The sequence below is a fragment of the Arthrobacter sp. FX8 genome (assembly GCF_026723805.1).
GTDB lineage: Bacteria > Actinomycetota > Actinomycetes > Actinomycetales > Micrococcaceae > Arthrobacter.
Genome location: NZ_CP113505.1, coordinates 1 through 57671, shown reverse-complemented (window position 1 = coordinate 57671; position 57671 = coordinate 1). Strand labels below are relative to the sequence as shown.

Sequence of the window (57671 nt, the reverse complement as noted above, 5' to 3'; positions counted from 1 at the left end):
ACCTGGTCCAGCGGGAAGGTCTTGGCGACCAGCGGACGGATCCGGCCGTCAGCCACCAGCGGCCACACGGCGTCCCGCACCGCAGTCATGATGGCACCCTTTTCCGCTACCGGCCGGGGCCGCAGGGCGGTGGCCACCACGGCTGCCCGCTTCTTCAGCAACAGGCCCAGGTCCAGCTCCCCCTTGGTGCCGCCTTGCAGGCCGATCACCACCAGGCGCCCGTAGTCGGCCAGGGCCTCCACGTTCTGCTTGAGGTACTTGGCCCCCACCACGTCCAGGATGACGTCCGCCCCGTAGCCATCGTTCTGCCGCCGCAGGCTCTCCGGGAAGTCCTCCTCGGCGTAGTTGATGGCGATGTCAGCACCAAGGAACGCCTTGGCGGTGCCCACCTTCTCGTCAGTGCCGGCAGTCGTGGCCACCTTGGCGCCAAAGGCCTTGGCAAGCTGGATGGCCATGGTGCCGATCCCGCCGGTGGCGCCGTGGATGAGGACGGTCTCCCCGGCTGCAGCTGCGCCGTCATGATCAGGTTCGAATAGACCGTTGCGGCCACTTCCGGCAGCGAGGCCGCTGTGACCAGGTCCACCCCGTCCGGCACCCGCAGTACCTGCTCGGCCGGAACCGCCACCTGCTGGGCATAGCCGCCGCCGGCCAGCAGGGCCACCACCTTGTCCCCCAACGAAAATGGCTTGCTGACGCCAGGGCCAAAGCCTGCGATCCGGCCCGAAACTTCCAGCCCGGGGATCTCGGAGGCACCGGGAGGCGGCGGGTAGAAACCCCGGCGCTGCTGGACATCGGCCCGGTTCAGGCCCGCAGCCACCACGTCAATGAGCACTTCGCCCTGGCCAGGCACCGGCGCATCCACGTCCCGGACTTCCAGCACTTCCGGGCCGCCCGGTTCCGATATGTAGACGGCTTTCATGGACCTCTCCCGTTCCTGACTCAAATCCTGGCTGCAACAAGTGTGCACCGGGCACCTTCCCGCTCCTGTTTTGTTGCAGGCAAGTGCCTATGAAACACTACTAGCTGAGGAAGGTTGTCCGAGCGGCCGAAGGAGCTGGTCTTGAAAACCAGTGTGCGGTAACCCCGTACCAAGAGTTCGAATCTCTTACCTTCCGCACTGGAAACCCCTGGCAGCCGGCACCGGCCGCCAGGGGTTTTGTGTTTTGGGCGCTGCTGCCTTACCGGTCAAGCGTGACAGGGAGTTCGGGTCAGCGTCGCAGGATGGCTGCCGCGATCTCGTCTGCATCCCTGAGGGTGCGCTGGCCGCTGCGGTAGGCGGGGCTGCCCGGCTGGAGGGCTTCGGCCGCGATGGCCGTGCCCCACTGGGTGGAGGACAACTGGAGGCCCAGCACGTACAGGTTTTCCGTCACGGACCCGTTGGAGGCAAGTGGGCGGTACGGGTGGGGCTCCACGTCCAGGCCCGTGGACTCGACGGGGGCACCTTCTGCGGTCATCATGAGCCGTGGACGCACCAGCCCATCGGACAGCATCTGCTCCAGGACCGGCGAATCATTGGCCGACACCCTGTTGCCCGGCGCAAGGGCCTCCACCATGGTCCGTGCCAGGACCGGCGGACCGGCAACCCACGGCGAGGAAGCCGTGAACATCGCGGACTGCCGGTCCACGCCGAACTTGGGGTCGGGTCCAACGAAGCTGACCACCCCTGCCCTGGCCAGTGCGGCGAGCTGTTCGGCGCGCAGCGCCGGCGGCCCGCTGGCAAGGCCTTCCACGAAGGATTCAAACCAGCCGCGCAGCCCGGCGACCCATGATTCATCGGTGATGCCGCCGTCGGCCACCGCCGTTTTGAGGAGGGCCCGCCCGTGGTGCAGGGCGCCGATGGCCATCTTGACGGGGTCGTCCTCGCCGAGCGCGGACCGGCGTGCATCGTCCAGCAGGAACTCCACCACGGCGGCATCGTGCTCGCGCCGGGACGCGAAGGAGCGCCCCGCCAAGGGGGCCGCGAGGCCCGGCAGGTCCAGCCGGTGCCGCGGACCAACGTGGACGGCCAGGACGCTTTCCACGGCGTCTTCCCAGTTGGCGGCGCTGTGGGCGTGCGGCTGCAGGGCTTCCTCCAGCGCTGCCAGGAAAGCCGCCGCATCGGGGACAGCCCCCGGCTGCGAGCGCACCAGGGTTGAGTAGTACGCCCAGAGGGCATCGCGGTGCAGCAGGGGCCACAGGTCGTGGTCGAACGAGGGCCGGATTCCGGCCTTGGCCAGCCGCTCCAGGGCGGCTTCGGTGAGGTAGCGGAGCGTGATGGAGGTGGCGTAATAGCCGTTGAGGGCTGCTTTTGCACGGTAGGGGGTTCCGCGCCGGGACGCCGCGATGATCAGGGGTTCCTGGCCGGACGGTTCGTACTCCAGGCGGCTTCCCGTGGACACGAACTTTCCGCCGCGGCCTTCGGTGAGTTGCCCCATCGTGTCGAAGAAGTTCAGGCCCATCCCGCGGACCAGCACGGGTTTCCCCGCGGGAATCCGTGTCCAGTCCACGTCTGCGGGCACGGCAGGGGAAAGTACTGCAGGCCCAGCTGCTCGGCCGCGGCGTGCAGGCCGCGCTGTTCCGGATTCAGCCGGGACGGGATGTGCCCCAGGGCGAGCACCACTGCGTTGGCGCGGAGGGCAGCCCCGGTGGCCAGGCCGACGTCGAACATTCCGTCCCCCACCGGACGCACGGACACAGCCGACGTTTCGTGGAATTCGACCGTGACGCCGTCGGGAGCCTTGGCCAGCAGCTCCTCCAGCATGCACTTCAGGTAGCGGCCGTACAGGGCGCGGCTGGGGAAGTCATTGGACCCCAGCACCGCCAGTTCCGCCCGCTCCTCACCGGTGAGGGCCGGCAACGGATCCCGCTGCTGCCGGGCACGCCACTGGTCGAACGTGGTGCCGGCCACGGGCGCCGGCAGCGACGGTTCCTGGGGAACCAGCGTGGGGTAGAAGGATTGCGTATTCATGAGGAACAGCCGTGACTGGCCGGGCTGCCACACGTGCCCCGGGCCCGCCGGGTAGGGGTCAACCACGTCGATGTGCAGCTGTGCAGGGCCTCCGGCCGCGGCGGCGTGGGCGAGCAGCCGCTCGAGCACGCTGGTGCCACGGGGGCCGCCGCCGATGATGACGGCCCGGTTGCTCTGCGATAATTCCACGGCATCCAGCGTACGGGCTGGAAGCGGAGGATGTGCCGGACGCTTGACTTGCCAGCCTCGGGGGATGTTGTTTGGATGGGGCGCATGACCACCACAGCAGCTGATCAAGCCTCCGCTCCCGGCCCCGGCCAGGACACCTCCGGCACCGCATCCCAGGGAACTGCGCCCGTGCCCGTCGACGAGAATGTGTGGCTGGAGGACATCTACGGCGAGGAACAGCTGGCCTGGGTCAGGGAGCAGAACTCCCGGACCGAGGACCTGCTGGAGGACGCCGGGTACGCCGAACTGGAGACCAGCATCCTGGAGGTCCTGGACTCCACGGACCGGATCGCCATGGTGGGCAAGCGGGGCGAGTGGTACTACAACTTCTGGAAGGACAGCCAGAACCCCAAGGGCCTGTGGCGGCGGACCACCTGGGAGAGCTACCTCACCGATTCCCCCGATTGGGACGTCCTGCTGGACGTGGACGAGCTGTCCCGGACCGAAGGCGAAGAGTGGGTGTTCCACGGCGCCACGTTCCTGCGCCCCGCGGCCGGAGCCCCTACCGGCTGGCGCTGCTGGCCCTGTCCCCCGACGGCGGCGACGCGAACCGCTACCGCGAGTTCGACGTCGAGGCGCGCGGCTTCGTTGACCCCGCCCGGGGCGGGTTCGACCTGCCGACGGCGAAGGGCAACGTGTCGTGGCTGGATGCCGACACACTCCTGGTTTCCTCCACCGCGGAAGGCCTGCCCAAGACCGCGTCGTCCTACGCCCGCACAGCGCTGACCCTCAAACGCGGCGGTTCCCTGGCCGCTGCCCCGCGCCTTTTCGACGTGCCGGAGGACCACATGATGGCCGTCGCGGCGCACGATTCCACACCCGGATTTGAGCGCACCTTCGCTGTTGACTACATCGACTTCTTCAACCGGACCAACTTTGTGCTCCGGGACGGTGACTGGACGCCGATCGATGTGCCCACCGACGTCAACGTCAGCGCGCACCGGGAATGGCTGCTCTTCCGCCCGCAACAGGACTGGGTCCTCGACGGAACCACCTACCCCTCCGGCGCCCTGCTCGCCGCAAACTTCGAGGACTACCTCGCCGGGAGCCGGCAGCTCACCGTGCTGTTCACCCCCGATGACCACACATCGCTGCAGTCCTGGAGCTGGACCCGCAGCTTCCTGCTGCTGAACCTGCTCAGGGACGTTTCCTCGGAAATCCGGGTCCTGGATCCATCCAGGCCCGCCGGCACCACGGACTGCGGCTGGGCGGCCACCCTCCTTGACGCCTGCCCACCGCTGCATGACGTGAATGCCTACGCCGTGGACGACGAGGACGACGGACCAGCCGACGGCGGCGCCGGCGACGACTTCTGGCTCGTCGCCACCGGTTTCACCACCCCCACCACGCTCATGCGCGGCACCCTGGAGCACCACAGCGCCGGGACGTCCGGCGTGGTGGGCCGGCATGCGGCAATCAAGGCCTCGCCGTCGTTCTTTGCCGACACTGACTATGAAGTGGAGCAGCACTTCGCCGTGTCCGACGACGGCACCCGGGTTCCGTATTTCCAGATTGCTCCGCGGGGGCTGGCTTTGGACGGGCAGAACCCCACCCAGCTGTCCGGCTACGGCGGGTTTGAGGTTTCGCGGACGCCGGCCTACAGCGGCACGGTGGGCCGGGCATGGCTGGAGCGGCGGACCACGCTGTCCGGCGGCGACGGCGGGAAGGCGCCCCACTCCCGCGGCGGAGTGTACGTGGTGGCGAATATCCGGGGCGGCGGGGAGTACGGGCCCGCCTGGCACCGGGCGGCACTGAAGGAAAACCGGCACCGGGCCTACGAGGACTTCGCGGCCGTGGCACGGGACCTCATCTCCCGGGGCGTCACGTCGCCCCGACGCCTGGGCTGCGTGGGCGGCTCCAACGGCGGCCTCCTGGTGGGCAACATGCTCACACGGTACCCCGAACTGTTCAGGGCCGTCTCCTGCGGAGTGCCCCTGCTGGACATGCGGCGTTACACCAAGCTCTCCGCCGGGCATTCGTGGATCGCCGAGTACGGGAACCCGGACGTTCCCGAACAGTGGGAGTACATCAGGACCTTCTCGCCCTACCACCTGCTCAAGGACGCGGTGGAGTACCCGGAGACCTTTATCTGGACGGCAACCTCCGATGACCGGGTTGGCCCCGTGCAGGCGCGGAAGATGGCAGCCCGGATGCTGGCCATGGGCATCCCCAACGTCTGGTTCCACGAAGCCCTGGAGGGTGGCCATGCTGGCGCCTCGGACAACCGGCAGGCTGCCGCGCTGCAGGCCCGCAGCCAGCACTTCCTGTGGAAGGCGCTGGCAGGCTGACCGGCGTGGGCCCCTGGCTGGCTGTCCGGAGGGCCGGTTCCGGCCTCCCGGAAATCCGCATCGTCCGCCCCGGGCAACGATTGCCATAGGGCGCCGGGGCCGCGGCGGGCATGCCCGCGGCTGCGGCGGGGACCGTTTTGCACTGCATGGCCGGATCTGCGTATCCTTGGTGGGCTAGGAATAGCAATTGGAGACGTGCCAGAGCGGCCGAATGGACTTCACTGCTAATGAAGGGTCGGGGTTAAACTCGACCGGGGGTTCAAATCCCCCCGTCTCCGCGTTTGGCCCCGGTCCTGGACCGGGGCCTTTTGCGTTTCAGGGTGCCCTTGGCCAGTCCTAAGCCCGTTCGCGAATCAGCGCCCTGAAGGTTCGGAAACGCGAACAAGCTTCTGATACGCCGGGCGTGGGCGCGGTCCGCGGAAAACGCCGGGCGTGGGCCCGGTCCGCGGAAAACGCTGTCCGGTAGCCGGACGCTGGGCGCGCAGGCCTTGCCGCAGTGGCAGGATTAGCGCATGGCGGCACGCAGCAACTCAAACCAACCGGATGTGGGCCGGGCGGCGTGGAATCCACGCCTGGCGCTTCTGGTGGCGGCAACGTTCTTCATGGAATTCCTGGACGGCACGGTCCTGACCACGGCCATTCCCAGCATTTCGTCGGACTTCGCCATCCCCGCCGCCGACGTCAACATCACCATGACCGCGTACCTGCTGACGGTAGCCGTCGGCATCCCCATCAGCGGCTGGCTGGCGGAGCGGTTCGGCGCCAGGCGGATCTTCTGCGCGGCCATCGCCATCTTCACGCTCGCTTCCCTGGCCTGCGCCCTCAGCCAGGACCTTGCCACGCTGACGCTGAGCCGCATCGCCCAGGGCGTTGGCGGGGCCATGATGGTGCCGGTGGGAACCCTGGTGGTCCTGCGCGGAACGCCGAAATCCGAATTACTGCGTGCCACCGCCTTCCTGGTGTGGCCCGGGCTCCTGGCACCCGTCCTCGCGCCGCTGGTAGGCGGCGCGCTCACCACGTACCTTTCCTGGCACTGGATCTTCCTGGTGAACATTCCCCTTGGTGCCGCCGCGTTTGCCGCCGCCCTGCGCCTGGTCCCCCCGGCTCCGGGAGATCCGCACCGGCGGCTGGACTGGCCCGGAATGGCCCTGACCACGGTGGGGGTGGGCGCACTCGTGGCCGGTCTGGAACTGGCCAGCAGCCATCCTGAACTGCCTTGGGCCGGGATCAGTGCCGCCGCCGGGGTTGCCGCCCTGGCCGGGGCCGTGTTCTGGATGCGCAGGACTCCCCATCCGCTGTTCAACCTGCAGGTCTTCCGCACCCGGACCTTCCGGGCCATGGCCACCGGCGGGTTCATATACCGGGTCACCATCAGTTCAGTGCCGTTCCTGCTGCCCCTGATGTTCCAGACCGGGTTCGGCTGGTCTCCCCTGCATGCCGGGGCGCTGGTGGCGGCCGTGTTCATTGGGAATATCGGGATCAAACCGGCCACTACCCCGCTGATCCGGAAGTTCGGTTTCAAGGCAATGCTGGTGTTCGCCTCGCTGGCCTCCGCCGTCACCTTCGCCCTCTGTGCCCTGCTGACACCGCAGACCCCTGAGGCGTTGATGTTCGTGCTGCTGGTGTGCAGCGGGGCCTTCCGCTCCATCGGTTTCTCGGCTTATGCCTCCGTGCAGTACGCCGACATCCCGCCGGCACAGCTGACCTCCGCCAACACGGTGTCGGCCACCCTGGTACAGCTGGCCACCGGCTCGGGTATCGCGGTGGCAGCCCTGCTTATCCGGACCTTTGACGGGCTGGCCCTCGGACCGCAGGACCCCGCCGGGCCCTTCCGCGGCGCTTTTGTGGCAATGGCCGTCCTGATGCTGGCCAGCACCGCGGACAGCATCCTGCTCCCCCGCCATGCGGGGGCAGCCGTCAGCCGGCCTGGGCCAAAACCAGGGGAAGCACCGCTCCCGCCCCGGCCTGCCGAAGGGCGCGCCCCGCGACGGTAAGGGTCCACCGGCTGTCGGCGAGGTCATCAATCAGCATGACCGTCTGCCCCTGGACGGACTGCAGGGCGGCTTCGAGCTCCGGGCCCACCACCAGCCTGTCCCACACGCCCGCCAGCCGGTAAGCGCTGTTTCCGCCGCGTCCGCCGGTGGGACCGCCGTGCGCCGGCTGCAGATCACCAAGGTAGGGAATGCGCCCGATCTCGGAAATCCCCCTGGCCAGCGAGCCCACCAGCTGCGGTTTGCTGCGGGACGGCATACCCACGATGGCGGCCGGCCTGCCCGCGCCGCTCCAGCCCGGGCTCCGGGCATCGCCGGTTCCCCATTCGCGCAGGACCTGCACGCAGGCCTGGAGCATGCCGGGATCCACCGGCCGGTCCTCCGCGCCGGCGGCAAACAGCTCCCGCAAGGCACCGCCCCACCCCAGGTCGGTCAGCCGGGCCAGGACACGTCCCTCCGAAAGGCCCTCTGCCGGCTTGAGCTTTCCTTTCACCGGTACTCCCAGCCGGTCCATCCCGCTGGGCCACTGAAGACGCGGTTCAAGGACGCCGCCGGCCCGGCTCAGGGTCTGGCCGGCCGCCGCCGTGGCATCGGCTGCCACGTCTGCCGGGAACCACCGGCCGGCGCAGTTGTCGCACCGCCCGCAGGGACGGGCCGTCTCGTCATCCAGGACCGAGGTGATGTACTCCATCCTGCATCCTGCGGTGTCCTGGTAGATCACCATGGAGTCCTGCTCGTCCACCCGTGCCTCGGCAATGCGGCCGTAGCGTTCCGCGTCATAAACCCAGGGCTGGCCGGTGGACCGCCATCCCCCGCCGACCCGTTCCACCGCCCCGTCCACCGACAACACCTTCAGCAACAGCTCAAGCGGCGTGCGGCGAAGGTCCACCCTGGCCTCCAGCGCCACGGTTGACAGGGAGGTTCCGGCTTCAGCCAAGGCCGTCAGCACGGCTCCGGCCTTCTCCTCGGACGGCATGGACGCGGTGGCGAAGTACTGCCAGATCTCACGGTCCTCCGCGCCCGGGAGCAGCAGGACGTCCGCGTTGGCGGCACCACGTCCGGCACGCCCCACCTGCTGGTAGTAGGCGACGGGCGAGGACGGCGCACCGAGGTGGACGACGAAGCCAAGATCGGGCTTGTCGAAGCCCATCCCCAGGGCGGACGTGGCCACCAGCGCCTTGACCTGGTTGTCCTTCAGTAACTGTTCGGCCCGTTCACGGTCTGCGGGATCGGTCCGTCCGGTGTAGGCGAGTACGTTGTGCCCCGCTTCCGACAACAGGCGGGCGGTGTCCTCGGCCGCGGAAACGGTAAGGGTGTAAATAATCCCGCTGCCCGGAAGATCGGCCAGGTGGGTCAGCAGCCAGCCCAGCCGTTCCTTGGAGTCACGGAGCGACAGGACACCAAGCCGCAGCGAGTCACGGCCCAGGGAGCCGCGGATGGTCAGGACTCCCTCACCGAGCTGCTCTTCGATATCGTGCACCACGCGTGAGTTGGCCGTGGCGGTGGTGGCCAGGACCGGGACGGAATCCGGCAGCCTTGTGATGAGGTCCGCGATCCGGCGGTAGTCGGGGCGGAAGTCGTGCCCCCAGTCGGAAATACAGTGGGCTTCATCGATGACCAGCAGGCCGGTCCGGCGGAGCAGTTCGGGCAGCTGGGTTTCGCGGAACGCGGGATTGGTCAGCCGCTCCGGCGAGACGAGGAGGACGTCCACCTCATCGGCGGCCAATTGGCCACGCACGGCGTCCCACTCCAGCTGGTTGGCGGAGTTGATGGCAACGGCACGCACCCCGGCCCGGGCGGCGGCGGCCACCTGGTCCCGCATCAGGGCAAGCAACGGCGAGACGATCAGGGTAGGCCCGGCGCCCCGGCGCCGCAGCAGCAGGGAGGCCACGAAGTACACAGCCGACTTGCCCCAGCCGGTGCGCTGCACCACCAAAGCCCGCCGCCCGCCGTCGACCAGTGCCTCAATGGCCTCAAACTGCCCGTCATGGAAGACCGCGTCCGGGTGCCCCACCAGGCCCCGCAGGACCTCAAGCGCTTCGGCATGGGTGGCGGTGCCCGGTGCGCCGGGAGCTGCCATGTCTGCAACGGCGGTAGCGGAAACTGTGGACGTGTACTGGTTATCGGCCATTGGTTCAGTATCCCAGCACCCTCCGACACCCTGCACAGCCGCGGGCTGCTATGTGGAAAGCCGGCCGCAAAGCGGACCTGTTACGAAAGAGCTCCCCAATCCACATTGGCCGGAAGCGCTGCCCACGTAAGATAAAGCCCGTGACTAGCGAACAGACAACGACATTTGACCTTTCGGCATCCTTCAAGGCCTACGACGTCCGTGGGATTGTAGGCGAGTCGATCACCGCCGAAATCGTCGAAGCCGTGGGGGCCGCGTTCGTGGATGTCCTGCAGCTCGAAGGCCAGACCATCGTGGTGGGCGGGGACATGCGCCCCTCCTCCCCCGAGTTCACCAAGGCCTTCGCCAACGGAGCGGCAGCCCGCGGCGCCAATGTGGAGCTCCTGGACCTGATCTCCACCGATGAGCTGTACTTTGCCTGCGGGTTCCTCAACCGCGCCGGGGCCACCTTCACCGCCAGCCACAACCCCGCCGAATACAACGGCATCAAGATGGCCAAGGCGGGCGCCGTCCCCATCTCCTCCGAAACCGGCCTCAAGGAGATCCAGGCCCTCGCGGAGCAGTACCTCAACTCCGGGTCCATCCCCGCAGGCGGCACGCGCGGCCTCATCAGTGTCCGCGACGTGCTCAAGGACTACTCCGAGTACCTCCGCAAGCTCGTTGACCTTTCCGCGTCCCGCCCTCTGAAGGTGGTGGTGGATGCAGGCAACGGCATGGCCGGCCTGACCACCCCGGCCGTCCTGGGTGACGCGCTGCTGCCCAAGCTGCCTTTCGACATCGTTCCCCTGTATTTCGAACTGGACGGTTCCTTCCCCAACCACCCGGCCAACCCCCTGGAGCCGGAAAACCTCCGCGACCTGCAGGCAGCTGTCATCGAACACGGCGCGGACATCGGCCTGGCCTTCGACGGCGACGCCGACCGCTGCTTTGTCATCGACGAGAAGGGCGAGCCCGTCTCGCCGTCGGCCATCACCGGCATGGTGGCCCGCCGCGAGATCGCCCGCGCCAAGGCCCAGGGCGAGGAAAAGCCCGCCATCATCCACAACCTGCTGACCTCCCGCGCCGTCGCCGAACTGGTGGAGCACGACGGCGGCCGCGCCGTCCGCACGCGCGTGGGCCACTCCTTCATCAAGGCAGTCATGGCAAAGGAAGGCGCAGTATTCGGCGGCGAGCACTCCGCCCACTTCTACTTCCGCGACTTCTGGAACGCTGACACCGGCATGCTGGCCGCCATGCACGTCCTGGCAGCCCTGGGCGAGCAGGAGGGCCCGCTCTCCGAGCTGGCCCGCGAATACGAGCCGTATGTCAGCTCCGGCGAGATCAACTCCGAGGTGGAGGACAAGCCCGCAGCGGTGGAGCGGGTGCGCCAGGCCTTCGCGGACGAGGACCTCACCGTGGACAACATGGATGGGAGCACGTTCACGGCCAATGACGGCAGCTACTGGTTCAACCTCCGCCCTTCCAACACCGAACCGTTCCTGCGGCTCAATGCCGAGGCAACGGACCGGGCCACCATGGAACGCATCCGCGACCGCGTCCTGTCCCTGGTGCGGGCCTAGCAGCGGATGGCTGACCACACGGGGCAGGCAGCGGGCGGAACCGACGGGCAGGAAAGCTGGCGCGATTCCGTCTCCGAGGCCACGGCAACTGACCTGGAGAACCTCCTGGGCACGGGCGTCAGCGCGGCCCAGGAGCAGCTCCAGCGCAACGGCGGTTTCGCGCCTTTCGCGCTGACAGTCCAGAACGACGGCGAGGTGCGGCTGGTGGCCGTCTCGCCTGCTGATGCCGCCGACGGCGCGGACGGGGATTTCGACGCGGATGCCATGATCCACGACCTTCAGGCCCTCCTCCGCCAGAACCGGGACGATTTCCGCGCCGCCGCGGTGGTCTGCGACATCCTGCTGGTGGAGGAGGATTCGGACGCCATCCATGTGGCCGCCGAACACCGCGACGGATCCCTGTTTGCGGCCGTGCTGCCATACTCCGCCAACGCAACCACACAGTCCTGGGAGTTCGGCGAACTGGGCGCGGACGCCAGCGAGCCTGCGATCTGGGTGGACTAGACCGGACCCGCAGCCATGAAGATCAATGCCTTCGCTGACGTCAGCCTGCGAGCACTCATGGTGCTCGCAGCCGTTCCGGACGGCACGCTGCTCACCACCCAGAGCATCGCGGACGCGGTGGGCACACCCTACAACCATGTCAGCAAGGCCATGGCCAAACTGCGGAGCATGGGCCTGATTGAGGTTGTCCGGGGCCGGTCCGGCGGTTCCCGGCTCAGCCATGCGGGCCGAATCGCCTCCGTGGGCCAGATCCTGCGGCAGCTTGATACCCGCACCGATCCTGCCGATTGTGTTGCGCCTGGCGGCAACTGCCCGCTCATTAACGAGTGCAAACTGCGCGGCGCACTGGCCCGCGCCCGCGAAGCCTTCTATGCGGAGCTGGACTCCGTGGTGATCGCGGAACTCCCCCAGGCCCGGCAAATGGCTCCGGTCTTCCAGATGATCGGCCTCCGCCCGGGGCTTTGAACCGACTATCCGAGCGCAGGCTCCCGGTTTGATTTCAAACTTCTACAAGGTGTAGAACTGAGGCAGAAATACTCGTATTTCAAATATGAGTTTTCCTCCGGCCGGACGAAGGCCCCGGCCACTACCTCAGGAGTTCAGATGCTCTCGGACAAGTCCCGCCCCGTCATTGAGGCCACCCTGCCGCTGGTCGGTTCCCGGATCGGATCCATCACCCCCAACTTCTACGCCCGCCTGTTCGCGGCGCACCCCGAACTGATGGATGGCCTGTTCAGCCGCTCCAACCAGCGCTCCGGCAACCAGCAGCAGGCCCTCGCCGGGAGCATCGCCGCCTTCGCCACCCATCTGGTGAACAACCCGGGCACCCTGCCGGAAACTGTCCTTTCGCGCATCGCGCACCGGCACGCCTCCCTGGGCATCACGGAGCCGCAGTACCAGGTGGTCTACGAGCACCTGTTCGCCGCCATCGCCGAGGACCTGGCCGAGGTGATCACTCCTGAAATCGCCGAAGCCTGGACCGAGGTGTACTGGCTGATGGCGGACGCCCTGATCAAGCTCGAAAAGGGCCTCTACGCCGCGCAGGCCAACGACAAAATGTGGACGCCCTGGCGGGTGGCAGCCAAGGCACCGGCAGGAACCGGGTCCATGACCTTCACCCTGGAGCCGGCCGACGACACCCCCGTCACCCCCGCCCTGCCCGGCCAGTACATCAGCGTCAAGGTGGCCCTCCCGGACGGGCTGCGCCAGGTCCGCCAGTACTCCCTCTCCGGCGATGCAGGCACCAGCCGCATCTTCACCACCAAGCTGGACGACGGCGGCGAGGTCTCCCCCGTCCTGCACCATACCGTCCAGGTGGGCGACGTCGTCGAGATCTCCAACCCCTACGGCGAGATCACGCTCAAGGAGGGCGACGGCCCCGTGGTCCTCGCCTCCGCCGGCATCGGCTGCACGCCCACCGCCTCCATCCTCCGCTCCCTCGCCGAATCAGGCTCCGACCGGCAGGTCCTGGTGCTGCATGCCGAAAGCACCCTGGACAGCTGGGCCCTGCGCAGCCAGATGACGGACGACGTCGAGCGCCTGGACGGCGCGGAACTCCAGCTGTGGCTGGAGAAGCCGGTGGAGGGCGCCCGGGAAGGGTTCATGTCCCTGCGCGAAGTGGACCTTCCGGCGGACGCCTCCCTCTACCTCTGCGGCCCCCTGCCGTTCATGAAGAACATCCGCAACGAGGCCATCAACGCCGGCATCCCGGCCACCAAGATCCACTACGAGGTCTTCGGCCCGGACATCTGGCTCGCCAGCTGAAACAGCCATCCAACGACGGCGGCCCCGCACCTTTTCGAATAAGGTGCGGGGCCGCCGTCGTGGCTTCAGCAGTGACTAGTGCTTGGCCATGCGTTCCTTGAGGGAAGCGAGCTCGGCACGCAGGGCATCCGGGAGTGAATCCCCGAACTTGGCGTACCACTCCTCGATGGAGGCCAGCTCGGCGTCCCATTCCCCGCGGTCCACGCGGACAGCGTCCTCCACGTGGGCGTGGGTCAGGTCAAGGCCGGTGAGGTCAAGTGAATGGCCGGCGGGCACGAAGCCGATGGGTGTTTCGACGGCGTCCGCCTTCCCTTCGATCCGCTCGATGGCCCACTTCAGGACGCGGGCGTTGTCGCCGAAGCCGGGCCAGGCAAATCCACCGTCGGCGGTGCGGCGGAACCAGTTCACCAGGAAGATGTGCGGCAGGCGTTCGGGGTTGGCCTTCCCGGAGACGCTGATCCAGTGCTTCAGGTAGTCGCCGGCGTCGTAACCGATGAAGGGCAGCATGGCCATCGGGTCGCGGCGGAGCACGCCGACCTGTCCGGCGGCTGCGGCCGTGGTTTCGGAGGAAAGGGTGGACCCCATGAAGATGCCGTTGGTCCAGCTGCGTGCCTCGGTGACCAGGGGAACGGTGGTCTTGCGGCGGCCGCCGAACAGGATGGCCGAGAGCTCCACGCCTTCCGGGCTGTAGTATTCCTCGGCGAGCATGTCCACCTGCGAGATGGGGGTGCAGAACCGGGAGTTCGGGTGGGCGGCGGGACGGCCCGAATCTGGGGTCCAGGAGTTGCCCTGCCAGTCGGTCAGGTGCGCCGGAACCTCGTCCGTCATGCCCTCCCACCAGACGCCGCCGTCGTCGGTCAATGCCACGTTGGTGAAGATGCTGTGGCCCTTGGCAATGGCGCGCATGGCGTTCGGGTTGGTGCCCCAGCCGGTGCCGGGGGCTACGCCGAAGAGGCCGGCCTCCGGGTTGGTGGCGCGCAGCTCGCCTTCCTTGCCGATCCGCATCCAGGTGATGTCGTCGCCAAGGGTTTCGACTTCCCAGCCTTCAATGGTGGGGTCGAGCAGGGCAAGGTTGGTCTTGCCGCAGGCCGAGGGGAAGGCCGCGGACATGTAGTACGACTTCTTCTCCGGCGAGGTGAGCTTGAGGATGAGCATGTGCTCGGCCAGCCAGCCCTCGTCACGCGCCATGACCGAGGCGATGCGCAGGGCGTAGCACTTCTTCCCAAGGAGGGCGTTGCCGCCGTAGCCGGAGCCAAAGGACCAGATGGAGCGCTCTTCGGGGAAGTGGACAATCCATTTGTCCGGGTTGCAGGGCCACGGCACGTCGTCCTGGCCGGGGGCCAGCGGTGCGCCGAGGGAGTGCAGGGCCGGAACGAAGAAGGCGTTGGTGGCCGTGATCCTGTCCAGGACCTCGGTGCCGATGTTCGCCATGATGCGCATGGAAGCGACAACGTAGGCACTGTCGGTGATTTCCACGCCGAACTTGGGGTCCTCTGCGTCGAGGTGGCCCATGACGAACGGGATGACGTACATGGTGCGGCCGCGCATGGAACCGGCGAACAGCCCGCGCAGCTTCTCCTTCATCTCCCGCGGTTCCATCCAGTTATTGGTGAAGCCGGCGTCACGCCGGTTTTCCGAGCAGATGAAGGTCTGTTCCTCGACGCGGGCGACGTCAGCGGGATCGGAGAACGCAGCGAAGGAGTTCGGGAAGAGGTCCTGGTTGAGCCTGGTCAGGGTGCCGGCAGCAACAAGCTCGTCGGTAAGGCGGGTGTTTTCCTCTTCGGACCCGTCAACCCAGTAAATGCGGTCCGGCTGCGTAAGCTCAGCAACCTCTTCGACCCATGCCAGCAGGCCGGCATGTGTGGTGGGTGCTTTCTCAAGCAGCGGCTTCTGCGCCAGATCGCCCATTGCAGTTCCCTTCCTCGGGTTCATCGGTGTGAGCTAAATGCTATGGTCCGGACCAGTGGAGTTTTTGGGGAGCTTGACTGACATCTCCGGTCACCAAATGTGAATTCCGCGGAAAATCAAGGAATTATTCCCGCAAAAAAGCCGATTAAGTGACAAAGGTCACCTATACCGGTCTAGTTGCGGAGATTACAGTCGGTTCGATTTGGCACTACGGGCCCTGCTCGCGTAAAGTAATTCGAGGTTCGGGGAGAGCGGTTCTTCTCCCGGGACACGGAATGCGCCCATAGCTCAGCTGGATAGAGCGTCTGTCTACGGAACAGAAGGTCAGGGGTTCGAATCCCTTTGGGCGCACCAACAAGGTCCGCACCGGCTCGCCGGTGCGGACCTTTTGTGCAGCCAGGCCCGTGATCCCCGGCTAGGCTTTGCACATGATGCCCGACGCCGCTGAGCGCGAATTTGATGTTGTTGTTATCGGCGCAGGCGCCGTGGGGAAAACGTGGCCGGCCGCGTTGTGGAGGGCGGGCTCACCGCCGTGCTCGTGGAAGCGGAACTGGTGGGCGGCGAATGCTCCTACTGGGCCTGCATGCCATCGAAGGCACTCCTGCGGCCCGGCACCGCGCTGCACGGAGCACAGACGACGCCGGGCGCCAAGGAAGCAGTCACCCGTACCCTCGATGCCGCGGCCGTCCTGGAACGCCGAAACTATTTCACCTCCAACTGGCAGGACGACAGCCAGGTCTCATGGGTGGAGGACACCGGCATCGACCTGGTGCGCGGCCATGCATGGCTGACCGCCCCCAGGGCGGTGGAGGTGGCAGGCCTGGACGGTACCCGCCACCTGCTGCGGGCGCGGCATGCCGTAGTACTCGCCACCGGCTCCACCCCCAACACCCCGCCCATCGACGGTCTGCAGGATGTACAGGTCTGGGGAACCCGTGAAGCCACATCGGCGGCCGAGGTTCCGGAGCGCCTGGCAGTATTGGGCGGCGGCGTGGCCGGCGCCGAACTGGCCCAGGCCTTCGCCCGCCTGGGCTCCAGCGTGACCCTGGTGGCGCGCAGCGGGCTGCTGGGCAACTTTCCGGAGGAGGCCGCGGCACTGGTTGCGGCAGGACTGCGCGCGGACGGCGTCGAACTCCGCTTGAACACCGCCACCAAGCGCGTCAGCGAGAACGGCGACGGCACCCTCACCGTCAGCCTGGGCGACGGAACCGACGTCACGGCCGAGAAGGTCCTGGTCTCAACGGGCCGGCATCCGGCCCTCGAAGGCCTGGGCCTGGAGAGCGTCGGGTTCGAGCCGGACGGCTCCGGGCACCTTTCGCTCACCACGGACACCTCCGGCCTGGTCCAGGGAACCCCCGGTGACGAACCCTGGCTGTACGCGGTGGGAGACGCCGCCGGCCATAACCTTTTCACCCACCAGGGCAAGTACGAGGCGCGGGCCACCGCTGACGCCATTGCTGCACGGGCCAGGGGCGAGCTCAAGGGCACGCCCGGCGAGTGGACCCGCTTCGCCCAGACGGCCAACCAGCACGCCGTGCCCAGCGTCGTCTTCACGGACCCCGAGCTGGCCAGCGTGGGACGCACCCTGCAGGCGGCCAGGAAGGACGGGTACAACGCGTCCTCGGTGGAGCTGCCCATCCAGGTGGCCGGATCGTCGCTCCATTCGGAGAACTACGAAGGCTGGGCCCAACTGGTGGTTGATGAAGACCGACGGGTCCTCCTTGGCGCAACGTTCGCCGGCCCGGACGTGGCGGAACTGCTGCACGCGGCCACGATCGCCGTGGTGGGCGAGGTGCCGCTGGACCGCCTGTGGCATGCCGTCCCCTCCTACCCCACCATCAGTGAGGTGTGGCTCCGGCTGCTGGAGAAGTACGGCCTGTGACACTTATTTGAACTGACCAGTCAGTTCGGTTAGCCTTGATGCAGACCATTCCTGCGAAAGGCAAGCCTTGCTCTCAGCACTCCAGCTCCATGCCAAAGGACGCCGGGACCCGCTGCTTCCGCCAACCTCGCTGGCCGTGGGCCGCGGCGAACTGCTGCTCGTTACCGGTGACCGCCAGGACCAGCGCACCGCTTTGTCCCTCCTGCTCAGCGGGAGGATGAAGGCTTCGGGCGGCCAGGTCGGCTGGGACAACAGTCCCCGGACCAAGCAGCTCCGCCTGGCAGCGGCCCTGGTGGACTCCCCCGGCGTCAATGAACCTGAAGAACACCTCAGCGTCCGCGACCTGGTGACCGAGGACCTGGCTCTGATACCCCGGCGCTACCGTGGGGCATTGCTCAGCGGCCCGTGGCTCAAGGTCAACCGGTTCGAGGACATCGCGGGCCTCTGGACGGAACAGCTTGAGCCCCGCCGGCGGCTCGAACTCCTCACGGCGCTGGCCCTGGTCAACCCCCGCACGGACCTGCTGGTGGTGGATTCCCCGGACCGCCACAGTGCAGATGAGCTCACCTGGCTGCCGCGCCTGCAGCAGCTGGCGTACGACGGCGGGCGGCCGCTTGCCGTCGTTGCGGCCGTCAGCGCAGTCCCCGGCTCATGGGACGGGCCCGTCGCCGCCATCGGCAACGCCGCCCCGGAGCCGGCCCCTGCCGCGGAAGCCGGGCCGGACCCGGAAAACCAGGAAACCCCACTCGAAACAGAGGTTGCCAAGTGACTGTCCTGCGGCTGGCCCGCTCCGAACTCAAGCGCATGACCGGCGGCCTGCTCCCCAAGCTGACCATTCTGGCGCTGACCATGGTCCCCCTCCTCTACGGCGCGGTGTACCTCTACGCGAACTGGGATCCGTACGGCCACCTCAACAACCTGGACGCAGCCCTGGTGGTGGAGGATGCGGGCGCAACCACGGCGGACGGCAGCCGGCTTGAGGCCGGAACAAAAGTGGCGGACAGCCTGGTGGAAGGCAATGTCTTCCACTGGGTGCCGGTGGCCAGCTCCACGGAGGCCGACGCGGGCGTGAGCAGCGGGCAGTACGCCTTCGCACTGAAGATCCCCAAGGACTTTTCGGCCAACCTGGTATCGCCCGGCAGCTTCGACTCGGCCAGCCAGGCCATGTTGAACGTGACCACGAACGACGCCAACAACTACCTCCTGAGCACGATCGTGGACAAGCTGACCACTGCCGTGCACTCCAGTGTCGCCAAGGAGGTGGGTGAGGAGACCGCCAACCAGCTGCTCACCGGGTTCGGCACCATCCACTCCAAGATGGTCCAGGCCGCGGACGGTGCCACCCGGCTGGCAGACGGCGTGGCCACGCTCAGGGACGGAACGGTCACCCTCCACGAGGGGACCTCGGCCCTGAGCAGCGGGGCGGACCAGTTGTACGCCGGCCAGCTGAAGCTGCGGGACGGCGCCAACCAGCTGACCGACGGCGCGGGGCAGCTCAGCAGCGGACTGTCAGTCCTGAAGGACAAGACGGCCACCCTGCCAACCGATACCCAGACCCTCGCGTCCGGCGCCGCCCAGGTGGCTGCCGGGAACGCCCAGTTGAACGCCAAGGTCCAGGATGTGGCGGCGCAGCTGGAGGCAGCGGACCAGGGACTGCGCTCCCGGGTGGTGGAGTCCAACAGCAGGCTCGTCGCCTCGGGCGTCCTGACGCAGGAGCAGGCGGACAAGGTGCTGGCGGATTTCGACGCCGCCGCGGCATCCAGCCCCGTGGCAGCGGCCAAAAGCAGGATCCAGACGGATGCGGCCCAGGTCCAGCAGCTGGCCAGCGGTTCCGAGGCGGTCAGTGTCGGCGCAGCCCAGCTGGCAGCCGGGATGCCGGCCCTCAGGGACGCGATCGCGCAGGCCTCGGCAGGGGCTGACCAGCTGCACACGGGCGCTGCCGCGCTGGCAGCCGGTGAGCAGTCCGCCGTCGACGGTGCCGCCGGCCTTGCGGACGGAGCACGGAAGGTGGATGCGGGGGCGGCGCAGGTGTCCGACGGAGCGGCCCAGGCCGCGACGGGGTCCGGTACTCTCGCCGACGAGATCGGGAAGGGCGCCGGCCAGGTCCCCAACCCGGACGATGCCCAGAAGAGCAACCTGTCCCAGGTCATGGCCGACCCTGTGGCGGTCAGCAACGTCTCGCAGGCCAAGGCCGGATCGTACGGTGCGGGGCTGGCGCCGTTCTTCCTCACGCTCGCCCTGTGGATCGGGATCTTCATGCTGGTCCAGGCCATGCGCCCCATCACCCAGCGGGCACTGGCCTCCAACGCGCCGTCGTGGAAGGTCGCGTTGGGCGGCTGGCTTCCTTCCTGCTGGTCTCGGTGGTGCAGGCGTCGCTGCTGACCCTGGTGGTGGACGTAGCCCTGGGCCTGGACCCGGCGCACCCGGTCCTGATGTGGCTGTTCATGCTCGCCGCTGCCATGGCGTTCAGCGCGCTCATCCAGGGTGTGGTGGCGCTGCTGGGTTCGCCGGGCAAGCTGGTGGTGCTCATCCTGCTGGTCCTGCAGCTGGTGTCATCCGGCGGCACGTTCCCGTGGCAGACCACCCCGCAGCCGCTGCACGTGGTGCACCAGGTCCTGCCCATGGGTTACGTGGTGACCGGGATGCGGCACCTGATTTACGGCGGTGACCTGTCCATGATTGCCCCCACGCTGGCGGGCCTGCTGGGCTACACCCTGCTGGGGGCGGCCATGTCCACCCTCGCAGTACGCAAGAACAAATACTGGACGCTCAAGACACTGAAACCGGAGATCGCGGTATGAGCACCGAACCCACGGCCGCGGGCAAGGGCTCCGGCCCGCCCGCACCAACGCCACCCGCCAGAAACTGTTCGATGCCTCCATGGAGCTGATCGGCGAGCGCGGCGCGGCCAGTGTCACGGTGGATGAGATCGCAGCGGCGGCCGGGGTCTCCAAGGGCACCGTCTACTACAACTTCGGCAGCAAATCGGAGCTGATCGCGCAGCTTCTGCGGCACGGTGTGGACATCCTCAAGGCGCAGCTGCTCGAGGCCGCGGACAGCGAAGGCACCGGCCGGGACCCCTTGCTGGCCATGGAAGCGATGATCGGCCAGGCCATGGATTTCATGGCCGAGTACCCTTCCTTCGCCCGCCTGTGGGTCAGCGAGAACTGGCGGATCCCCAGCGAATGGCAGGGCACCTTCTCGGTCCTGCGCCGCGAGCTCCTGGAGGTCATTGGCCAGGCCGTGGAGAGGGTGGCCAAGGCCTATCCCGTGGACGAATCGGTGTCCCGGGGCAGCCTGGAGACGGCCATCTTTGGGGCCTGCTTCGTGGTGGGCCTGGACCGGCAGACCTACAACCCCGAGCGCACCCGTGACCAAAGTGTTGCAGCAATCATGGCCATCATGCGCGGCTACCTCCTCAAGGAGCCGGCTCCTCGGGGATGATGGAGCACATGCGCCATACGGGGAAGAGCGGAAAGTTCGCGGTCATCTGCGGCGTCGTCGCTGCGGGGCTGCTGGTACTCACGGCGATGACACTGGCCGAACCGGTCTTCCTGGCTTTCCTGGGCGTCCTGGGGCTGGCCTACCTCGGCGCGCTTGCCGAGATCCTGGTCAGGCGGCGGCGGTTTGCCCTGCTGTCCGCGGGCGCCGGGACCGCCCTGGCACTCGGCTTCTCCCTGGCGTTCGTCAGCACGTGGGAGCTGGCGTTCAGCGGCCAGTCCTCATTCCTGGGCACCCCACTCCCCACGGACGACCCCGACAACTATTTCCTGGGTGCCGCCTGCGCCCTTGCCGGAACGTTCGGGATCCTCTTCCTGGGTGCATTATGGCCGGGAAGGGGCCAGACAATGCCGGCCCGCAGGCCTTCCTCCGCCAGGCGCGGAAGTCCCCAGGCAACGCGCCCCTCCGCGCGCTCCGGCAACCAGGCCTCCGCCCCTCAGCGGGCCTCCGTCACCCGTAGTCCGTCCGGCGGCTCTTCGACCGCAGCCAGGCGCCCGTCGTCGTCCGCCTCCCCCTCAGCCAGGCCGGCACCCAGGTCCGGGAGCGGCTCCGCTTCCCGACGCTGACGCCGCCTGCCTGCACCGGTGAGCACCGCCGTCGCCACCCCGCCCAGGAGGAGCAGCCCGCCCGCCAGCTCCGTTGGCGACGGCACTTCCCCGAGCACCAGCCATGCAGCACTCATGCCCACCACGGGGACCAGCAAGGTGAACGGAACAACAGCCGACGACGGGTGGCTGGCCAGGAGCCGGTTCCAGATTCCGTAGCCCACCAGTGAGGCGAAAACAGCGGTGTAGAGGGCGCTGAGCATGGTTGGCCCCTGGAGATTGGACAGCGAGTCCCACACGGCGCCCGGCCCGTCAACCACCAGCGACAACGCCCCCAGCGGCAGTGGCACCACAGCTCCGGACCAGACAACCAGCCCCAGGCCGGAGGCAGCCCTGGCCTTCCGGGCAATGACGTTTCCGGCTGCCCAGGACAGTGCCGCCGCCAGGACGATGACCAGCGGCAGGAGCGGTGCCACGGCGCTTCGTCCCACGGCCACGAGGGCGAGTCCTGCTACCCCCAGCACGACACCCGCGAGCTGGCGTGCGCTGGGCCGTTCATGCAGGAACCCGGCGGCGAGCAGGACGGTCAGGAGCACCTGTGCCTGAAGCACCAGCGAGGCAAGACCGGCCGGCATGCCAAGCGCCATGGCAAGGTACAGAAGGCCGAACTGGCCGGCGCTCATGAAAAGTCCGACGCCGATAATGGCCTTCCAGCCCACGTCCGGCTTCCTGACGAAGAAGATCCAGGGGACAACCACCAGGACGAAACGCAGCGCGACGAACAGCAACGGGGAAAATTCCGGCCGCCGGCGTGGAGCCCGATGTCGATGGCCACGAAATTCAGGCCCCACAGCAGGGCTACAAGGACGGCAAGGAGGGATTCGCGCAGGCTCACGCTCCCACTCTGGCAGAGGTATCAATGAAGCACCAGCGCGTAATTCAGCACTGAATCGTGTACTTTTTCTTCATGATCGACATCGGGTCGCTGCGCGCCCTTGCGGCAATCGAGCAGCACGGGACGGTTATTGCGGCGGCGGAAGCCATGGGATTCAGCCCGTCCGCCGTGTCCCAGCAGGTGAAGAAGTTGGAGAAAGAGGGCGGCTTCGCTGTCCTGGAACGCCGCGGCCGCGGGGTTCTGCTCACCGAGCGGGGCTGGCCCTGGCGGCTTACGGGCGGCGCATCCTGGCAGAGCTGGAGGAGTTGGAGTCCACGCTGCTGGCAGACCCGGCGAAGCCCAGCGGCAGCCTCCGCATCGTTTCGTTTTCCACTGCCTGCCGTGGACTGGTGGGGCCTCTGCTGGCCCAGGTTGGGCAGTCGGGGGCGGCGCTCGACATTTCCGTCCTGGCGGAGGACCCGCGCGAGGCCGTGGCCAGGGTAGCCAACGGCGAAGCCGACCTGGGCCTGGTGCACAACTGGAACTCCGTGCCGCTGGTGATCCCTGAGCACCTGGCGCTGGAGTGGCTGTGCGAGGACGTGGCCGATGTCCTGGTCCACCGCGGGCATCCACTCGCGCTTAGGGCGGAAGTTGACCCTGCCCAGCTTGTCGACGAGCGCTGGATCAGTACGCCGGCCGGCGCGATCTGCAACGAAGCGCTCCTGCGGATCTTCGCCGACCTGGGCCGGGTTCCGGACATCAGGGTTTACGATCCTGATTTTGCCACGCACATCGCTTTCGTGGAGCAGGGCGTGGCGGTTGCACTGGTGCCCCGGCTGGGACGCCCGGCGCTGCCTCCGGACGTCGTCGCAATTCCAGTGGTCAATCCGGTCCAGGCGCGGCAGGTGGGGTTGGTCTATCGCAGGACCATGACGGCCAGTCCGGGCATCAGGCACGTCGCGGCGCTGCTGCGCGGCATCGCGGCGGATGGGCCAGGAGCCGGTGAGGCTGGGAGCCAGTGGGCCCGGTAGCTGGTGAGGCTGGGGCTAGTGGGCCCGGGGCACCTTGAAGCGGGTGATCCGGGCATCCTGCCCATCGAGTTCCGCCCACGTCTTCTCCGTCTCCAGGACGGTAAGCGCATTGGTGGGAAAGCGGGTGGCGGCGTCCATGTAGGCATCGTGGTCGGAGTCGCGGGAGGCGAGGTGCATGGCCAGGTCCTGCACGCCGGGCAGGTGCGCGATCACCATCAGGGTGGTCACGGTGTCCGGCACGTGGTTGACCACGGTGAGCATGCGGAGGGCCGAGGCCGCATACAGGCCGTCTTCCAGCTTGGGCGTCGGCGCTTTGTCGCCGAGTTCGGAGCAGACCCAGGTGCAGGTCTGCCGCGTGCGGAGCGCGCTGGAGCACAGGATGAAGTCCGGGACGATGTTGTGCTTGAGCAGCCAGCGGCCGGCCAGCGGCGCCTCCCGGTGCCCGCGCTCCTCGAGCGGCCGCTCATGGTCGGCCACCCCGCCGGGCCAGTCGGCCTTGGCGTGGCGCATGATCACAAGGCGTCGGACATGGTGCGAACTCATGGCCCAAGCCTAGCCCCAGCAAAAGCAGAGGGCGCCCGCAAATACAGGCCTCAGCAACAGAGAACCGCACCAAAGCATGCCCACAGTGACACAAGGACCCCCAGAGGGCGGGCGCCTCCCGTACAGAGGAACTAGATCGAGTACTCCGGAGCGGCCCAGACAACAACTTCCGGGTGCTCGTAGAACCGGTAGCCCTGGCCGCGGACGGTGCGGACGGTGTTGGCGAGGCGGCCCAGTTTGGAGCGGAGGCGGCGGATGTGGACGTCGATGGTGCGCTCGTTGGGAACCTCTTCGGCGTTGCGCCAGAGACCTTCGAGCAGTTCGTCACGGCCCACGGTGCGGGTTCCGTTTTCGACGAGGTAGTTGAGGAGTTCGAACTCCTTGAACGTCAGGTTCAGGGATTCGCCGTCGAGGTGGACTTCGCGGCGGGCGAGGTCGATGAGCACGCCGGAGGGGCGGGGTTCCTGCGGCTGGGCAGGGCGCGGGGTTTCCGAGCGCTGGCGGGAGTTCACGGTGGGGTCGCCGAAGGTGGAACGGACGACGTCGAGAGCGGAACCGGGGGTGCCGGCCGGGGCTACTGCGACGGCGGCGTAGCTTTCGGCGCCGGAGACCAGCGACTGGGCGTATGCGCGGATTTCCTGCGCGAGCTTGGCGATGGAGGTTCCGGCTGCTGCCGCGGTCTCCTCGTCGATGCCCATGTAGAGGACGAATCCGCGGGCGACGTTCTCGTTGGCGACAGGGCGGACCTGGTTGGCGCCGGCCACGACGGGGGTGGGAGCGGTCACCGGCGCGGAGTCTGCGGGATGTACGGCGCGGAGCTGCCCGTATGAGTTGGGGTTGTATCCCTGCGGGGCGAAACCCTGGCCGGGGAAGCTGCTTCCGGGAGTGGAGGGAGCGAGTGCCGGGCGCGGGCCGAAACCGGGACGAAGGCCGGAGGGCTGGCCTGCCTTGGCGGCGTTACGGACTGAGATGTGGACGTATCCGGATGCAACTGACATGAAATGCTTACCTCAATGTGAAATGGCCGTTTTCGCGGCTCGAATGCTGGCTTCCCCGTCACAGGAACCGGGGATGGGCGCCCGACGCTGGGCTTGGGGGCGAATGCCTAAGAACTTCGTTGGGTGGGAAGGTCAGGCGTGCATTCGACAACAGCGCATGTCGGCAGCAGCGGATGTGCTGGGCCAATATTCTGCGGCTGCAGGTGCTGTTGAGTTCTTGTTCACATTGGAAGTGTGCAGCGTAACAATGCCAACTTGCAAGTAACAATGGACCAAATCGTCCGCATTGTGAGACGAAACGCAGAATTGTGCGGTAGATCACTATTTCGGAAGAGGGATTTATTTTTGATGCTTATCCGATGAAGGGCCTTCTATCTAGCCGTTTTGAGAACATTATTCGCTCGAATCAGATTTGACCGAATCTCTCTGAAATTCAACCGTTTGACATAGAATCGGCTGGACAGGCCCCTCTCCTGTCCAGCCGACATTCCCTCTCTTCCCGAATTTTTTTGCCGCGGGACCGTCGGGTGCCCGGCCCCACATGGTTTGCCCCGTTCGTCTTTGCGTGTCAGTTACTGCTTGCTCCGGAGCCCGGAGTGGTTGCCATGCCGGATGTTGCCAGCTGGATGGTCTGGGCGGTGTAGGTGTCCGAATCCTTCACGGCCGTCACCCGGACGCCCGCTCCCGTGGTCACGTTGGACATGCTGAGCGTGCTGCTGGTGGATGCACTGCCCCGCTGCCGCATTCCCTGCGTGACCTGCACGCCGGAACCGACCGCATAGGTGCGGGAGAAGCCGTCCCCGCTCTTGACGGTCAGGGAGGTCGCGGAAACCTCCGTGACCGTGCCTGTCTGGCCCGCCATGGTCACGTAGTTCGAATCCTGGAGGACCACGTATTCGGAGTGGACGGCAGCGTTCAGGCCGGCCGCTCCCATCCCCAGGCCACTGGGGCCGCCGTCCATGCCCATTCCGCCGTCCATGCCCATGCCGCCGTCCATGCCGCTTTGGCCGCCGGGGCCCATCATGCCGCCCTGTCCGGTCATGCCGCTTTGTCCTCCCGGGCCCAACTGGCCCGCGGCACCTGTGCCCTGGCCGTTGTTCGACGCCGCAGTGGCACCGTTTCCGGCAGCGTAGGCGCCGGCACCGGCCGCGGCGCCCACAACCACCGCCACGCCGCCTACCAACAGGCCTTTCTTCGCGGTCCAGTTTCCTTTCCCGGAACGGGAAGACGTGCCGGAGGCGTACGGCTGCGGCGCGCCCCACCCACCGCCGGCGTTTGGCACCTGGCCAGGTGCCGCCGTCGTACCCCAGCCTGCGGAAGGCGCAGCGGAAGCGGATGAACCCCAACCCTGCACAGGCTGCCCCTGGGGTGACCGGGCTGGCTCCCCGCGGCCGCTGGTACTGCCTGCGGGGACACCCCATCCTGTGGCTGCCCCGTCCCGGTCGGTGCCGTCGGCTGCCCCGCCCCAGACTGGAGCCGGCTGGGGCGTGCGTCCTGAGGAGCCGGGTTGCCCCGATGCCCCGGGGACGGCGCGGTCGTCTTGCTGATCCATGGCTTTCTCCAAGAAGTTGAAACTGATGGTGGTGATGCTGTTGTTCCAACAGGGTCTGCCGCCATGCTGTGCGGCGGCTGTGCGGCAGGCCAAGCCTGCCTGTGACCTTCGGGGCCGCATCCCCAGGGCAGAGCTTGCGTTGGGTTCAGGTGGCTAGGCTGGACCTCACAGCTGGAGCACAGCAACGGCAAAGCGTCGGCAAACCGACAGATCGGAGAGTTGTCCCATGGCATCCCCGCACTCCATGACCAACAACCTTCCCCAGCTCACCCACCCGGACGGGTCGCCGATCCGTGCCCTGGTGGTGGATGACGAGCCGAGCCTGTCCGAGCTCATGAGCATGGGCCTGCGCATGGCGGGCTGGTCTGTGGCCGTGGCAGCCGACGGTCCCACTGCCGTCAAGCTCGCCAAGGACTTCCACCCGGATGTCCTGGTGCTGGACGTCATGCTGCCGGGGTTCGACGGCGTGGAGCTGCTGGGCAGGATCCGCGCCTTTGCGCCGGAGGTGCCTGCGCTCTTCCTGACGGCCAAAGACGACGTCCAGGACCGCATTGTGGGACTGGCCGCCGGCGGGGACGACTACGTCACCAAGCCCTTCAGCATGGAGGAAGTCCTGCTGCGCCTGCACCGGCTGGTGCAGCGTTCCGGCGTGGCCGCCATGGACACTGCCGAACTGGTGGTCGGCGACCTGGTGCTCAATGTGGACACCCGTGAAGTCACCCGTGCCGGGGAAGGGATCCAGCTGACGGCAACACAGTTCGAGCTCCTCCGGTACCTGATGGAAAACCCCAAGCGCGTGGTCAGCAAGGCCCAGATCCTGGACCACGTCTGGGATTACGACTTCGGCGGCCAGGCGAACATCGTGGAACTGTACATTTCCTACCTGCGCAAGAAGATCGAAGCCAACCATCCGCCGATGATCCACACCGTGCGCGGAGCAGGCTACGTCATCAAGCCCGCAGACTAGCCAAAGGAAACGCGTGTCCCTTTCCGGTGTCCCCCGGCCCACCGGCCGGTCCTGGTTCAACCCGTCCACCTGGCACCTCCGCACCCGCCTGATCCTGCTCTCCATGGCGCTCCTGGTGGCCATCTCCAGCGCCATCGGCGTGGTCAGCTACGCCTCCATGGATGTGGTCCTGACCAACCAGCTGGACTCGCAGCTGATGCTGGCCTCCCGCGGACGGCCGCCGGAGGGCAACCCGTCCGGCCGACCGGACCCCCTCGATGCCCGGGGCCAGAGTGTGGGGACGCTCAACGCACGGGTGGTGGGCGGCCAGGTCAGCCGGGAGGCGGGCTTCCTGTCTTCCGATGCCACCCGCACGGCGCTGACTTCCGCCGATGTGGCCACCCTGCAGGCGTTGCCCCGCAATGGCCTTCCCGTGGACCGCAAGCTGTCCAACGGCGATTACCGGCTGATGGCCACGGCCACCCCTTACGGCGACGTGGTGATCACCGGCCTGCCGCTGGCAACGAAACAAAGCACCGAGGCCTCGCTGGTGCTCACGATGGTGCTGGTGTCACTGGGCGGCCTGGTCGTGATCGGGCTTGCGGGCACTGCCTTGATCCGCCGGACCATGCGTCCGCTGGAACAGCTGTCCGACGTCGCCACCAAGGTCTCCAAACTGCCCCTCGACGCCGGCGAGGTGGCGCTTGCCGTGCGCGTACCGCCGTCCGCAGCGCATCCCACCACCGAGGTGGGCAGCGTGGGCCATGCCCTGAACCTGATGCTGGACAACGTCTCCAGCGCCCTGGAAGCCCGGCAGCGCAGCGAGATGAAGGTGCGCCAGTTCGTTGCGGACGCTTCCCATGAGCTCAGGACGCCCCTGACCGCCATCCGCGGGTACACCGAGCTGATGCGCATGACCGAGACCTTTACCGAGGACGGCCGGAAGTCACTGGGCCGCGTCCAAAGCCAGTCCGAGCGCATGACCGCGCTGGTGGAGGACCTGCTCCTGCTGGCCAGGCTTGATGAGGGCAAGGCAACCGAAACCACCGATGTGGACCTTACCCAGCTGGTGGTGGAAACCGTCAGCGATGAAAAGGTCATGGCCCCGGACCACACGTGGCAGCTGACGCTGCCCGACGAGCCCGTCACGGTCCGCGGGGATGCCACCCAGCTGCACCAGGTGCTGGCCAACCTGCTGTCCAACGCCCGGAAGCACACACCGGCCGGCACCACCGTAACCACCGGGTTGATGCGCTCGGCCGATGGGAGCGTGGTGGTGACGGTTACCGACGACGGGCCCGGCATCCCCGCCGAATTCCAGGGCAACATCTTTTCGCGCTTCACCCGGGCCGACGCCGCCCGCTCAGGCTCAGAAGGCTCGTCGGGCCTGGGCCTGTCCATCGTCGAATCCATCGTCATGGCCCACGGAGGCACGGTGGAACTGGTGTCCCGGCCAGGCAGGACCGAGTTTGCGGTCCGCCTTCCCGTGCCCGGACCCGCCGCCGCCTGACCGCCACACACGCACAGGGCGGTGGCCACTGAAGGCCAAGCCCGCGCCAACTGCACTGCGCCAACTGCACTGCGCCAGTTGCACAGCGCCGGTTGCACAGCGCCAGTTACACAGGCACATCACAGGTTGCGCCTAAAGCCCTCAAATCCGGCGGCGCCACTGTTGATCCATGACGCTCACCGACTCCACTTCAGGAACCCTGCCGGACGCCGCGGTGGCCCCGGCGGGCCTTCCTTCCCGCGGACATGCCGCGCGGCGCGCACCCGTGGACACCCGTACCACCGTCCCCGTCCTTGACGTGACCATTCCCGTTTTCAACGAGGAACGTGACCTTGAGGAATGCCTTCGCCGGCTCCACGGGCACCTGCTGGATACCTTTCCACACAGCTTCCGGATCACCGTGGCGGACAACGCCAGCACGGATGGAACCCTGAAGATCGCCGAGCGGCTGGCCCGGGAGTTCCCTGAGCTCGTGGCGGTCCACCTGGATGAGAAGGGCCGCGGCAACGCCCTGCGCAAAGTGTGGCTGGCCTCCCCGTCACCGGTGCTGGCCTACATGGACGTGGACCTTTCCACCGACCTCGCCGCCCTGCCGCCGCTGCTGGCGCCCCTGATTTCCGGGCATTCGGACCTCGCCATCGGCACCCGGCTGACCCGCAACTCCCGCGTCGTCCGCGGGCCCAAGCGGGAGTTCATCTCACGCAGCTACAACATGATGCTGCACTCGTTCATGGGCGCGCGGTTCAGCGACGCGCAGTGCGGGTTCAAAGCCATCCGCGCCGACGTCGCCCAGCAGATCCTGCCCTACACCGTGGACAACTCCTGGTTCTTCGACACCGAGCTTTTGGTCCTCGCCGAACGCTGCGGCCTGCGTGTCCATGAGGTCCCCGTTGACTGGATCGACGATCCCGATTCCAGCGTGGACGTGGTACGCACAGCACTGGCCGACGTGAGGGGAATGGCCCGGCTCACCCGCGACTTGGTCTACGGTCGCATCCCGGTCCCGGAACTGCGCGCAGCCCTGGCACGGGGTCCGATCCCGGCGTCCTCGCGGTCCGGTGAGCAGACACGCGGCAGCAGCCTTTTCGGCCAGCTGGTCCGGTTCGCCGCGATTGGCGCCGCCTCAACCCTGGCGTACCTCCTGATCTTCGTGTTCTGCCGGGGATTCATGGACCCGCAGTTGGCCAACTTCCTTGCACTGCTGATCACCGCCGTGGCCAACACTGGCGCCAACAGGCGCTTCACGTTCGGCATCCAGGGCGGCAACCCGGTCCGGCACCACTTCGAAGGGCTGATCGTGTTCGGCATCGGCCTGCTGCTCACCTCCGGAGCACTCGCCTTTGTACACCGGACGACGACGCCTGACCGGTGGGTGGAAGTCCTCACCGTTGTGGCGGCGAACCTGGCAGCCACGGCGGTCCGGTTCCTGCTGTTCCGGCTCTGGGTGTTCCGCGGCAACCACGGCAACCGGACCACCAAAGACGCCCCCACTTCGACAGAAACGGCAGCATCATGACCTCCACCATTTCGCCGGCGGACGCCGGCTCACCCGCCGGCCGGCAGCCGTCGCCATCCGGCCACGCTGCCTCCTCCCCCGGGGCGGCCGATACCGCACCCCGCTGGACCCGCTACGCCTTCGGTGCGCAGCCCCGCTGGGTGAGGCCTTCCGCCGTGGGGCTCCTGGCAGCCACGGCGGTCCTGTATCTGTGGAACCTGGCAGCAACCGGCTACGGAAACTCCTTCTATGCAGCCGCCATCCAGGCCGGCACCAAGGACTGGACGGCGTTCCTTTTCGGCTCGCTGGACGCAGGCAACGCCATCACGGTGGACAAGCCGCCGGCAGCACTCTGGATCCCCGCCCTCGCAGGGCGCATCTTCGGTTTTTCACCACTGAGCATGCTGGTGCCGGAAGCACTCATGGGGGTGGCCGCCGTCGGGTTCCTCTACTTGGCCGTCAAACGCGTCTCGGGACCTGCCGCAGGCCTGCTGGCCGGCGCTGCCCTGGCGCTGACGCCGGTGGCTGCGCTCATGTTCAAGTTCAACAACCCGGACGCCATGCTCACCCTGTGCCTGGTGCTTGCTGCCTACTTCACCACCCGCGCCATTGAGAGGGCGGGTTGGAAGTGGCTGGTGGCCGCCGGCGCCGTGGTTGGCCTGGCATTCCTGACCAAGATGCTGCAGGGCTTCCTGATTGTTCCCGCGCTGGGACTGGCCTATCTGTGGGCCGCACCCACGCCGGTGAGGCGCCGGCTGGTGCACCTGCTTGGCGCGCTGGGCGGAATCGTCGTGGTTGCCGGCAGCTACATCGCCCTGTTCCAGCTGACACCGGCCTCCGAGCGGCCGTACATGGCAGGGTCCAGCACCAACAGCTTCCTTGAACTGACGTTCGGCTACAACGGACTGGCCCGTCTCACCGGTTCCGGCGAGGGCATGCCCGGCGGGGCCGGGGGTGCTGCTGCCGGCGGTCCCGGAGGCGGCTTCGGCGGCGGCAACGCCGGATTCGGCGGGGCGGCCGGGCTGCTGCGGATGTTCGGGACCAGCTTTGGCGGTGAGGTCTCGTGGCTTCTGCCCGCCGCCCTGGTCCTGCTGGTGGCAGGCCTCTGGTTCACGCGCCGGGAAGTACGCACCTCCCCGGGCCGCGCGGCCCTGATCCTGTGGGGCGGCTGGCTCGTGGTCACCGGAGGTGTCTTCAGCTTCATGAGCGGCATTGTCCACCCCTACTACTCCGTGGCACTGGCGCCGGCGATCGCAGCGCTGGTGGGCATAGGCGCAGTGGAGCTCTGGCGTGGCCGCAGCTACTGGCCGGCCCGGATCGTCCTCGCCGTGACCGTCCTCGGCACCTCTGTGTGGTCGGCAGTCCTGCTGGGCCGCGACACGTCGTGGCTCCCCTGGCTGCGGGTCGCCATCATCGTGCTCGGCGTCCTCGCCGCCGCCGCAATCCTCCTCCGCCTCGACGCACTGGGCACCTCAAAACCGGGCACCTCGAAACTGGGCGCCTCCGGACGGTTCCGCCGGGCCGGTGCGGCCGCCGTCGTCGTCGTATCCCTCCTGGCCGGCGGTCTTGGGACAGCGGGGTGGACCCTCGCCACCGCTGCTTCCGCCCACTCCGGTTCCATTCCGACGTCGGGCCCGGCGGGTTCGTCCGCGGGTGGCTTCGGCAACCGTGCCGCTGGATTCGGCGGCGCACGGGCTGACGGCAGGGAGGCCGCCACTGACGCTGCCAACGGCGCGGGTGGACTCGATCCCTTCGGCGGCCTCGACGGCGCAGCCGGCCCCGGCGGTACCGGGGCGCCGGCGGCGCCGGGGGCCCGGGCGAAGGATCCGCAGATGCGGCGGTGGCGGCACTCCTGAAGGCCACCACCACGAAGTGGTCCGCGATCGTCTCCGGCGCCAGCCAGGCAGCCAGCCTGGAACTCGCCACGAACACCAACGTCATTGCCCTGGGCGGTTGGAACGGCGGGGACCCCTACCCCACGCTCGCCCAGTTCCAGGACATGGTGGCCAAGGGCGAGATCGGCTACTTCATCCAAGGCGGTGGCATGGGAGGCGGCGGCATGGGTGGCCGCGGCAATTCAGAGGTGGCCGCCTGGGTCCAGGCCAACTTCCAGGCCCAGACCGTAGGCAACTCCACCGTGTACCAACTCACCAAGGACTCCATGGCCAGCCACTACCCAGCGTCCGTCCACACTGCGTCGGTCCACACCGGACACCCTGCCGGCGCTCCTGCCGCCGCGCATCATCCTGTCCCGGCCTGCTACCGGCCGGACCCGCGGGCGCTCCGGCGGCGGCTGGAACTGGCAGCGGTGCTGGCCGGGGCCGCCGTGCTGTACTTGTGGAACCTTGGAGCATCCGGCTGGGCCAACGCGTTCTATTCCGGCGCGGCCCAGGCCGGATCGCAGGACTGGGCGGCCTGGTTTTTCGGCTCCTCCGACGCCGCCAACGCCATCACGGTGGACAAGCCGCCGGCGTCGTTGTGGGTCATGGGGTTGTCCGTCCGGATCTTCGGCCTCAGTTCCTGGAGCATCCTGGTCCCCCAGGCGCTGATGGGCGTCGGCACCGCCTGGCTGCTCTACCTGGCCGTACGGCGGGCCGCGGCGCCTGCCACGGCCGATCCACGGCTGGCGCACCGCGCAGGACTGATCGCCGCAGCCGTCCTGGCCCTCACCCCCGTTGCCACGCTGATGTTCCGCTTCAACAACCCGGACGCCCTGCTGGTGCTGCTCATGACGGCAGCCGCCTACGCGGTCCTCCGTGCAGTCCAGGAGGACCGGTTGCGCTGGCTCCTGCTGGCCGGAGTGTTCCTGGGCTTCGGCTTCCTGGCCAAGCAGCTGCAGGTCCTGCTGGTGGTTCCGGGATTCGCCATCGCCTACGCGCTGGCAGGCCCGCACAGGCTCCCGCGGCGCCTGCTCCGGCTGGCCGCGGCGGGAGCGGCCATGGTGGCCTCCGCCGGGTGGTGGCTCCTGGCGGTGGAGCTGACACCGGCCGGCCTGCGTCCCTACATCGGCGGATCGCAAACCAACTCCATCCTGGAGCTCACGCTGGGTTACAACGGGCTGGGCCGGCTGACGGGCGACGAGACCGGCAGTGTGGGCGGCGGCAACGGCTGGGGAGATCCCGGGCTGCTCCGGATGTTCAACAGCGAGTTCGGCGGCCAGATCGCGTGGCTGCTGCCGTCCGCCCTGATCCTTGCGGCGGGCCTGCTGTGGTTGGGCCGGCGGGCCCCGCGGACGGATGCGGTCCGCGCCGCCGTCATCATCTGGGGCTCGTGGGTGCTGGTGACGGGCCTGGTCTTCAGCTTCATGGCCGGCATCATCCACCCTTACTACGCCGTGGCGCTGGCGCCGGGGATCGCCGGGCTTGCGGGGCTGGGCACGGTCCTCCTGTGGCAGCACCGGCAGCAGCCACCCGCCGCACTCCTGCTGGCCGCAGCGGTGGCCGCGGCCGCCCTGATGGCCTTCCAGCTGCTGGGCACCACCTCCGCCTACGGCGCGTGGCTGCGTTGGCTGGTCCTTTCCGGAGGCTTGGCGGCCGCAGCGGGCGTGGCGTTCGGCAGGTTCCTGCACTGGCGTGCCGTGCAGCGGACGACGGCGGCGCTCGCCATTGCGGCGTCGCTCACCGGGCCGCTGGCGTACTCCCTTTCCACGGCGTCGACAACGCACAGCGGGGCGATCGTCAGCGCCGGGCCGTCGTCGGGCTTCGGCCCTGGCGGGACGGGCCCTGGCCGGACCGGCCTTGGCGGGACCGGGACAGGCAGCACCAGGCAGCCAGCAACCCAGGGAAACACGGCCCGCCAGCAGGGCGCGCCCGGAGGAACACTTCCCGGCGGAACCGCTGCTGCCGGTGGTCGCGGAGGCGGGGCCTTGGGAGGCCTCTTGGGCGCCCCCACGCCGTCCGCGGAACTCGTGGCAGCACTCAGGAATGGCGCCTCGGGCTACACCTGGGCAGCGGCAGTGGTGGGTTCGAACAACGCTGCCGGTTACCAGTTGGCAACGGAACTGCCGGTCATGGCGGTGGGTGGGTTCAACGGCACAGATCCCGCCCCTACCCTGGCGGAGTTCCAGGATCTGGTGTCCCAGGGAAAGATCCACTACTTCATCACAAGCGGAACCATGCGGGCCAGTACCGGTTCGGACGCTGCCGCCCAGATCGCCCAGTGGGTGGCGAACAACTTCACGGCGCAGAGCATTGGCGGCACCACCGTCTACCTGTTGGCTGGGTAACGGAAACTGTAACGGTCTGCGCGCTGCGCTCATGAAATGGAGCGGCCATACCCCAGTGGGACCGAGGTAACGAACGGGGAATCCGGCAAATCAACGCGCTGAGGATCGTGACTTCCGTTACCTAAATGTGACTTTCGCGTGCACTTCCTGTAGCGTCGATTGGGTGCGGCCCCCGTTCGGGCCGCATATCCCGGGTCGACGCCAAGCTCTGCCGCTTCCCCGGATTCCGATTGAGCTACGGCAGAGGCGGGGGACCCACCGTCCCGGGCATTGAATGCCCTTGGGGTTAAGCCAGTACGTGATCTTTCCGTATGGCCGGATGCCCTCATCCGAACCCGACAGCTAACTCCGCAGGTGTGAGAGGCGATCAATCATGTCCAAAAACACGGCAGAAGCACGCCTGCTGCAGGCCAAGGCTAAACACAGGGCCGCGCAGCAGGCCAAGAAGACCACCCTGGGCCAGCGCGCCGCCGTCCTTGCAGCATCGTGCGCGGTGCTGGTGGGGGTAGGCGCGGCAGGACAGACCACCAGCAGCATGACTCCGGTGTCATCCACCGCGTCCAACCCTTCCACGTCGGCGTCCGACGCTCAAATGAGCATCGAGAAGAGCGAGATCCGCTCCAACCCGGCAGCAAGCCCCGCGCCCGCTGCCATCAGCGTGGCACCGCAGGCAGCGGAACCGGCCCCCGCAGCGGCACCGGCAGCACCCGCAGCGCCTGCCCCGGCGCCTGAGCCCGCCCCCGCACCTGAGCCGGCTCGCGCCGTCGCGGTTAACGATCCTGCAGGCGCCCAGGCGTACGCCGCCAGCCAGCTGGGGGCGTTTGGCTGGGGACCGGACCAGATGCAGTGCCTGCAGACGCTGTGGACCAAGGAGTCCGACTGGACCACCACGGCCACCAATTCCAGCAGCGGGGCATACGGCATCGTCCAGTCCCTGCCCGCTGAGAAGATGGCAAGCGCCGGCGCGGACTACCTCACCAACTACCGCACGCAGATCAACTGGGGCCTGGACTACATCAAGAAGAGCTACCAGTCGCCCTGTGGTGCCCTGAACTTCCACCTGGCCCACAACTGGTACTAGGCACTCCTCCCCCGGCGGCAGCGATGCCGGGGGAACTGCACCAAAGCGGCGGGCTGCATCATCATGATGCGGCCCGCCGCTTTGGTTAACCAGCGCCCGGTCCGGCGTCCTGTCCGGTGTTCCCGCCAGCGCCCTGCCCGGCGTTCCGCCACGGGATGTACTGGACAGCCCACTTGTTTCCGTCCGGATCGGCGAAGTACACAAAGTGGCCCCAGTCCTGGACATCCACATCGCTGACATCCACGCCGTTGCACTTGAGCTGGTCATGCGCCGCATTGATGTCGTCGACCACCATCTGCAGGTTGGAGCCCGTGCCGGGCGGGGCGTCAACGAGTCCTTCGCCGATGCAGATGGAGCAGGCCGAGCCCGGCGGCGTCAACTGCACAAAGCGGATGGAGTCCGACGGCCGCTCGTCGTAGTCGGCGTTAAAGCCCACTTTGTTGACGTAGAAGTCCTTGGCACGGTCAACGTCGGATACGGGGACAAAGACAAGCTCGAGTTTCCAGTCCATCCGCACAGGCTAGCGGCGGGACACCCGTTGGGAAAGAGCCCGTTCAAACAGGGCCGAAGTGCTACCCGGCGATGCCGTAGAGGCGGTCGCCGGCGTCGCCCAGCCCGGGGACAATGTAGGACTTCTCGTTGAGCTTCTCGTCGATGGAGGCCAGGACGATGTGCACGTTGGCCCCTGACAGTTCCTCCTCCAGCCGCGCCAGGCCCTCGGGGGCGGCCAGCAGGCAGATGCAGGTGACGTCGGAAGCGCCGCGCTTGAACAGGAACTTGATGGCTTCGCGCAGGGTTCCGCCCGTGGCCAGCATGGGGTCCAGGACGAAAACCTGGCGGCCGGTGAGGTCCTCCGGCAGGCGCTCCGCGTAGGTGATGATGTCCAGTGTCTCCTCGTCCCGGGCCATGCCCAGGAAACCCACTTCAGCGGTGGGAACCAGCTTGGTCATGCCTTCCAGCATTCCCAGGCCGGCGCGCAGGATGGGAACCACCAGCGGGGTGGGCTTGGTGAAGGCGGTGCCGACGGTGGTGCTGACGGGCGTCTCGATGGTGACGGGCTCGGTGCGGACCTCCCGAGTGGCTTCGTAGGCCAGCAGGGTCACCAGCTCTTCCGTCAGCTGGCGGAAGACCGGCGACGGCGTGTTCTTGTCCCTCAGGACAGTGAGCTTGTGGGCGACCAGGGGGTGGTCAACAACGAGAGTGCGCATCCCCCAAAACTATCACTCGGCGCTGCCCTTACCGCGTCCGGAGTGTTCGCCGTCGTGCAGTTCGTCGGCCACCACGTCCCGGACGATGGGACGGTCGAACGACGGCGCTGCCCCTGCGTGCTCGCGCCTTCGGACCAGGTGGAACAGCCGGTGGGCCAGGATAACGATTGCCACCCAGGCCAGGCCCAGGATCCAGCCGGCCATAACGTCCGTGAGCCAGTGGTGGCCCAGGAAGACCCGGCTCAGGCCCATGGCGATGATGAAGATCGAGCCGGCGGTGATGGCGGTAACCCGGACCCGCATGGTGTGGAACTGAAGGCAGATGAGGTAGATCACCAGACTGATCACCACGGTGGTGTTCAGGGTGTGTCCGCTGGGGAAGGATGGCGAATCCTCGTAAGGGGGGACGGCGTCCGCATGGTCGGGCCGGGTACGGCCCACCAGCTTCTTGCCGAACGTGGTGGCGGTGACGGACGCTGCCGCTGCACCGCCGATCAGGACCAGCGGACGCCAGTTCCGGCTCAGGAAGGTCAACCACGCGGTGAGGATGCTGGCCAGGATAGGCATCCCGATGCCGCCGCCGATGTTGGTGAAACCGGTGACAAAGGAGTCAAGGCCGGGGCTGCGGAGGCCTTCGGCAAAGGCAAGGGCAGGCTTGTCCAGGTTGGCCAGGCCAGCGGAGTCCACCACATCGTCGTAGACCTCTGCCCCAAGCAGCGCCAGGGACACGATGACCACACCGCCCACAAGGATGGTGAGGATCAACGCCGCATACGGTTTGAACCAAATACCCAATCGGTCCCGAAGAGTGTCCATGGTGCCTCCCGGCATCGGCAAGTAACCTGACTAACCCCGAAACTATCATTGAGCCATGCCCTTGCCCGAAAAGAAACACGAGGCCTGGATGGGCCTTGCCCTGGCGGAGGCCCGCCGTGCGCTCGACACGGAGGACGTGCCCATCGGCGCCGTAGTGATAGGGCCCGACGGCGACGTTCTGGGTTCGGGACGCAACCAGCGGGAGGAGCTGGGCGACCCCACAGCCCACGCCGAGGTGGTGGCCATCAGGGAGGCGGCCGGACGGCTGCAGGAACGGGCACGGCTCGGCGGCGGCCAGGGCGACGGGTGGCGCTTGTCCGACTGCACACTGGTGGTCACCCTGGAACCCTGCGCCATGTGTGCGGGCGCAATCGTCCTGGCGAGGATTCCCCGGGTTGTGTTCGGGGCCTGGGATGAGAAGGCCGGCGCTGCGGGATCGGTATTCGATATCCTCCGCGAGCGCCGGCTGAACCACTGGGTTGAGGTGTATCCCGGGGTCCGCGGGGAAGAGTGCGCTTTACTGCTGCGCGAATTTTTCGCCGCCCACCGGAGCAGCCTCTAGCCCTGCCGCTCCCCGTGTCCGCCGGGTCCCTCCAGGAGGGCCAGCACGTCCTGCGCTGTTTCGCTCCATCCCGGCAGCCTGGTCCGCGCATCAAGCGCAGCTGAACGCCATTTTTCCCGGGTCTTTCCATCCACCAGCCAACCCCGCAGGGCATTGGCCAGGCGGCCGGGACTCTCCTGTCCGCCGTCTGGAAGGGTAAGCACTGCCCCCGGAAGGCGGGGTTCGCCGTCGGCCGTTCCCAGCCCGCCCATGCCAAGCGCCTCCACCGCCCCGGTCCCGGCACGGACCAGAACAGGAATGCCGTGGGCCAGGGATTCGGTGACGGCCATGCCGAAAGCCTCCAGCCGCGACACCAGCAGGGTCAGGTCCGTCCGCGCCCATTCGGCCTCCAGGGCTTCGCCAATGAGCTCGCCGGTGAGCTGCACCCGCCGCTGGAGCCCGTGGGCAGTAATGGCAGCCCGGACCTCCCGTGCGTAGTCCGGGTCCGCCTGCTCGGAGCCCACGAACGACGCAGTCCACTCAAGGTCCTGGATCCGGGCCAGGGCATGCACGGACAGCAGCTGGTCCTTGTTGGGCAGCAGCGCGGCGATGACCGCCACGTGTGGCGGCCTGGATCCCTGGGCCAGGGGTGCGGGGTTGACGCCGGGAAGGACAACGGTGACCCGGGAAAGCCCCTTTCCAGGAGGAGGGATGCAGACGACGTGCTGGTGCAGATCACGCCGGTTGCCGCACGGAGGGCTCTCGCTTCGCGTTCCAGGGCTGCAGCCCCGGAGCTTTCCTCAACGGGCATATGCACCAGGACCCATGTTTCCCCGCCCGCCTTCGCGGCGTATTCGAGTTCATCCGGGGCACCTACCGCCACCAGGCCGTCCACGATGGCCACTGCGTCCCCGTGGTGTGCCTCAGGTTCCCATGCTCCGAGGAGGGTGCCCAGCCGGCGTCGTTCCTTGGCGCCGGCGTCCGGCCAGTTGCCCTCCACGGCAACCACCTCCACCTCCGCGCCCCGTTCCTGCAGGCCCGCAACCAGGCGCGCGTTGTAGACGTTGCCGCCTGAGCTGTGGCGGATATTGCCGGGAACCAGCAGCCGGATGGGACGCATTGCTACGCGGTGAGGTCCAGGGAAAAGGTGGCCCAGGCGTCAGGATTCTCGCGCAGGGTGACCTCCAGTCCTGCGAGTTCACGGCCGTCGTCGTTGTCCTTGATCTCTGCGGCCACCTTCCGGGCGATGTACTCGGCGAGGGCTTCCGTGGTGCTGAGCTTGCCCTCGAAGTCCGGGTGCTCGTCCAGGTTGCGGTAGTTCAGGCCGGCGAGCACCTCCTCGATGATGGTCCCGGCGGCGCCGATGTCCAGGACGATCGCGTCGGCATTGAGGGCGCGACGGCGGAAGGCCACCTCGGCGACGAAGGTTGCACCGTGCAGGCCCTGGGCGGGGCCGAAAGCCTCACGGGGAAGGCTGTGGGCAATCATAAAGTGGCGGCGGATGGTCAGGCTGAACATTGTTACCTCAAGTCTTTGGGGGTGTGGGTGGCTGGGCTGGGCGCGGGACTGCCGGCAGGGTATTCGACGACGTGGCACAGGGCTTCCAGGCTGCCGTCCGCCAGGCTCTGGACCACGCCAGGAAGGTCCTCGAACCGGGACGATCCCGTCAGGAACGCGTCGAAGACGGGGTCCTTGAGCAGCGATACGGCCAGGTCCAGGCGGTCCGCATTGGTGCGCCTGTGGCGCCGGGAACGCGCCACCATGCCCACCTGGCTCGCCCTGATGGACAGCCGCCGGGCGTGGAAGTCCTCCCCCAGCGGCACAGTGACCTCACGGTTGGCATACCAGGACATTTCGATGATTTCGCCTTCATCGCCGGCGAGCTGCAGGCTGCGCTCCAGGCCTTCCTGCGAGGCCGAGCAGTGGAACACGATGTCGCAGTCCGCCAGGGCGTCATCGGGGTGTGCGAAGTCCACGCCCAGGGTGTCCGCGAGCTTTTTCCTGCCCGGATCGAGGTCCACCAACTGCAGGCGCTGCAACGGGAAGGTGCGCAGCAGCGTAGCCACCATGCCGCCCACCAGGCCGGCTCCGACAACGGCAATCCGGTCGCCCAGCCGAGGCCCGGCTTCCCACAGGGCGTTGACTGCGGTTTCCACCGTGCCGGTGAGGACCGCCCGGCGGGATGGAACGCTGTCGGGAACCCTGGTTAGAGAGGTCACCGGCACCACATAGAGGTCCTGATGCGGATTCAGGCAAAAGACGCGCCGGCCCTTCCACTCCTCAGGACCTTCCTCCACGACTCCCACCGAGAGGTAGCCGAATTTCACCGGCCCTGGAAACGTTCCCTCCTGGCGTGGGGCACGCATCTCTTCCGCGACACGTGGCGGCACGGCCCCGGCGTGGACCACCATTTCGGTGCCCTTGCTGATGCCGGAGTACAGGGCACGCACCAAAGCTTCGCCCGGCCCCGGCGCGGGCACTTCTTCGGCCCTGAGCTCGCCGTGTTCCTTGGCGGTGGTCCAGTAAGCGGTTGCGTGGATCGGAGTCTGTGAATTTGTCATCTTGCTGATGAATCTAACCGGACGCGCGGTGGCGGGGAAAGTCCGACGGCGGATGGCGGGGTTTGGTGCCGCGCGGCGGCGTCCGTGCCGGCATCAAGGCGGGGCGGGTGCGGAGGGTGGCGCCGGGACGTGGACCTGCCGCAACTTGTGCGGGCGGACCGGACTGAAGACGCGGCAGTGCAGCAGCTTCGGCTTAGACGCCGAGGTGTTTAAGCAGTGCCTCTTCGAGGAGGCTTCGTTCGCCGGGCAGGAACCCGGGTGGCCACTTTGGTGGTTCCCAGTCCTGGTGTTCGCTTGTGTAGTGGCGGCCTGTGGGTGAGGTCCAGCCGGGTGGTTCGTTCGTGCTGGCCGGGGTGGGTTTCCAGCCGGTGGTGTGCCGGAGCCTGTGGTGTTTCGGGCAGGGCTGTCCCAGGTTGCTGATTCCGGTGGTGCCGCCGTGGTGCCAGGCGAGGAGATGGTCGGCCTCCGTGTCCAGGGAGGTGTTGCTGCAGCCCGGGAACGGGCATTTCCCGTCCCGCATCCGCAGCCAGGCCCGCATGGCCCTGGGAACCCGGTAACTCTTCCGGCCGATCTCCAACGGCGCCCCGTCCCGGGGATCCACCAACACCCGGTAGAACGAGGCCGCCCCGTCCGCGACCAGTCGCCGCGCCATCGACGCCGGCACCGGACCATACCCGTCCAGCATCGCCGGTTCATCGGTCAGGCCCATCAGCGCGAACACCGGAACCGTAACCAGGACCTCGGCGCGGACCGATGGCGGCTGGTGGCCAGTTCCCGATGCGGCGCTGGTCCCGCTGCCGCTGGTGCTGCCGCCCCGGGTGTCGCCGCTGCCGAGGATCGCTGCGGTGAAATTGTCGGCCCGCAACTGGGGCATGGTCCTGTCCTCGGCCGGGCCCTGCAGGCCCCGTGCGGCAGCGGTGAGCCGGTTCCACCCAGCCTGGGCCTGATCCGCGGGCAGGTACGCGCCCAGCCACGCCATCCCGTCCCGGTCCGGCCGGAACTCCACCCGCCGCTCCGCCACACCCCTGGCATGCCGCTTCTCGATCGATTCGGCGTGGTGGCGTTCCCGCCAGGTCCGGGCCTTGACCCGGAACCGGTGCGCCGGCAGTTCCCCAACCGGGCACCCCCTGGCCGGGGGAAGGGCGTCCGGGTCCGGCGTATCGGGTGGCAGGAAATGCGCCTCCAACGCCGCCGCCCCCGCCGCATCAAGGGACGCCGTTTCGTCGGCCATCACCAGCGCGTGCTGCCACGACAGGGTCCCGGACTGCAGCGCCTCCAAAGTCCGCGGCAATGAAACAGTCAGGGCGTGGGAGGTGGCCAGGAACGACGCCGCCGCCCGCGGACCCAGGGCCAGCACGCACCCGATCTCCGCCGCGACCGCCATTTCCTGCGCCACCATTGGCACGTCCGGCCCCGCCACAGCATGCGCAGCCTCCGCATACGCCACCGCAGCCTTCGCCTTCACCCCCGCAACCCGCGCCTCGACCTCCCGGGCCCCGGCGAGGATGTCCAGGCACCCATCCGCCAAACCGCGCAACGGATCAGAAAACGAATCAGCATCCGAGAACGCCTCCAGACCCGCCCCATCCACCTCAGCCTGAAGCACAGCAAGGGCAGCGCGGATCTCCTCGAACGCCCTCACCACCGCCGCCTTCCCCATAAACCCATCATGGCAAGGGGGTCCGACAATTATGATCCTGCTCCAACGCCCATCCCCCAGGCAGCGCTGGGTTGGATGAAACCCGCAATAGGCACCCACTGTGCGTCCGTTTTGGGGATGCAGGCCATGCTCCGGTACCCTATTGAGGTTGGTGACGTGTCCGAGCGGCCGAAGGTGCAACACTCGAAATGTTGTTTGGTGTAAAAGCCAACGTGGGTTCAAATCCCACCGTCACCGCCATATAGGAAAAGGCCCTGGGCTCCCTTGTACATCAAGGAAACCAGGGCCTTTTGCTTTCCCCGGGCCATATGTCCTCAGCGGCCAAAGCGTCAGCGCGCGGGATCGATCATCGTCATGCCCGCGACCTTAACAGTGTCGAACTGCGGGAGCATGTCAGCGGCCTCGGTCAGCCCGATAACGCGTTCGATGAGCTTCTGCGGTTCCAGTGACCCCGACTCGATGAGGGCGAGCATCTGCGGGTAGTCGGCCGCAGCCATCCCGTGGCTTCCGAACACATCCAGTTCCCAGGCAATAACGCGCGCCATAGGCACGCGGGGGTGACCCTCTATGGGCGGGAGGAGGCCGATCTGGACGTGCCGTCCACGGCGACGAAGGCTCAGGAGCGCGTCGGCGCACGTCTGCTCACTACCGACAGCATCAATGGAGACCTGGGATCCTCCCGTGATCGCATGCACCTGTGCGGGGATGTCCGAGCCGTCCGCGACCAATACGTGGTCTGCGCCGAGGGAAGCGGCCACCTCCAGGGCGGCGGGGTTCCGGTCGACAGCCACAACCTTTCCGCCGAGCGCCTTCGCAACCATGACGGCGCTGAGCCCCACACCGCCTGCCCCGACGATGGTCACCCATTCATCGGCCGCAAGCCGGGCCCGGCCCGTGAGCGCCCGGTAGGCAGTGGCGAAGCGGCATCCCAGGCTGGCCGCTGCTTCGAAGCTGACCCCTTCGGGAATTGCCACGAGGTTGGTGTCGGCCGCATGGATCACAACTTGCTCGGCAAAGGAACCCCAATGGGTGAAGCCTGGCTGCTGCTGCTCCGGGCAGACCTGCGCGTTGCCGCCGAGGCACCATTCGCAGGCGCCGCAGCCTTCCACAAAGGGTGCGGTCACGCGGTCGCCAACCGTCCATCTGGTCACACCCGAACCAACCACGGCCACAACGCCGGCGAACTCATGGCCTGGAACGTGCGGCAGAGCGATGTCGTCGTGGCCTACCCATGCGTGCCAGTCACTGCGGCATAATCCGGTGGCCACGACGGTGATCACCACACCGCCGGCAGGCGCCTCCGGGGCGTCGACCTCGTGAACCGCCAGCGGCCCGGCAATGCTGTTCATGACAATCGCGCGCATAGTGTCCTCCAGGCATCGAATTCGTCCCGTCCTGTTCAGCCGGGAGTCCGGCGACATCTTCGCACGCGGCGATGGTGCATCGAAAACCCTCCCCTGTGTCCTGCCGCGAAGCCGCACATGCTGGCCAGCCACGGATGCTGCCGGGAGCATTGGCGTCACTGCCGGTCTCCGCAGGATTAGAGAATCCGCTGATACATCCGGTGGTCCTGCCACCTGCCGGCTATCCGGAGGTAGTCGGGGGCCGTGCCGTAGGCCACGAAGCCATTCTTTTCCAGCACTCTTTGCGACGCCGTGTTGTGCACCAGGGTTGCTGCCTCGAGTCGGTGAAGTCCCAATGCAGCCTGTGAAATATTGACGGCCGCCGCTACTGCCGCCGTCATAAGCCCTTTCCCTTGGGCTGTGCGGGAAATCCAGTAACCAACGTGCGCGTTCTGGAATGCGCCACGCACGATTGAGCTGAGGGTCAGCAGCCCGACGATACCGTCATGTTGTGCCAGCACCATGGGAAGTGCCGTGCCCGAATCGAGTTCAACAAGCCGCCGCTCAACCACGTCCCGCTGGCCCTGGACGGTGTAGAACTCCTCGGGCCGGACAGGCTCCCACGGGGCGAGATATGACCGGTTCTCCTGAAACGCCGCTGCCAGCGCCTCTGCGTCCGACGCCCGGACGGGACGGAGCACAACACCTTCGGCAATCACACAGGAAAAGTCCACTGCTTCACACTACGCCGAGCCCATATAGTCGCCCGCGTCCAGGACGGCGTCACTGCGGGGTCGGCAACGGCGGACGCCCCTGCGCTTCCGTCTCGACGCGCTTTTTGATGCCCAGGAGCATGGCGCGGTCCATGACCAGGTAGCCGGGCCGAAGAAGGAAGTCCGTCACACGAAGCCCGGCAGGGCGTCCCGGGCCCGTGCGCGTCCTAAGCAGCAGCCTGGTACCGGCAGCCCCGGCATCGTGGAGGACGAACTGCCAGGTTCCTGTCACCTTTTCGGGCGGGGCGCCAGGGCTTGAGTCCAGAACAAGGTGGCGGCCCTCCTCCAGCTCCACCACGCGCGGCCCGCGCCGGCCGCCCGGGTAACCTTCCGGCGTGAAGGCGATGATGTCCCCCACCTGCAGGTCCTGCCACTCCGGATGAATGCGGTCCGCGTTCGTGACACCCAGGTGCAGCAATCCGTTCTCCACCGCCGTGTAGGAATACAGCCCCGCCCGGTCCACACCCATTTGCACTATCCAGGGCCACACCTGGTCGGGACGGGCGGAGACAGTGACCGCCATGGTCTGGATGTCCTCGGGATCGGGAATCAATTCGTCCCCGGGAAGGGGCATTGTTCTTTCGGGCTCCGTGGTTCCCCATGTCCCCAGGGCACGCGGCACGAGGGCGTGCGTGAGAAACCCGGCAGCGGCCGCAGCACCAAGGAATCCGGAAAGCCGGCGACGGGAAGGGGTGGATGAATGATTCGTGCCTGTCTTCGGCCAAATGAAGGCCAGGACATTCGACGCCGTGCTGCTCATGGCACGCCTCCCTTTGGTTGAGGTGGTTCCGCGATGCCTTGCAGCCTACAAACCATCATCTGGGCGCCACAGAGTCCAAGGCCCCCTTGCGGCCGCCCTGCAACGACTGACGTCCCATTCAGGCAACTGCCTGGCAACCACCCATCACGAAGTCATCAGGCAGTGCGCCGAAGAACGTGGCGGTGTCCCGGAACCCAGGCCTGACCTTCCGGGCATGAAGGAGGCGCCACCGCTGTTGCGGCGCCTCCTTCTTCAGTACCTGCTCAAAGCCGGGTGTCGAACGACCCGCAAAATACGTTCTCGTTGAACGTTCCCTGGAACGCGGACTTGCCCTGGATCTTCTCTACCGCGGCACGGATGGCTTCCCGAGTCCCGGCATGCGCGTGGATTGCCGTCTTCACCATGGGCACGTCAATCAGGTGGTTCGGCTGGTTGAGGGACACGAACACCGTGGGCACCTCCGTGACGTACCACGGGATCTCGGCTGCCATCGGCGAGGACCACTTGATCCGGATGGCGGCCTCCTGGGCGAAGCCCTTGACGTTGGCAAAGACAAATGCGGCGTCGTACTTTTCCGCGTAGTCCCCGGTGGCTTCCTCGGAGATGACGGACATGAAGTTCACCCCGGTCTCCCCCGCCGCCTCGCGCTGTTCAGCCGTCCGGTACAAGAACACTTCGAAGCCGGCGGCCTCCAGTTCCTCCTTCACCACGTCCAGGTAGGCCAGCGGATCTGCCCGCGTGAAGTCGGCGCCGCCGGAAATGCCGTACAACCGGATCCGCGGATGAGTCCCGGGGGTGATGGGCAGGTTCCCTGCCGTGTCCTTGACCAGTGTGACGGTCTTGTCGGCGATCTCGGCCGCAATCGCCCGGTGCGGCTGACTGCCGATCACGGCCAGCGCCTCGGCCGGCGGCACCAACTGGTCAGCGGATTTCAGGTGCAGCCCCAAGGATGCCTTCAGTCCGAGGATCCGCCGCAGGGCGTCGTGCAGCCGCTGCTCGGTGATGACCCCGGACTTGTATCCGTCCAGCATGTACTGGAAGTCCTCGGCGGGGTTTCGGAAGAACAGGAACATGTCGCAGCCGGCCGCAATCGTTGCCGGAACCAGGTCCTTCCGCTTCATTGCCTGCGTCAGGCCCACCATCTGCGAGGCGTCGGTGAGGACCAGGCCATTGAAGCCCAGTTCGCCGCGCAGCAGGTCCTGCAGCAGTTCCGGGGACAACGTGGCCGGCAGGATCCCGGCATCAGGAAGACCCGGCCGGAAATGCCGCGAGACCTCCGGCGCCCCAATATGGCCCACCATGATGGACTGCACGCCGTGCGCAATCATCTCCCGGTACACGTGCCCGTAGGTCCGGTTCCATTCCTCGTACCCGAGGGTGTTGTAGGACGTGACCACATGCTGGTCCCGCTCGTCGATGCCGTCGCCCGGGAAGTGCTTCATGGCGCAGGCAGTGGGTGATTCGCTGATGCCGTCGAAGTACTCCTTGGCGCGCTCCACCACCACCTCCGGGGTATTGCCGAAGGACCGTGTGGAAATGACGGTGTTCCGCCAGTTGTAGTGGATGTCCACGATCGGCGCGAAGGCCCAATTGCAGCCCAGGGCAGCCGTCTCCACGCCTGCCACCTGCCCCATCTGCCGGGCGATGTTCCTGTCCGGGTGCGAGCCTGCCTGCAGGTGCGTGGATACGAACGTGCCGTCGTCGCAGCTGCCGGCCCCGCCCATCTCCGGGTTGGAGGCAATCAGCAAGGGAATCCGGGACTTGGACTGCGCGTAGCGGATATGTTCCTGGACGGCGGCGGACGGGCCGGGCCGGTACCGCATGCCGCCCACGTGGTAGTTTTCCAGCACCCCGTCGAGGTATCCGGGCGAGTAGTCGTTGTTGTGGTTGATGAACAGCTGCCCGATCTTTTCCTCGAGCGTCATGGCACCAATGGTGCCTTCCACCCAGGCGATCGCGCCGGCGTCGAGCATGAATGGCGCTGCCGCAAGGTCGACGTCGAACTGGCGCGGCCTGGTGCCCGCGGCCCCCTTGGCAGGAGGTACGACGGCGGCAATCCCCTTGAGTGCCTCCGCCACCACGTCCTGAACGGGTGCGGCGATGTCAACCACCACGCCGCGCTCGTCTTCCTGCAGAGGTTCCAGTGTGGCGAGTTGGGATTCCAGCAGCGCGGGAGGCATGAAGTGCCCGGTCCGTCCCTCGGTCCGCGCCTTCAGAACCTCCTTACTGCCGTCCAGGTGCAGGAAGACGGTGTCCGGGGCCTGTTCCCGGATGGCGTCCCGGTAGCTTCGGCGCAGGGCAGAACACGCCAGGACCAGCCCACCGTCGCCCGCAGCCGCCAGCTTGCTGCCCACCGTTGCGAGCCATGGCCAGCGGTCCTCGTCCGTCAGCGGTGTGCCCGCAGCCATTTTCGCGACGTTCTCCACGGGGTGGAGGGAATCGCCGTCAACGAACGGGACGCCCAGTTCGCGGGCGACGAGGTCACCGATGGTGGTCTTGCCGCAGCCGGAGACGCCCATGACGATAATGCGATGTTTGATCATTGTTTGGTCCTTGCCAGTCGTGGCGGTCTCACCAGTCGTGGACGGTGCCGTCGACGAGGCGGTTGTAGGGCAGGTAGGCCTGCTGGTAGGGGTAGGCCGCGGCGGCTTCTTCGTTGAATTCGACGCCGATGCCCGGTTTGTCGCCCGGGTGCAGGTACCCGTCCACGAACGTCATGGACTGCTCGAAGACCTCGTTGGTCTTGGCCGAGTGCTGCATGTACTCCTGGATCCCGTAGTTATGGATCGCCAACCCCACGTGCAGCTGCGCCGCGAAGCCCACCGGGGAAATATCGGTCGGACCGTGGAAACCGGACTTGATCTGGTACTGCGCCGCGAAATCCATCACCTTCTTCAACGGACTGATCCCACCGAAATGCGTGGACGCCGCCCGCACATAATCAATCAACTGCTCCTTGATCAGCGTCTGGAAGTCAAACACCGTATTGAAGATCTCCCCGATCGCCAACGGCGTGGTGGTGTGCTGCCGCACCAGGCGCAGCCCCTCCTGGTTCTCCGCCGGCGTGCAGTCCTCCAGCCAGAACAAGTCATACGGCTCCAGCGCCTTGCCCAGCTTCGCCGCCTGGATCGGCGTCATCCGGTGATGCCCGTCATGCAGCAACGGGATCTCCGGGCCGAACTCGTTCCGGACCGCCTCAAACACCGTGGGCAGGTGCCGCAGGTACGCCCGGGTATCCCAGTCCTCCTCCTGCGGGAACGCACCCCGCCCGGCCGGCTCATAGTCATACCGCTCCCCCGAAGCCTGCGCCTGCGCCGCAACGCCATACACGGCCTTGATCCCCGGGATCGCCGTCTGGATCCGGATCGACCTGTACCCCAACTCCAGATGCTCCCGCACCGAATCAAACAACGACTCAATATCCGCACCCGAAGCATGCCCATACGCCCGCAACCCGTTCCGCGACGCACCACCGAGCAACTGGTACACCGGCAACCCGGCCACCTTGCCCTTGATATCCCACAACGCCATATCCACCGCAGCGATCGCCGCCATCGTCACCGGACCCCGCCGCCAATACGCACTCCGGTACAGGAACTGCCACGTATCCTCAATCCGGTGCGGATCCTTGCCAATGAGCAACTGCGCCACATGTTCCTTCAGGTAGGCGGCCACAGCCAGCTCGCGGCCGTTCAGGGTGGCATCACCAATGCCCGTCACGCCCTCGTCCGTGGTGATCCGGAGGGTCACGAAGTTTCGGGTGGGGCTGGTAACGAACACTTCCGCGGCAATGATTTTCACAGCTGGTCCTTTCGGAGACGGTCGGTCGGAGGGGGCGTTGTGGCGGGAAGGAGTGTTTTCGGTGGTCAGTGGAGTTCCGCGTGGGTGGCGGCCTGCCGGCTTGTACCGGCGGCGGCTACAGCCTGGCGGGCTTTGATCTCGGCGACGATTTCCGCGTGGGCAGTGTCAGTGAGCCTGTAGAACTTCATGATGGCCATGCCCAGCCCACAGAGGACCAGGGGCACCAGTCCTGCGGCAAGCTGCAGCCCTTGGATGGTGGCCTCGCTTTGGCCGCTGTCCGACCGGACGTAGCCGGCGCTGGCAATGGCGTAGGCCATGACGGCTCCGCCCAGCGCCTGGCCCATCTTCCGGGTGAAGGAGAAGAGGGAGTACATGATGCCTTCGGTTCGGACACCCGTACGTGCTTCGCCGTACTCCACAGTGTCCGCCTCCAGTGCCCACACCACGATGTTCATCATCTGCACGCCCAGGAGGCTGATGACGAGCCCGGTGAAGGCCAGGTAGGTCAACGAGTGCGGGGCCAGCATGACCAACAGCGAACCGAGCACCACCAGGCCTCCGGCTGCCAGGTACAGGGCCTTCTTCCCCCAGCGCCGGACCATGGCCGGCGTGAGCACGATGACCACCACGGCCAGGACCACGTTGATGACGGCCATGGGCTGGGCAAGGCTGACATTCTGCAGCACGTCCCGCAGGTAGTAGACCTGGATGGTGGACAGCCCCGTGCTGGCGGTAAGCATCAGCAGGGATGAAATGCAGAGCATGAGCAGTGGACGGTTGCCCTTCAGGGTGGCCAGGGACTGCTTGAAGGTCACCTTGGGAACCTCGCGGTGGACCACTTCCCGGGTAGTGAAGACGGTCAGCAGGTAGAGCGCCAAGCCCACCACCACGAAGGCAATGGTCAGCGTGGTGAAGAGTGGCTGCAGCTGCGCGGCACCCTGTTTGGTGAGCGGCGTGATGAAGAACAGCAGGCCGGAACCCACAACGAGTGAACCGCAGGAGCGGGCAGCGCCCAGTTTGGCACGCTCCGCCGGCTGCTGCGTCATGGCGCCGGCCAGCGAGCCGTACGGGATATTGACCATGGAGTATGCCAGGCCCAGGCCGGCGTAGGTCAGGTAGGCATACGCAAGCTTGCCGTCATGGCTCCAGTCCGCCGGGACGGAGAAGGTCAGGGCACTCATGATCAGCAGGGGAAGGCCACCGAAGAGGATGAAGGGGCGGAACTTGCCCAGCTTCCTGTGGAAGGTGCGGTCAACGATCCGGCCCGCGAAGATGTCCGCAAAAGCATCAAAGACGCGCACCAGGAGGAAGAGGGTGCCTGCTGCCGCCGCTGAGATACCGGCGACGTCCGTGTAGTACAGCAGGAGGTAGGTGGTGGAGAGGGTGAATGCAAGATTGTTGGCAAGATCCCCCGCGCCATAGCCGAGGATGCTGAGCTTGGTCAGCCTGTTCATTCTGAGAGTCCTAACGCGTCATTGCGGTGGTGGCCAAGAGAAGAAGTGCGGGCCGCATGGGCGCGCCGGGTGTTGCTCCGGCAGTAATACTAACGAAACGGCAAACCCAGTGGCAACCGGTTGCCAAAAATTGCCATAATTTCGTTTCACACAAAAACTGCCCGGCACGCGCACGTGCCGGGCAGATCTGACTCATGATTATTCGGAAGCGGAACGCCCGGCAGCGGTGCCGCACAGGCTTTCCACCAGTCCCACCACACCGGCATCCCCTGCCAAGGCAGGGTCGACAACTGCCAGCAGCGCCTTGATTCGCTCAGTGCCTGGCAGCCGGTTGGCGGCTGTCACGGCCTGCTCCAGAGGGTCGTGGAACGGGGACGCGCTGGCACTGTAGTCCATCCATGCGGCAATCATCAGCGCCGCCGCGGCACCGGACCGTCCGGCGGCGCGTTCAGCCTGCAGCACCGGGACAGCGCGCATCCGAAGTTTGGTACTGCCGTCCATGGCAATCTGGGCCAGGTTATGGGCGATCCTCGCGTTGCTGAAACGGGCCAGGAGAGCCTGCCGGTACTCGGGTATCCGCAGGTCGGCGGGGCCGGCAAGGTTCGTTTCTGCTTCGTCCCAGAAAGCCTCCACTGCCCGCCTGCACCAGGGGTCGGCCAATGCCTCCGCGACGGTCGCATGGCCCCGCAACTGGCCCGCATAAGCCAGCAGTGAGTGTGCGCCGTTCAGCAGCCACAGTTTCCGGTTCTCGTAGGGTTCGATGTCCTGGACGAACAGGGCACCTGCGTCCTCCCATCGCGGGCGGCCCGCGGGGAAGTCCCCGCTGAGCACCCAGCTTGAAAAGGGTTCAGCCACCACCGGGGAATTGTCCACGTAACCGCAGGCTTCCCGGACGACGGCGAGGTCCCCTTCCGTGGTCCTGGGCGTGATCCGGTCCACGGATGTGCTCACGAAGCTGACATTGCCCGTGACCCACGCGGCGAATTCGGAATCCCAGGCCCCGGCAAACCCCGCCACTGCCTGCCGTGCCACCGTGCCGTTGTTGGACAGGTTGTCGCAGCAGACAATCGCGATCGGCCCGGAACCGGCTTCCCGGCGGGCGGCGAGCGCAAGCACCAGCCGTCCCAACGGCGTGGTGGGCCGTCCGCTGCCGGAACCCAGCAGCGCAAGGTCGGCGGCGACGTCGGGCGCCTTGGTGTCCAGCTTGCCGTCCGCACCCAACCCGTAGGCGGCCTCGGTGATGGTCAGCGTTACCAGGGCGGTCTCCGGTGCAGCCACGAGGGCGGCAAGCCGCTCGATGTCCGCACCGTCCAGGGCCTCCACGATGCTGCCCATGACAGTAAAGGAGTCGCCCTCGTCTGCGCGTTCCACCAGCGTGTAGAGACCATCCTGTTCAGCCAGGGCAAGGGCCGCATCCGGCCGGCGGCCAGTGAAGGCGGCGATCCCCCAGCCGGCGGAATCTGATGCCTGTTGGGTGTACCAGGCCTGGTGCGAGCGGTGGAAGGCGCCCAGCCCCAGGTGGACAATGCGGACCGGCGCCTTGGGCACCTGACGGAGCGTCCGGTTCAGCCGCGGAAGCTCCGCAGTGGGCGGCGTGGCCGACGGAGGGGACGTAAAGGGGGCACTCACAGCTTGAACACCCGGCGGGGTGAGGCGTCCACGATGTCCACGATCAGTTCGTGCGCCCGCTCTTCGGTGACCCGGTGCTCGGCCACGAGCCGCGCCAGGAAGGAGGCTTCGATCCGCCGGGCCGTGTCATGGCGGGCCGGGATGGAGCAAAAGGCCCGGGTGTCATCGATGAAGCCGGAGGACCGGGAGAAGCCCGCCGTCTCCGTCACGGCAGACCGGAAACGGAGCATGGCGTCCGGCGCATCCAGGAACCACCACGGCGCTCCCAGGTACACCGACGGGTAGAACCCGGCCAACGGGGCAAGTTCCCGGGAGAACACCGTCTCGTCGAGCGTGAAGAGGACCAGGTGGAAGTCCTTGGCGGTCCCGAAATCCTGCAGCAGGGGCCGGATGGCCTCGGTGTAGTTGACCGCCACAGGAATATCGTGGCCGGTATCCGCCCCGAACGCCTCGAACGTGGGGGCATGGTGGTTGCGGAAGGATCCGGGGTGGACGGTCATCACCAGGCCGTCCTCCACGGACATCCGCGCCATCTGGTAGATCATGTGCGCTTCGAAGGCTTCCCTGTCAGCTGCATCCGCCTGGCCGTTGCGCCCGCGCTCAAAAGCCGCTCCGCCTCGGCGTCGTCCAGCTTCAGGGTGGCAGGAGTGAAAACGCCGTGGTCGGCCGAGACGGCGCCCCGCTCCACGAAATGCCTGCGCCGGGCCTCAAGCGCCTTGATGTACCCGGCGTAACCCGAAGCGCCATCCCCCGCCGAAGCGATCAGGCGGTCCACGCTGTCCCGCCAGGCCGGGTGCGCCATGTTCAGGTACTGGTCGGGGCGGAAGGTGGGCAGGACACGCCCGGCAAAGGATGGGTCCGCGTGCAGCGCGGCGTGGCTGTCCAGTGAGTCCAGGGGATCATCCGTGGTGGCCAGCACCTCGATGTTGAATTCCTTGAACAGCTCGCGCGGCCGGAAGCCCGGCTCAGAGAGCTTGGCCTGCAGGGCGTCGTAAAGCCGGTCCGCGTTCTCCCGGGACGGTTCCTCCGCCAGGCCGAACACGTGGGCGAACTCCTGCCGGATCCAGTAACCGGATGCCGTTCCCTCAAAGGTGGGCCAGGCGGCACAGAAGTGGCGCCAGACCTCCCGTGACGCGGCGGGTTGGCTGCCCAGCCCCAGCTGGTCCATGGGCACCCCGCCGGCGTGGATCAGCCGGGTGACGTAGTGGTCCGGGGTGACCAGCAGGGCAGCCGGGTCCGGGAAAGGGGTATTCTGCTCGATGACCGCAGCGTCCACGTGCCCGTGCGGGGAGATGATGGGCAGCCCTTCCACAGTTGTGAACAGTGACCGTGCGATGCTCCGGACACCGGGATCAGCCGGCAGCAGCCGGTCGGGGTGTTCCGCAATCGGCGCTCCCACGGGTCATCGCCTCCCTGCGGGGACGGAAAGTCCCGCCAGCGCGGCCGCGGAGCGGAGGTAGTCAAGGTTATCTGCCGTCCGTTCAGCCAGCGGGAGTTCGGTGGAGAAGTCCTCCACCGTCACCCAGCCGTCATAGCCATGGGCCGCTAGTGCCTTGAAGTACTCCAGCACGCTGCCCTGGCCGGAACGCAGCGGGGCCCACTCGTTCCGGAAGATGGCGGCACCGGAGTCGTCGGTATTGCCGCTGTTGACCCAGACGGCGTTTTTGACGTGCACGTGGGCCAGGTAGTCGCCCAGGAGCTGGAACGCGGGGAGGTAGTCCTCCTGGCCTTCGATCAGCAGGTTGCCGAGGTCATGGATGACTCCCACGTGCCGCGGATCGAGTCCGTCCAGCAGCCGCAGCGCGGACGAGGCCGAAGCGGTGATGGTGCGGTGGTGCAGTTCCACGAGTGCCTTCACGCCGTGGTGGGCAGCCCGTTCGGCGATCCACTCGAAGTCACGGCGGGCACCGGCAAACAGCTCAGGGTACGGGGTACCGCTGGCCGGTTCGTTCCCCCAGACGGCCGTTCCCAACGGAGGGGTGGTCACCCGGACCTGCCCGGCGCCGAGCCTGGCAGTGGCGGCCAGCATCCGGTCAACGTCCGCATGGTTGTCGCACCGTGCATATCCCCCGATGCCGGAGAATTCCAGGCCCGCGCCGGATGTGAGGGCGGCAATCCGGTCCAGCTGGTCCTCCATGCCGGTGAGCGGGACGGTGGCCTTGTTGCCGGCCCAGAAGCCCGGCTCGGCAGCGTCGGCCTGGTCGGTGATCCGCCACTCAATGCCATCCCAGCCCTGCCGGGCCAGGTGCTGCACTGCTTCGTCGGGGGTCCATTCGGGGGTTGATGCGGTAAATACTGAAAACTTCATGGCTCAGGCGCTTTCTGCCGAAGTGCCGCCGGTGCGGACTTCGAGGTCGTTGTACTTGCCGGCCAGGACATCGTCGAAGAGGACGGGCTGGCCAAGCGTGGCCGAAACGTAGACGGAACGCACCGCGGCGAGTGCGTTGACGGCGTCGCTGACGGTGACGCCGGCCTGCCGCCCACCGGCGATGGCGCCCAGGATGTCCCGGTACTGCCGGACGTGGCCGGCCGGATACACGGTGGGGTCCGCGGCCTTGTAGTCCTCCTCGGGGTATTTGGCCAGTTCCTGTTCCGCCTGGTTGCCCCCGCCCTGAAGGCCCATGTCCGCGGACTCGCCGCCCGCGTCCTTGCTGTGGAAGTACTGCAGCCGGTCGTTGTCCACCACCGCCGAGCCCTCGGACCCCATGAGCTGGACGCGTACGGTCAGCCCCGGGTAGGCAGCGGTGGTGGCGTGCAGGACGGCCAGGCCGCCGTTTTCGAAGGTGATGGTGGCAACGGCGGTGTCTTCCACCTCGATGCGTTCGTGCGCAAGCCTGGCGGTGTGCGCATGGATCTCAACGGGGCGTCCCATGAACCACAGCAGCAGGTCCACCGTGTGGACGCCCTGGTTCATCAGCGCACCGCCGCCGTCCATGGCCCAGGTGCCGCGCCAGTCGCCGGAGTCGTAGTACCCCTGGCTGCGCCACCAAGCCACGGAAGCGATGGCGGACGTCAGCCGCCCGAAACGTCCTTTGGCCACAGCGTCGGCAACGGCGACGCTTGACTGGTCAAACCGGTGCTGGCTGATCACCGAGGCAACAATCCCCTTGCTGGCCGCTTCCTTGGCTGCGGCTTCGATTTCCTGGGCCCGGGTGAGGTCAACGTCGAGTGGCTTTTCGATCACCACGTGCTTACCGGCGGCCAGGACTTCCAGGCCCTGCTGGATGTGGAGGCCGCTGGGGGTGGCCAGGGACACAAGATCGATGTCCTCAGCCGCAAAGGCCTCCGCCTGCGTGCTGTACAGCGCCGGCCTCTGGCCGCCGCGCTGTTCGATAAAGTCCGCCAGGGCCTCGGCGGCGGCCGGGATGGCATCCACCAGTGCCACGATCCGTGCTTCCGGAAACGCCTCGAGGGCTACGGCGTGGGTGCGCCCGATGACGCCGCATCCGGTGATGGCTACGTTAAGGGTGCTCATGCGGTCTGGACTCCTGCTTCTGCGGTGACTTTTGCAAAGGCGCGTGCTGCGATGCCGAACGCGGTGGGGCCGGAGAAACCGCCCAGTCCGTGGGCACCGGCGAGGTGCGGCTCCAGGGAGGCGAAGCCCTGGTACCCGTCTGCCTTCAGGGCCTCCACGGTGCGGAGCACATCCCCGTCGCCTTCACCTGCCGGCACCACGTGGCCGTTTTCGAACAGTGCGTCCTTGACCTGCAGGTACTCAAGGTGCGGACGCAGTTTGGCGTATCCCTCATCGAAGGGCTTGACCCCCACCTGGACGAAGTTCGCGGCATCCCATGCCACCTTCAGCGCGGGCGAGTTGACCGTTTCGATGATGTCCAGGACGCGGTCTGGTACGTCGCCGAAAATGTCTTTCTCGTTCTCGTGCAGCAGGATCACGCCCGCTTCCTCAGCCAAATCGGCGAGCGCCCGCATGCGTTCGATGACGGCATCGCGGATGGACTCCACCTGTACGGACTCGCCGTAGTAGAAGGAGAAGATGCGGATGTACCTGGCGTCCAGGACCTTGGCGGCGTTGACCGCCCGGCGCAGCCGTTCCACTTCGTGCTCCACCGGCAGGCTGACGTCCACCTTGCCAATGGGGGAAGCGACGGCGGAGACCTTCATGCCCTTCTCCGCCAGCAGGGATGCCAGGGACTGGAGCTGTTCATTGCTCAGGTCCACGATGTTGGTGCCCCAGGCGCTGCGGACTTCAATGTGGTTGGCGCCGAGGGCCTGCAGCACTGCTATCTGGACCGCTGGGTCGTCGTCGATCTCGTCGCCGAAGCCTGACAGCTGCCACGTGACCTGGGTGGTCGAAACCATGGTTATTTAACTCCTCCGGCGGTGAGCCCGCCTACTAGGTAACGCTGGAAAATCAGGTAAAGAATGACCACAGGAGCGGCGCAAACCAATGCCGCCGCCATCATCTGGCCGTAGAACGGAATGGCGCCGCCTTCCTGCGAAGCACCAAAGATTTGGAGTGCGACGGCGGCCGTCTGGCTTTCCGGGCGGGTCATCACCGAGGCGAACAACACGTCATTCCAGCCCAGCAGGAAGGCGAAGATGCCCGAAACCACGATGCCGGGCCAGCTCAGCGGAAGGATGATCCGGAACAGGACGCCAAGGTGGGACGCGCCGTCGATCCGTGCTGCTTCTTCAAGTTCCTTGGGAAGCCCGCGAAGGTAGGTGACCATCACCCAGGTGGAGAACGGCATGGCGAAGGTGAGGTAGGTCACGAACAGGCCCCACTGGGTTCCGATCACCTGTATGCCGAGGTAGGTTGCCGCCGAGGAAAACAGGACGAAGACCGGCAGCACCATGAGGGTTCCGGGCACCGACTGCAGTGCCAGCAGCCCGCGGAGGATGGTCAGCCTGCCGCGGAAGCTGTAGCGGACCAGGACGAACGCAGTGGAGATGGACATCGCTGCGGAGACCACCGCGGTTGCTCCCGCCACCAGGACGCTGTTGGTGAGGCCGGTGGCCAGGCCAACGCTGGTCCAAATCTTCGAGTAGTTATCGAATGTGACTGAGGACGGCCAGAACTCGCCATTGGCCACCCCGATGTCCGAGTTCACCGAAGCCAGGAAGATGTACAGCACAGGGATCAGGACAAGTGCGCCGAGGAATACCAGGATGATGACCAGCAGGGGGCCCGGAAGGAGCCGGAGCACCTCATGTTGGCGGTGCGAGCCCGGACGGTCAACATCAACGGTTGACGCACTCCGCCGGGTGGCTGTCGTGGTGCTCATTTCTTCGCTCCTGGTGTTTCGGCGTCGTCAAGCTTGACGGCACGGAGGTAGACGAACAGCGGAATGGCGATCAGCACCAGGGAAATGAAGGCCATTGCGGCGCTGAGTCCAAAGCGGAAGCTCTGGAAGCTGGTGACGTAGGTCAGGATGGGGAGGACTTCGACGTCGGCCGGCGCAGGGACGCCGAACAGCACGAACGGGAGGGTGAAGTTGTTGATGTGGTGCAGCATCCCGATCAGGAAGGCCAGAGCCAGCGGGCCCTTCAAGTACGGGAACACCACGTACCGGAGCTTGTTCCACCACAGCGCACCGTCGAGTGCCGACGCTTCGTGCACCTCATGGTCCACCGACTGCAGGCCGGACAGGGCCAGCAGGT

Annotated in this window: 38 protein-coding genes, 4 tRNA genes, 9 pseudogenes and 1 riboswitch (1 of these 52 running past the window's edge); of the genes and pseudogenes, 23 read left to right on the top strand and 28 right to left on the bottom strand. The window is 67.1% G+C overall.

Translation table 11 applies throughout. The annotated features are described in order from the left end of the window. Positions 1–919: pseudogene (locus OUO20_RS00260) on the bottom strand (NAD(P)H-quinone oxidoreductase) (it extends 64 nt beyond the left edge of the window). Positions 920–1027: 108 nt separating this feature from the next. Between OUO20_RS00260 and OUO20_RS00255 the strand changes: the two are divergent. Beyond that, positions 1028–1115, top strand: a tRNA-Ser gene (locus OUO20_RS00255). 93 nt (positions 1116–1208) lie between these two features. Here OUO20_RS00255 and OUO20_RS00250 read toward each other — a convergent pair. Continuing rightward, positions 1209–3136: pseudogene (locus OUO20_RS00250) on the bottom strand (FAD/NAD(P)-binding protein). A gap of 84 nt (positions 3137–3220) precedes the next feature. On the opposite strand from OUO20_RS00250, the pseudogene OUO20_RS00245 reads away from it, so the two are divergent. The 3 genes and pseudogenes from OUO20_RS00245 to OUO20_RS00235 all read left to right on the top strand — a co-directional run bounded on the left by OUO20_RS00245 (position 3221) and on the right by OUO20_RS00235 (position 7457). After that, positions 3221–5463 (top strand): annotated as a pseudogene (locus tag OUO20_RS00245) (prolyl oligopeptidase family serine peptidase). Positions 5464–5652: 189 nt separating this feature from the next. Beyond that, positions 5653–5741: transfer RNA gene (locus OUO20_RS00240), tRNA-Ser, on the top strand. A 234-nt stretch (positions 5742–5975) separates the two neighbouring features. Continuing rightward, the gene (locus OUO20_RS00235) at positions 5976–7457 is read left to right on the top strand and encodes an MFS transporter (RefSeq protein WP_223993843.1); all 1482 of its coding nucleotides are present in this window, start codon (positions 5976–5978) and stop codon (positions 7455–7457) included. Here OUO20_RS00235 and OUO20_RS00230 read toward each other — a convergent pair. Further along, positions 7381–9585 (bottom strand): RecQ family ATP-dependent DNA helicase, encoded by a 2205-nt coding sequence (locus OUO20_RS00230; RefSeq protein WP_134165833.1) that lies wholly within the window; start codon positions 9583–9585, stop codon positions 7381–7383. The two genes, OUO20_RS00235 and OUO20_RS00230, sit on opposite strands and share 77 nt — an antisense overlap. Before the next feature lie 140 nt (positions 9586–9725). Between OUO20_RS00230 and OUO20_RS00225 the strand changes: the two genes are divergently transcribed. The 4 genes from OUO20_RS00225 (at position 9726) to OUO20_RS00210 (ending at position 13412) form a co-directional block, all read left to right on the top strand. After that, complete coding sequence (locus tag OUO20_RS00225) at positions 9726–11144, top strand: phosphomannomutase/phosphoglucomutase (RefSeq protein ID WP_134165835.1); 1419 nt, start codon at positions 9726–9728, stop codon at positions 11142–11144. Between the two features lie 6 nt (positions 11145–11150). Then, complete coding sequence (locus OUO20_RS00220) at positions 11151–11648, top strand: hypothetical protein (RefSeq protein WP_018771222.1); 498 nt, start codon at positions 11151–11153, stop codon at positions 11646–11648. Positions 11649–11663: 15 nt separating this feature from the next. Further along, positions 11664–12113 (top strand): RrF2 family transcriptional regulator, encoded by a 450-nt coding sequence (locus OUO20_RS00215; protein WP_018771223.1) that lies wholly within the window; start codon positions 11664–11666, stop codon positions 12111–12113. A 138-nt stretch (positions 12114–12251) separates the two neighbouring features. Continuing rightward, a complete protein-coding gene (locus tag OUO20_RS00210) occupies positions 12252–13412 on the top strand; it encodes a globin domain-containing protein (protein ID WP_018771224.1) in 1161 nt (386 codons plus the stop codon). A gap of 75 nt (positions 13413–13487) precedes the next feature. Here OUO20_RS00210 and OUO20_RS00205 read toward each other — a convergent pair whose 3' ends face one another. Further along, positions 13488–15320, bottom strand: a complete 1833-nt coding sequence (locus OUO20_RS00205) for a phosphoenolpyruvate carboxykinase (GTP) (RefSeq protein ID WP_018771225.1) — start codon at positions 15318–15320, stop codon at positions 13488–13490. A 277-nt stretch (positions 15321–15597) separates the two neighbouring features. Between OUO20_RS00205 and OUO20_RS00200 the strand changes: the two genes are divergently transcribed. From OUO20_RS00200 to OUO20_RS00180, 5 genes and pseudogenes are all read left to right on the top strand, one after another. Then, positions 15598–15674, top strand: a tRNA-Arg gene (locus tag OUO20_RS00200). 74 nt (positions 15675–15748) lie between these two features. Continuing rightward, positions 15749–17202: pseudogene (locus OUO20_RS00195) on the top strand (dihydrolipoyl dehydrogenase family protein). Between the two features lie 67 nt (positions 17203–17269). Continuing rightward, complete coding sequence (locus tag OUO20_RS00190; RefSeq protein ID WP_268002598.1) at positions 17270–17971, top strand: ABC transporter ATP-binding protein; 702 nt, start codon at positions 17270–17272, stop codon at positions 17969–17971. Next, a pseudogene (locus OUO20_RS00185) lies at positions 17968–20003 on the top strand (YhgE/Pip family protein). Before OUO20_RS00190 ends, OUO20_RS00185 begins: the two are co-directional and overlap by 4 nt. Before the next feature lie 79 nt (positions 20004–20082). Continuing rightward, complete coding sequence (locus OUO20_RS00180) at positions 20083–20646, top strand: TetR/AcrR family transcriptional regulator (protein WP_268002597.1); 564 nt, start codon at positions 20083–20085, stop codon at positions 20644–20646. A 493-nt stretch (positions 20647–21139) separates the two neighbouring features. On the opposite strand, the pseudogene OUO20_RS00170 reads toward OUO20_RS00180, so the two are convergent. Beyond that, a pseudogene (locus tag OUO20_RS00170) lies at positions 21140–22143 on the bottom strand (EamA family transporter). Between the two features lie 72 nt (positions 22144–22215). On the opposite strand from OUO20_RS00170, the pseudogene OUO20_RS00165 reads away from it, so the two are divergent. Next, positions 22216–23153 (top strand): annotated as a pseudogene (locus tag OUO20_RS00165) (LysR family transcriptional regulator). Positions 23154–23168: 15 nt separating this feature from the next. Here OUO20_RS00165 and OUO20_RS00160 read toward each other — a convergent pair. The 3 genes from OUO20_RS00160 to OUO20_RS00150 form a co-directional block, all read right to left on the bottom strand. Next, a complete protein-coding gene (locus OUO20_RS00160; protein WP_026266065.1) occupies positions 23169–23696 on the bottom strand; it encodes a SixA phosphatase family protein in 528 nt (175 codons plus the stop codon). A 131-nt stretch (positions 23697–23827) separates the two neighbouring features. Beyond that, positions 23828–24694: a winged helix-turn-helix domain-containing protein gene (locus OUO20_RS00155; protein ID WP_018771233.1), complete on the bottom strand. Its 867-nt coding sequence runs from the start codon at positions 24692–24694 to the stop codon at positions 23828–23830. A 568-nt stretch (positions 24695–25262) separates the two neighbouring features. Further along, entirely contained in the window at positions 25263–26246 is a 984-nt protein-coding gene (locus OUO20_RS00150; RefSeq protein WP_155845630.1) for a hypothetical protein, read from the bottom strand. A gap of 226 nt (positions 26247–26472) precedes the next feature. Here OUO20_RS00150 and OUO20_RS00145 point away from each other — a divergent pair, with 226 nt between their 5' ends. From OUO20_RS00145 to OUO20_RS00120, 6 genes are all read left to right on the top strand, one after another. Then, positions 26473–27213: a response regulator transcription factor gene (locus OUO20_RS00145; protein WP_018771234.1), complete on the top strand. Its 741-nt coding sequence runs from the start codon at positions 26473–26475 to the stop codon at positions 27211–27213. 13 nt (positions 27214–27226) lie between these two features. Beyond that, positions 27227–28702: a sensor histidine kinase gene (locus OUO20_RS00140; RefSeq protein WP_018771235.1), complete on the top strand. Its 1476-nt coding sequence runs from the start codon at positions 27227–27229 to the stop codon at positions 28700–28702. A 169-nt stretch (positions 28703–28871) separates the two neighbouring features. Beyond that, positions 28872–30218 carry a bifunctional glycosyltransferase family 2/GtrA family protein gene (locus OUO20_RS00135; protein ID WP_018771236.1) on the top strand — a complete coding sequence of 449 codons (1347 nt, stop codon included), beginning with the start codon at positions 28872–28874 and terminating at the stop codon, positions 30216–30218. Next, the gene (locus OUO20_RS00130; RefSeq protein WP_268002595.1) at positions 30215–32053 is read left to right on the top strand and encodes an ArnT family glycosyltransferase; all 1839 of its coding nucleotides are present in this window, start codon (positions 30215–30217) and stop codon (positions 32051–32053) included. Before OUO20_RS00135 ends, OUO20_RS00130 begins: the two co-directional genes overlap by 4 nt. Then, entirely contained in the window at positions 32038–34422 is a 2385-nt protein-coding gene (locus tag OUO20_RS00125) for a glycosyltransferase family 39 protein (protein WP_268002594.1), read from the top strand. Before OUO20_RS00130 ends, OUO20_RS00125 begins: the two co-directional genes overlap by 16 nt. Positions 34423–34629: 207 nt before the next feature. Further along, a riboswitch (cyclic di-AMP (ydaO/yuaA leader) is annotated at positions 34630–34790 on the top strand. A 5-nt stretch (positions 34791–34795) separates the two neighbouring features. Beyond that, a complete protein-coding gene (locus tag OUO20_RS00120) occupies positions 34796–35503 on the top strand; it encodes a hypothetical protein (RefSeq protein ID WP_268002591.1) in 708 nt (235 codons plus the stop codon). 85 nt (positions 35504–35588) lie between these two features. Here OUO20_RS00120 and OUO20_RS00115 read toward each other — a convergent pair whose 3' ends face one another. The 3 genes from OUO20_RS00115 to OUO20_RS00105 form a co-directional block, all read right to left on the bottom strand. After that, entirely contained in the window at positions 35589–36014 is a 426-nt protein-coding gene (locus tag OUO20_RS00115) for a VOC family protein (protein ID WP_268002590.1), read from the bottom strand. Between the two features lie 61 nt (positions 36015–36075). After that, positions 36076–36711: a uracil phosphoribosyltransferase gene (upp, locus tag OUO20_RS00110; RefSeq protein WP_018771241.1), complete on the bottom strand. Its 636-nt coding sequence runs from the start codon at positions 36709–36711 to the stop codon at positions 36076–36078. A gap of 12 nt (positions 36712–36723) precedes the next feature. Next, on the bottom strand, positions 36724–37527 hold the full coding sequence (locus OUO20_RS00105) for a phosphatase PAP2 family protein (protein ID WP_268002593.1): 804 nt from the start codon (positions 37525–37527) through the stop codon (positions 36724–36726). Positions 37528–37582: 55 nt separating this feature from the next. Here OUO20_RS00105 and tadA point away from each other — a divergent pair, with 55 nt between their 5' ends. Continuing rightward, entirely contained in the window at positions 37583–38089 is a 507-nt protein-coding gene (gene tadA, locus OUO20_RS00100; protein ID WP_144600265.1) for a tRNA adenosine(34) deaminase TadA, read from the top strand. On the opposite strand, the gene OUO20_RS00095 is transcribed toward tadA, so the two are convergent. Beyond that, positions 38086–38688 (bottom strand): glycosyltransferase, encoded by a 603-nt coding sequence (locus OUO20_RS00095; RefSeq protein WP_326498061.1) that lies wholly within the window; start codon positions 38686–38688, stop codon positions 38086–38088. The genes tadA and OUO20_RS00095 overlap by 4 nt on opposite strands. A 191-nt stretch (positions 38689–38879) precedes the next feature. On the opposite strand from OUO20_RS00095, the gene OUO20_RS00090 reads away from it, so the two are divergent. Then, complete coding sequence (locus tag OUO20_RS00090) at positions 38880–39143, top strand: hypothetical protein (RefSeq protein WP_268003487.1); 264 nt, start codon at positions 38880–38882, stop codon at positions 39141–39143. 47 nt (positions 39144–39190) lie between these two features. On the opposite strand, the gene OUO20_RS00085 is transcribed toward OUO20_RS00090, so the two are convergent. The 3 genes from OUO20_RS00085 to OUO20_RS00075 form a co-directional block, all read right to left on the bottom strand. Continuing rightward, the gene (locus OUO20_RS00085) at positions 39191–39586 is read right to left on the bottom strand and encodes a 6-pyruvoyl trahydropterin synthase family protein (protein ID WP_018771245.1); all 396 of its coding nucleotides are present in this window, start codon (positions 39584–39586) and stop codon (positions 39191–39193) included. Between the two features lie 2 nt (positions 39587–39588). Further along, positions 39589–40629 (bottom strand): zinc-dependent alcohol dehydrogenase, encoded by a 1041-nt coding sequence (locus OUO20_RS00080; RefSeq protein ID WP_056389314.1) that lies wholly within the window; start codon positions 40627–40629, stop codon positions 39589–39591. Positions 40630–40822: 193 nt separating this feature from the next. After that, positions 40823–42289 (bottom strand): HNH endonuclease signature motif containing protein, encoded by a 1467-nt coding sequence (locus OUO20_RS00075; RefSeq protein WP_268002589.1) that lies wholly within the window; start codon positions 42287–42289, stop codon positions 40823–40825. 150 nt (positions 42290–42439) lie between these two features. Here OUO20_RS00075 and OUO20_RS00070 point away from each other — a divergent pair. Then, positions 42440–42529, top strand: a tRNA-Ser gene (locus OUO20_RS00070). A gap of 89 nt (positions 42530–42618) precedes the next feature. Here OUO20_RS00070 and OUO20_RS00065 read toward each other — a convergent pair. The 13 genes and pseudogenes from OUO20_RS00065 to OUO20_RS00005 all read right to left on the bottom strand — a co-directional run. Beyond that, positions 42619–43653, bottom strand: a complete 1035-nt coding sequence (locus OUO20_RS00065) for a zinc-binding dehydrogenase (protein ID WP_134165858.1) — start codon at positions 43651–43653, stop codon at positions 42619–42621. Positions 43654–43829: 176 nt separating this feature from the next. Beyond that, positions 43830–44366: a GNAT family N-acetyltransferase gene (locus OUO20_RS00060; RefSeq protein ID WP_056392116.1), complete on the bottom strand. Its 537-nt coding sequence runs from the start codon at positions 44364–44366 to the stop codon at positions 43830–43832. Between the two features lie 49 nt (positions 44367–44415). Beyond that, positions 44416–45165 (bottom strand): hypothetical protein, encoded by a 750-nt coding sequence (locus tag OUO20_RS00055; RefSeq protein WP_268002588.1) that lies wholly within the window; start codon positions 45163–45165, stop codon positions 44416–44418. Between the two features lie 263 nt (positions 45166–45428). Next, complete coding sequence (locus OUO20_RS00050; RefSeq protein ID WP_018772249.1) at positions 45429–47708, bottom strand: gluconokinase, GntK/IdnK-type; 2280 nt, start codon at positions 47706–47708, stop codon at positions 45429–45431. A 28-nt stretch (positions 47709–47736) separates the two neighbouring features. Continuing rightward, positions 47737–48966 (bottom strand): D-mannonate dehydratase ManD, encoded by a 1230-nt coding sequence (manD, locus tag OUO20_RS00045; protein ID WP_268002478.1) that lies wholly within the window; start codon positions 48964–48966, stop codon positions 47737–47739. Between the two features lie 65 nt (positions 48967–49031). Further along, positions 49032–50420 carry a glucuronide transporter gene (gene uidB / locus OUO20_RS00040; RefSeq protein WP_268002587.1) on the bottom strand — a complete coding sequence of 463 codons (1389 nt, stop codon included), beginning with the start codon at positions 50418–50420 and terminating at the stop codon, positions 49032–49034. Positions 50421–50618: 198 nt separating this feature from the next. Then, entirely contained in the window at positions 50619–51968 is a 1350-nt protein-coding gene (locus OUO20_RS00035) for a mannitol dehydrogenase family protein (protein ID WP_268003484.1), read from the bottom strand. 77 nt (positions 51969–52045) lie between these two features. After that, positions 52046–53448: pseudogene (uxaC, locus tag OUO20_RS00030) on the bottom strand (glucuronate isomerase). Positions 53449–53451: 3 nt separating this feature from the next. After that, positions 53452–54357, bottom strand: coding sequence for a sugar phosphate isomerase/epimerase family protein (locus OUO20_RS00025; protein ID WP_018772182.1), 906 nt, complete (start codon positions 54355–54357; stop codon positions 53452–53454). A 3-nt stretch (positions 54358–54360) separates the two neighbouring features. Then, complete coding sequence (locus tag OUO20_RS00020) at positions 54361–55524, bottom strand: Gfo/Idh/MocA family protein (protein WP_134165124.1); 1164 nt, start codon at positions 55522–55524, stop codon at positions 54361–54363. After that, the gene (locus OUO20_RS00015; protein WP_268002586.1) at positions 55521–56369 is read right to left on the bottom strand and encodes a sugar phosphate isomerase/epimerase family protein; all 849 of its coding nucleotides are present in this window, start codon (positions 56367–56369) and stop codon (positions 55521–55523) included. The genes OUO20_RS00020 and OUO20_RS00015 overlap by 4 nt, the downstream gene beginning before the upstream one ends. Before the next feature lie 2 nt (positions 56370–56371). After that, positions 56372–57295 carry a carbohydrate ABC transporter permease gene (locus tag OUO20_RS00010; RefSeq protein WP_018772179.1) on the bottom strand — a complete coding sequence of 308 codons (924 nt, stop codon included), beginning with the start codon at positions 57293–57295 and terminating at the stop codon, positions 56372–56374. Continuing rightward, a pseudogene (locus OUO20_RS00005) lies at positions 57292–57669 on the bottom strand (carbohydrate ABC transporter permease); the annotation flags it as partial. The pseudogene OUO20_RS00005 and the gene OUO20_RS00010, both read right to left, overlap by 4 nt. Positions 57670–57671: the final 2 nt, after the last annotated feature.

Coding starts and splice junctions, on each gene's coding strand:
- OUO20_RS00235 (WP_223993843.1), top strand. CDS start 5,976: ATGGCGGCACGCAGCAACTCAAACCAACCGGATGTGGGCCGGGCGGCG.
- OUO20_RS00230 (WP_134165833.1), bottom strand. CDS start 9,585: ATGGCCGATAACCAGTACACGTCCACAGTTTCCGCTACCGCCGTTGCA.
- OUO20_RS00220 (WP_018771222.1), top strand. CDS start 11,151: ATGGCTGACCACACGGGGCAGGCAGCGGGCGGAACCGACGGGCAGGAA.
- OUO20_RS00215 (WP_018771223.1), top strand. CDS start 11,664: ATGAAGATCAATGCCTTCGCTGACGTCAGCCTGCGAGCACTCATGGTG.
- OUO20_RS00210 (WP_018771224.1), top strand. CDS start 12,252: ATGCTCTCGGACAAGTCCCGCCCCGTCATTGAGGCCACCCTGCCGCTG.
- OUO20_RS00205 (WP_018771225.1), bottom strand. CDS start 15,320: ATGGGCGATCTGGCGCAGAAGCCGCTGCTTGAGAAAGCACCCACCACA.
- OUO20_RS00180 (WP_268002597.1), top strand. CDS start 20,083: ATGGAGCTGATCGGCGAGCGCGGCGCGGCCAGTGTCACGGTGGATGAG.
- OUO20_RS00160 (WP_026266065.1), bottom strand. CDS start 23,696: ATGAGTTCGCACCATGTCCGACGCCTTGTGATCATGCGCCACGCCAAG.
- OUO20_RS00155 (WP_018771233.1), bottom strand. CDS start 24,694: ATGTCAGTTGCATCCGGATACGTCCACATCTCAGTCCGTAACGCCGCC.
- OUO20_RS00150 (WP_155845630.1), bottom strand. CDS start 26,246: ATGGATCAGCAAGACGACCGCGCCGTCCCCGGGGCATCGGGGCAACCC.
- OUO20_RS00145 (WP_018771234.1), top strand. CDS start 26,473: ATGGCATCCCCGCACTCCATGACCAACAACCTTCCCCAGCTCACCCAC.
- OUO20_RS00135 (WP_018771236.1), top strand. CDS start 28,872: ATGACGCTCACCGACTCCACTTCAGGAACCCTGCCGGACGCCGCGGTG.
- OUO20_RS00130 (WP_268002595.1), top strand. CDS start 30,215: ATGACCTCCACCATTTCGCCGGCGGACGCCGGCTCACCCGCCGGCCGG.
- OUO20_RS00120 (WP_268002591.1), top strand. CDS start 34,796: ATGTCCAAAAACACGGCAGAAGCACGCCTGCTGCAGGCCAAGGCTAAA.
- OUO20_RS00115 (WP_268002590.1), bottom strand. CDS start 36,014: ATGGACTGGAAACTCGAGCTTGTCTTTGTCCCCGTATCCGACGTTGAC.
- upp (WP_018771241.1), bottom strand. CDS start 36,711: ATGCGCACTCTCGTTGTTGACCACCCCCTGGTCGCCCACAAGCTCACT.
- OUO20_RS00105 (WP_268002593.1), bottom strand. CDS start 37,527: ATGGACACTCTTCGGGACCGATTGGGTATTTGGTTCAAACCGTATGCG.
- tadA (WP_144600265.1), top strand. CDS start 37,583: ATGCCCTTGCCCGAAAAGAAACACGAGGCCTGGATGGGCCTTGCCCTG.
- OUO20_RS00090 (WP_268003487.1), top strand. CDS start 38,880: ATGCACCAGGACCCATGTTTCCCCGCCCGCCTTCGCGGCGTATTCGAG.
- OUO20_RS00085 (WP_018771245.1), bottom strand. CDS start 39,586: ATGTTCAGCCTGACCATCCGCCGCCACTTTATGATTGCCCACAGCCTT.
- OUO20_RS00080 (WP_056389314.1), bottom strand. CDS start 40,629: ATGACAAATTCACAGACTCCGATCCACGCAACCGCTTACTGGACCACC.
- OUO20_RS00075 (WP_268002589.1), bottom strand. CDS start 42,289: ATGGGGAAGGCGGCGGTGGTGAGGGCGTTCGAGGAGATCCGCGCTGCC.
- OUO20_RS00065 (WP_134165858.1), bottom strand. CDS start 43,653: ATGCGCGCGATTGTCATGAACAGCATTGCCGGGCCGCTGGCGGTTCAC.
- OUO20_RS00055 (WP_268002588.1), bottom strand. CDS start 45,165: ATGAGCAGCACGGCGTCGAATGTCCTGGCCTTCATTTGGCCGAAGACA.
- OUO20_RS00050 (WP_018772249.1), bottom strand. CDS start 47,708: ATGATCAAACATCGCATTATCGTCATGGGCGTCTCCGGCTGCGGCAAG.
- uidB (WP_268002587.1), bottom strand. CDS start 50,420: ATGAACAGGCTGACCAAGCTCAGCATCCTCGGCTATGGCGCGGGGGAT.
- OUO20_RS00025 (WP_018772182.1), bottom strand. CDS start 54,357: ATGAAGTTTTCAGTATTTACCGCATCAACCCCCGAATGGACCCCCGAC.
- OUO20_RS00020 (WP_134165124.1), bottom strand. CDS start 55,524: ATGAGCACCCTTAACGTAGCCATCACCGGATGCGGCGTCATCGGGCGC.
- OUO20_RS00015 (WP_268002586.1), bottom strand. CDS start 56,369: ATGGTTTCGACCACCCAGGTCACGTGGCAGCTGTCAGGCTTCGGCGAC.
- OUO20_RS00010 (WP_018772179.1), bottom strand. CDS start 57,295: ATGAGCACCACGACAGCCACCCGGCGGAGTGCGTCAACCGTTGATGTT.